This window comes from Streptomyces mesophilus, assembly GCF_011044995.1.
GTDB lineage: Bacteria > Actinomycetota > Actinomycetes > Streptomycetales > Streptomycetaceae > Streptomyces > Streptomyces mesophilus.
The window spans coordinates 1-41253 of the sequence record NZ_JAAKZW010000042.1; the positions used below are offsets into that span (position 1 = coordinate 1).

Consider the following 41253-nt stretch of genomic DNA (forward strand, 5'->3'; position numbering starts at 1 on the left):
ATCGGAGGGGGTTCGGCCGGGGGGCCGGGCCCCCTCAAACATGTGCGGGGCCGGGCCCGCGCGGAGTTTTCCACAGGCTTCCCGCGCTGTCGGTGCCGCCCGCTAACGTCGCCTCATGACCAGCCGGACCGGCAACAGCACAGGGCTGCCCCAGCCCCGGCTCGCGGTGCTCGAAGGAGTCCTCGAGCGGATCACGTATGCCAATGAGGAGAACGGATACACGGTCGCCCGCGTCGACACCGGACGCGGCGGCGGCGATCTGCTCACCGTCGTCGGCTCGCTGCTCGGTGCCCAGGTGGGGGAGTCGCTGCGGATGGAGGGCCGCTGGGGCTCGCATGCGCAGTACGGCAAGCAGTTCACGGTGGAGAACTACACGACGCTGCTGCCCGCCACGATCCAGGGCATCCGCCGCTATCTGGGATCAGGCCTGGTCAAGGGCATCGGCCCGGTGTTCGCCGACCGCATCACGGAGCACTTCGGCCTGGACACGCTCAGGGTCATCGAGGAGGAGCCCAAGCGGCTCATCGAGGTCCCGGGGCTCGGCCCCAAGCGGACCAAGAAGATCGCGGACGCCTGGGAGGAACAGAAGGCCATCAAGGAGGTCATGGTCTTTCTGCAGGGAGTCGGCGTCTCGACCTCGATCGCGGTGCGTATCTACAAGAAGTACGCGGATGCCTCGATCTCCGTGGTCAGGAACGAGCCGTATCGCCTCGCCTCCGACGTCTGGGGCATCGGCTTCCTCACGGCGGACCGCATCGCCCAGTCCGTCGGGATTCCGCACGACAGTCCCGAGCGGGTCAAGTCCGGACTGCAGTACGCCCTGTCGCAGTCGACGGACCAAGGGCACTGCTTCCTGCCCGAGGACCTGCTGATCGCCGACGCGGTGAAGCTGCTCCAGGTCGACACCGGCCTGGTGATCGAGTGCCTCGGCGAGCTCGCCGAGGATCCGGAAGGAGTCGTACGGGAACGGGTGCCCGGGCCGGACGGCGAGCCGGTCACCGGGGTCTTCCTCGTGCCCTTCCACCGCGCCGAGCTCTCCCTCGCGGGCCGTCTCAAACGGCTGCTGAGCACCGATGACGACCGGCTGCCCGGGTTCCGGGACGTCGACTGGGACAAGGCGCTCGGCTGGCTCAAGGCAAGGACCGGGGCCTCGCTCGCACCCGAACAGGAAGAGGCCGTGCGGCTCGCCCTCACCCGTAAGGTCGCGGTGCTCACGGGTGGACCCGGCTGCGGCAAGTCCTTCACCGTACGGTCGATCGTGGAGCTCGCCCGGGCCAAGAAGGCCAAGGTGGTGCTCGCGGCGCCGACCGGACGGGCCGCCAAGCGCCTGGCCGAGCTCACCGGGGCCGAGGCCTCGACGGTGCACCGCCTCCTGGAGCTGAAGCCCGGCGGCGACGCGGCCTACGACCAGGACCGGCCGCTCGACGCCGATCTGGTCGTGGTCGACGAGGCCTCGATGCTCGATCTGCTCCTGGCCAACAAGCTGGTCAAGGCCGTGCCGCCGGGCGCCCACCTGCTGTTCGTCGGCGATGTCGACCAGCTGCCCAGCGTCGGCGCGGGCGAGGTGCTCAGGGATCTGCTCGCCGAGCGGTCCCCGGTGCCGGCGGTACGGCTCACGAGGATCTTCCGGCAGGCACAGCAGTCCGGTGTCGTCACCAACGCCCACCGGATCAACTCCGGTATCCCGCCTCTCACCCAGGGGCTCAGCGATTTCTTTCTCTTCGTCGAGGACGAGACCGAGGACGCGGGGCGGGTCACCGTGGATGTGGCGGCCCGGCGGATCCCCGCGAAGTTCGGGCTCGATCCGCGCCGTGACGTGCAGGTTCTCGCGCCCATGCACCGCGGCCCGGCCGGCGCGGGCACGCTCAACGGGCTGCTGCAGCAGGCCATCACGCCCGCCCGTCCCGAGCTCGCGGAGAAAAGGTTCGGCGGTCGTACGTTCCGGGTCGGCGACAAGGTCACCCAGATTCGCAACAATTACGAGAAGGGCACCAACGGGGTGTTCAACGGGACCGTCGGGGTGGTCACCGCGCTGGACCTCGTCGACCAGAAGCTGAAGGTGCTGACGGATGAGGACGAAGAGGTCGATTACGACTTCGACGAACTCGACGAGCTGGCCCATGCGTACGCGATGACCATCCACCGGTCCCAGGGCAGCGAGTACCCCGCGGTGGTGATCCCGATCACCACCGGTGCCTGGATGATGCTCCAGCGCAATTTGCTCTACACCGCCGTCACGCGGGCGAAGAGGCTGGTGGTGCTCGTCGGGTCACGCAAAGCGCTTGGCCAGGCGGTACGCACGGTTTCCGCGGGCAGGAGGTGCACGGCCCTGAGTCACCGGCTCGGTGGGATCGGATGAACCACAGTGGTGATCGTTGATCGATCATCCCGGTGGCAAACATCACGGAGGGGTTCCGGAACCAGGGTCAAAGGGGCAGGATGAGCAGGCTGACGGCACTGAGTGCCGTCAATAGACCTAATGGTCGACCCCGAGTGCACTGCCCAGGGCCAAATGGGGGATGGTGGACAGCAGTCAGGGCACCTCGAAGAAGAGGCACTACGTCGGTGAGGGATGACGTGAGCGACAACGCGAACAACGCTGTAGTAGTTCAGTACGGCGATGGCGAGTACACCTACCCGGTGATCGACAGCACCGTCGGTGACAAGGGCTTCGATATCGGGAAGCTGCGCGCCCAGACCGGTCTGGTGACCCTGGACAGCGGTTACGGAAACACTGCCGCGTATAAATCGGCGGTCACGTACCTCGACGGTGAGAAAGGGATCCTGCGCTACCGGGGCTACCCGATCGAGCAGCTCGCCGAGCGCTCCACCTTCATCGAGGTCGCGTACCTGCTGATCAACGGCGAACTGCCGACCGTGGACGAGCTCGCGACGTTCCGCGACGAGATCACCCGGCACACCCTCCTGCACGAGGACGTCAAGCGGTTCTACGACGGCTTCCCGCGTGACGCCCACCCGATGGCGATGCTGTCCTCGGTGGTCTCCGCGCTGTCGACCTTCTACCAGGACAGCCACAACCCGTTCGACGAGAAGCAGCGCCACCTCTCGACGATCCGACTTCTTGCGAAGCTTCCGACGATCGCCGCGTACGCGTACAAGAAGTCGGTCGGCCACCCGGTGGTCTACCCGCGCAACGACCTCGGTTACGTCGAGAACTTCCTGCGCATGACCTTCTCCGTGCCGGCCGCCGAGTACGACCTCGACCCGGTCGTCGTCTCCGCGCTCGACAAGCTGCTGATCCTGCACGCGGACCACGAGCAGAACTGTTCGACGTCCACGGTCCGTCTGGTCGGCTCGTCGCAGGCGAACATGTTCGCGTCGATCTCCGCCGGCATCAACGCCCTGTGGGGTCCGCTGCACGGCGGCGCCAACCAGTCCGTCCTGGAGATGCTCGAGGGCATCCGCGACTCGGGCAACGACGTCGACACCTTCATCCGCAAGGTGAAGAACAAGGAGGACGGCGTACGCCTGATGGGCTTCGGCCACCGGGTGTACAAGAACTTCGACCCGCGCGCGCAGATCATCAAGGCCGCCGCGCACGACGTTCTCTCCGCCCTCGGCAAGTCCGACGAGCTGCTCGACATCGCGCTCAAGCTGGAGGAGCACGCGCTCAACGACGACTACTTCGTCGAGCGCAAGCTCTACCCGAACGTGGACTTCTACACGGGTCTCATCTACCGCGCGATGGGCTTCCCGACCGAGATGTTCACCGTGCTCTTCGCGCTCGGCCGCCTTCCGGGCTGGATCGCCCAGTGGCACGAGATGATCAAGGAGCCGGGATCCCGTATCGGCCGCCCGCGCCAGATCTACACCGGCGTGGTCGAGCGTGACTTCGTGCCGGTCGAGGCGCGTTGATTTTTCCGGCGCCCATCTGAACATCGACCGAGCCGCACCGCACCCGTTCTGTACGGGGGCCGTGCGGCTCAGTCGTTGGTGCGGTGCGACACGGGCAAAGCGCAACCAAGGGGAAGCGCGCCAAGGCAAAGCGCACCAAGGGAAAAGCGCCCCGCCCACCGGTCCCCCCACGGGCCGGCTGGCGGGGCGCTTTCCTAGCCCCGGTGCGGATTCCCCCCACGGGATCCGGCCGGGCGTCTGTGTGCGCCTTGCGGTCGAGCACTTCGGTAGTCCCGGCGCTTCGGTACCGCCGGCACTACGTACTGCTGGTCCTGCGGTCCGCCGGGACGCGTTACGGGAGGGCCGCTCAAAGCTCTCCGTGCACGTGCCCCGGCCAACGCGGACTGGGAACGTCCCCCAAGACGTCCCCTGATGACCCAAACGCCCCCCAAGACGTTTCTGCCATCGCCACTTAGACCTGCGAGCCCCCCGAATGGTTACGTTGGAATCGCTGTGATCTACGTCTCTCGGCTATGTCCTGAACCGGCACATCGAACCTGATATGCCGAACCGGTCCATAGCGTAAGGGAGTTGTGGTGAGTATGTGAAGCCCCAGCTGGGGCGTATCAGGAGAAGCGCCGCAGGCGCAGGCTGTTGCTCACCACGAAGACGGACGAGAAGGCCATCGCCGCGCCCGCAATCATGGGGTTCAAAAGCCCCGCCGCGGCCAGCGGAAGCGCCGCGACGTTGTAGCCGAAGGCCCAGAACAGATTGCCCTTGATCGTGGCCAGCGTGCGCCGCGCGAGCCGGATCGCGTCCGCGGCCACGCGCAGATCACCCCGTACGAGGGTCAGATCGCCGGCCTGGATCGCGGCGTCCGTGCCCGTGCCCATCGCGAGACCGAGATCGGCGGTGGCGAGCGCGGCGGCATCGTTCACCCCGTCGCCGACCATCGCCACGGCGCGGCCCTCGGCCTGCAGCCGCCGGACGACCTCGACCTTGTCCTGCGGCAGCACCTCGGCGATCACGTCCCCCGGCGCGATCCCCACCTCGGCGGCCACGGCCCGCGCGACGGCGGCGTTGTCCCCGGTGAGCAGGATCGGCTTCAGGCCCAGCGCCCGCAGCCGCGCCACGGCCTCGGCGCTCGACGGCTTCACCGTGTCGGCCACGGCGAGCACGGCCCGTACGGACCCGTCCCAGGCGACCAGCACGGCGGTACGCCCCTGCTCCGCGGCCTCGCCCGACGCGGCGGCGAGCTCCGCGGGTACGGGGATCCCTTCCGCGGCGAGCAGCGCACCCCGCCCCACGAGGACCGGGCGCCCCTCGACGGTCCCGCGCACCCCGAGCCCGGGGACGCTGGCGAACTCCGAGACGGGCGGCAGCTCCCCGCCGAAACCGGCGGCCACCGCCCGGCCCACCGGATGCTCCGAAGCCTGTTCGACGGCCGCCGCGTACCGCAGCGCCTCCCGGTCGTCGACCGAAGCGGCCGCGACCACAGACACCAGCTCCATGCGCCCCGACGTCACCGTCCCCGTCTTGTCGAGGACGACGGTGTCCACCCGCCGTGTCGACTCCAGGACTTCGGGCCCCTTGATGAGGATCCCGAGCTGAGCACCCCGCCCCGTACCGACCATCAGCGCGGTCGGGGTCGCGAGCCCCAGCGCGCACGGGCACGCGATGATCAGCACGGCGACCGCCGCGGTGAAGGCCGCGTTCGCGTCCCCACTCGCCCCGAGCCACCACCCGAGCGTGCCCACCGCGATCAGGAGCACCACCGGTACGAACACCGCCGCGATCCGGTCCGCGAGCCGCTGCACCTCGGCCTTGCCGGTCTGCGCGTCCTCCACGAGCCGGGCCATGTGCGCGAGCTGGGTGTCCGCGCCCACCCGCGTGGCCTCGACGACCAGGCGCCCGCCCGCGTTCACGGTCGCGCCCGTCACCGGCGAACCCACGGTGACATCGACCGGCACCGACTCCCCGGTGAGCAGCGAGGCGTCGATCGCCGACGCGCCCTCGACCACGGTGCCGTCCGTGGCGATCTTCTCCCCGGGCCGTACGACGAAACGGTCGCCGACCCGCAGCGCCGCGACCGGCACCCGCACCTCGACACCGCCGCGCAGCACCACCGCATCGCGCGCACCCAGCTCGAGCAGCGCCCGCAGCGCCGCGCCCGCCTTGCGCTTCGCGCGCGCCTCGAGCCAGCGCCCGAGCAGGATGAACGTGATGACCCCGGCGGCCACTTCGAGGTAGATCGTGGACGAACCGTCCGTGCGCGCGACGGTGAAGTCGAATCCGTGCCGCATCCCCGGCATCCCCGCGTCGCCGAAGAACAGCGCCCACAGCGACCAGCCGAAGGCGGCAAGCGTGCCCACCGAGACCAGGGTGTCCATGGTGGCCGCGCCATGGCGGGCGTTGGTCCACGCGGCGCGGTGGAAGGGCAGCCCGCCCCACGCCACGACGGGCGCGGCGAGCGTGAGCGAGAGCCACTGCCAGTTGTCGAACTGCAGCGTCGGGACCATCGCCATGAGGATCACCGGCAGCGCGAGCACGGCGCTGACGGTCAGGCGCTGCCGCAGCGCATCGGCCTCATGCGCTTCGGGGACGTCCGCAACGTCCGGGGCGTCGAGGCCGGCGGGCGGCTCCGGGACGATCTCGTGCGCCGAGTACCCGAGCTTCTCCACGGTGGCGATCAGATCGGGGACCGCCACCTCGCCGCCGTACGCGACCCGCGCCTTTTCCGTGGCGAGGTTGACCGAGGCCGTGACCCCCTCGATCCGGTTCAGCTTGCGCTCGATACGCGAGGAGCACGAGGCGCAGGTCATCCCGCCGATGGCGAGTTCGACCTCGGCGGACGGCAGGGTTATGGCGTCGGGGGCTGCTGAGGACATGGAGGTTCTTTCAGGGGTACGGGGAGTACGGCGCCGTATACGAGGAAGCGCCGAAGGGGGCGCACGGCCGATGGCCGCACACCCCCTGAGGGCTACGAGGGGTCAGACGCGACCGGTCAGTTCGTAACCGGCCTCGTCGACCGCGGCGCGCACCGCCTCGTCGTCCAGCGGCGCGGCTGAGATGACGGTGACCTGGCCGGTGGAGGCCACGGCCTTCACCGAGGTGACGCCCGGCAGCTCGGAGATCTCGGCGGAGACCGCACCCTCGCAGTGACCGCAGGTCATGCCGGTCACCTGGTAGACGGTGGTCACGTCACCCTGCGCGTCGGCGGCCGGCGTGCTGCAGCCACCGCCGCCGCAGCAGGAACCGGTGGTCTCGGCCTGGGGGAGCTCGGTCTGGGCGGTCATGTCGTTCTCCTGTCGAGGGAGTGCGTGTTGAGGGTGGCACCAGAGTGCCCCATGGGGAGGCCGGTACGGCCCGGGCCTCCTTCACGCTCTCCACCGTATACCCCTAGGGGGTACTTTTCCAAGTGCTGTCGCGATGCGCCAGCGAGCGGAGCCACTTGATGCCGATCAGCGAGATCAGCACCAGGCCGCCGACCGAGAACAGCGTGAAGAGATGTTGCTGCTGGTCGGTCGGCTCGGGGATGTACCCCTGGGCGAAGAGCGAGCGGTCGAGGCCGGTGCTGGTGATCCGGGCGACCAGCCAGATCGCGATGCCGTGCATCGAGTCCCACAGTGCGTGCAGCAGCGACACCCCCAGATACGTGCCGATCACCGGCCCGGCGAAGCGGAAGCGGCCGTCGGGGCGGCGGAACGCGAAGAGCACCGCACCCGAGATCGCCGTCCACAGGCCGTGTCCGAACGGGGCGAGTACCCCGCGCAGGAGCTCCGTCTCCAGAAGTGCCCGCAGATCGATGCCCTTGGTGGTGACGGCGGCGTTGAACGCGTAGCCGGCGCTCTCGAACGCGGCGAAGCCGAAGCCCACCGCCGCGCCGAGCACCAGACCGGTGCGGATGCCGTGCGGCTTCGGGCGGCGGCGCACGACCCACATCAGGGCGGCGAGCTTGACCGCCTCCTCGATCAGGCCGACCCCGAGGAACATCCACAGGGAGGGGTGCAGGAGGTAGTACTCCATCACCGAGGCACCGAGCACCCCGAGGATGCCGCCGGTCACGAAGCAGCCGAGGATCAGGCCCACGCCGAGGTCGCTGCCGTGCCGCTCGTAGGCCCACATGACGAAGACGGCCGGCACGAGGAAGCTGCCGAGCAGGATCAGTGTCGGCAGCAGCGTCGTGTTCTTCGTGGCGTACGTGACGATCGCGGTCAGGAGCCACAGGGCGAGGCCGCCCCACAGGCAGCGTTTCCACAGGCCGGGGGTGATCTCGGGCGCGGTGCCCACGGGCGTGGGGGGCATGGCAAGTACCTCCGGATTCAGCGGATTTGACCGGCGGTCGAAGGCGGCGGTGGCCGGTCGGTCCTCGGCAGGTGAAGGGCGCGGTTTGTCCGGAGTTTATGGTAAACAGCCGTTATGTCGCAGTCCGGGACGCTGATCCTGATCATGTCCATCGCGGTCCTCGCGCCCCTGCTCGCCTACGGCGTGGGCCGCTGGCTGCCCGTGCCGCTGGTCATCTTCGAGATCCTGCTCGGCATCGTCGTCGGGCCCGACGTCCTCGGCTGGGCCACCGGCGGCGAGTTGACCGAGGCGCTGTCCCATCTCGGGCTCGCCATGCTGATCTTCCTCGCGGGATACGAGATCGAGTTCGACCGGATCCGTGGCGACACCCTGAGCAGGGCGGCCCGGGCCTGGGTGTGTTCGCTCGTGCTCGGTCTGGCCCTCGGGCTCGTGCTCGCGAGCGGCGGTTTCAGCAAGGCCGTCTGCATCGGCACGGCGCTCACCTCCACGGCGCTCGGCACGGTGCTTCCGCTGCTCCGTGACGCCGGGGATCTGCGCAGCCGCTTCGGTTCCGTGGTGCAGGCCTTCGGCGCGGTCGGCGAGTTCGGGCCGATCATCGCGATGGCGGTGCTGCTCAGCGGGCGCAGTGCGTGGCAGTCCACCGTCGTACTCGTCCTGTTCGCGCTGGCCACCGCCGGTGCGGTCTTCTGGGCGATGCGGCCGCACAAGCCGTGGTTCGCGAACGTCATCGCCAAGACCCTGCACAGCAGCGGGCAGTTCGCGGTGCGTCTGGTCGTGCTGCTCCTTGCCGTGATGCTGGGCCTGGCGACCTGGCTCGGGCTCGATGTGCTGCTCGGTGCGTTCGCCGCCGGGATGATCACCCGGATCGTGCTGCACCGGGCCTCGCCCGAGAGCGCGCACGAGGTCGTCTCGAAGGTCGAGGCGATGGGCTTCGGTTTCCTGGTGCCGCTCTTCTACATCGTCACGGGTATCGAGTTCGACCTCGCCGCCCTGCTCGACGGCGGCCGGGCGCTGGTGCTGCTGCCCGTGTTCCTGGTGCTCTTCCTGCTCGTACGGGGACTGCCGGTGTTCCTCCTGGCGCCGGGCGATCTGGACCGCCGCGACCGCCGCGCCCTCACCCTGTACGCCTCCACCGCGCTGCCGCTGGTCGTGGCGATCACGACGATCGGGCTCGAGGAGCATCTGCTCAAGAGCAGCGAGGCGGCGGCGCTCGTCGGGGCGGGAATGGTCTCCGTCCTGGTGTTCCCGCTGCTCGCGATGAAGCTGCGGGTGGGCACGGGCAGGAAGGCCCTGCCGGAGGGGCGGATGCAGGGGTCCGAGGCCTGGTGATCGGCCGGGCGCCGAGAGACGTGCGTACCGCCTAGGCCTGGTCGGGCAGTACGCAGTCGCCGATCACCGGATCGAGATAGCGGAACAGGACCCTCTTCAGCTCCACCCGGTACGCCTCCTGCTCGTCCTGATGTACGGCGAGCAGGTCGAGCCCGGCTTTGAAGAGGCCGAGCACCGTGTTGGCGACGATCGTGATCTCGGACCTCGGGGTGTCGGGCAGATACAGCGCGAGCAGTTCCTCGATCCGCTGGAGCACCGCGCCATGGAAGGCCTCGAAGGCGTCGGTCACCTGGCCCGGGGTGTCCGGGCCGTGCATGAGCACATGGAAGGCCGGGTTCTGGACGTTGAACTCCAGGAGCGGGTCCACCACCGCGTCCACCATCTCGCTGAGCGGCAGCCGGATGTTCTCGGCGGACAGCGCTTCGCCGTACGACGTGCGCCACTGCTCGAGCAGCCGGCCGCCCAACTCGACGGCGATGGCCTCCTTGTTCGGGAAGAACTGGTACAGCGTCCCGGGCGAGACCCCGGCCTCACGCGCGATGGCGTTGGTGCTGGCGCCCGCGTAACCGGCCTGGGTGAAGACCGTGGCCGCGGCGTCCAGGAGCTGGGCGGCCCGGCGCTCGCCGCGTGCCTGGCGGCGGCGCGGCTTCGGTGCGGCGGGCTGTAGCTCCTGGTCGGGCATCGATGTCTCCCACTCCTTCGTCCCTGTGCGCCGAGCCTATGTGAGGTGGTGGCGCGGGCGGCAGTTGACAAATGCGAGCGGTCGCTCGCATTCTGGAGAAACACGAGTGATAGCTCGTGTTTAGCACGGTGAAGGGGACACCGCCATGCCGATCGAACCCGCAAGCAGCCCGCCCGAGCCGCGGGGCTTCACCCGGCTCGTGACCGCGCGCCCCCGGCTCTCGCTCCTGATCGCCCTGGTCGTCACCGCCCTCGCCGTGTTCGCCGGCAGCGGGGTCGCCGACCGGATGGGCAGTGGTGGCTGGGAGGATCCGGCCGCCGAATCCACGTATGCGGCCGAGGTGTTGGAACGGGAGTTCCCCGATTCGGAGCCCAATGTGCTGCTCCTCGTCGACGGCGGGGAGGCCGGTGTGGACGACCCGGCCGTCGCCGCCGAGGGCCGCCGGCTCGTCGAGCGGCTCGCCGCCGAGGACGGGGTCACCGGCGTCGGCTCGTACTGGCAGGCGCCCGAGCGGGCGAAGGCCGCGCTGCGCGCCGAGGACGGCGGGCAGGCGCTGATCTCCGCCCGGATCGAAGGCGACGAGAAGACCGCCGCCGCCACGCTGGAGCGGATCGCACCCGGACTGCGCGGGACCCACGGCCCGGTGGAGGTGACCGTCGGCGGGCCCGTCGCGGTGCAGCACGAGATGACCGAGACCATCCAGGAGGACCTGCTCAGGGCCGAGATGATCGCCCTGCCGGTGACACTCGTCCTGCTCGTGATGGTCTTCGGCAGCGCGGTCGCGGCGCTGCTTCCGCTGCTCGTCGGCATCGTGGCGATCCTCGGGACGAACGCCGTGCTGCGGGGCATCACCGAGTTCACCGACGTCTCCGTCTTCGCGATGAACCTCACCACCGCGCTGGGCCTCGGACTCGCCATCGACTACGCCCTGTTCATCGTCCGCCGCTACCGTGAGGAACTCGCCGCCGGCGCCGAGGTGCGGACCGCGGTGGGCACGACGCTGCGGACCGCGGGGCGGACCGTGCTGTTCTCGGCGCTGACCGTCGCCGTGTCCCTGGCCGCGATGCTGCTCTTCCCGCAGTACTTCCTGCGCTCCTTCGCGTACGCCGGGATCGCGGTGGTGCTGCTCGCCGCCGCGGCGGCGCTGATTCTGCTGCCCACCGCCCTGATGCTGCTCGGTGAGCGGGTCAACTCCCTTGACCTGCGCAAGCTGTGGCGCCGAGGCCGCGCACCGCGCAAGGAACAGGGCGCCGGCTGGGGCAAGGCGGCCGCGCTCGTGATGCGCCGGGCGCCCGTCTTCGCCGTGGCCACCACGGCCGGTCTGCTGCTGCTCGGACTGCCCTTCCTGGGCGTCAAGTTCGGCACCCCCGACGACCGCCAGCTGCCCGCGAGCGCCGAGTCCCATGTCGTGCAGCAGCACATCCGCGACGGCTTCCCGGGCAGCCCGGACGGCGCGCTCAAGGTGCTCGCCGAGCAGGGCACGCCCGAGGAGTACGAGGCGTACCGCTCGGGCGTCGAGCGGCTGCCGGGTGCGCTGCGGGTTGACGGTCCCGTGCCGTCGGCTTCCGGAGACCTGGCGTACTTCACCGTGCTGCCGAAGGGGGAGGCGGTCGGCGAACAGGCGCAGCGGCTCGTGCATGAACTCCGGGGCCAGGATGCCCCGTTCGAGACTTCCGTGACCGGGCGGGCGGCGCAGCTCGAGGACTCCAAGGGGGCGATCGGCGAACGGCTGCCGTGGGCGCTCGCGATCATCGCGGTCGTCACGCTGCTCCTGGTCTTCCTGCTCACCGGCAGCGTCCTGATCCCGCTGCAGGCCGTGCTGCTCAACGGGCTCAGCCTGACCGCGATGTTCGGCGCGATGGTGTGGATCTTCCAGGAGGGCCATCTGTCCGGACTGCTCGGCTTCACCTCGACCGGCGATATCGAGACGACCCTGCCGGTCCTGATGTTCTGCGTGGCCTTCGGCCTCTCCATGGATTACGGGGTCTTCCTGCTCTCGCGGATCAAGGAGGAGTACGACCGGACCGGCAAGCACGAGCACTCCGTGAAGTTCGGCTTGCAGCACACGGGCGGGCTGATCACGGCCGCCGCGGTGATCCTCGCGGTGGTGATGGTCGCGATCGGTACGTCACGGGTCACCAACACCAAGATGCTGGGGCTCGGGATCGCGCTCGCCGTACTGATGGACGCGATGGTCGTACGGAGCCTCCTGGTCCCGGCCGTGCTCAAGCTCACCGGGCGCCGGACCTGGTGGGCACCGGGTCCGCTGCGGCGGCTGCACGAGCGCTTCGGGCTGAGCGAAGGGGAGCCCGAGCCGGTGGCGACCGGGACCGAGACGCGTGAGAAGGCGGGCGTGGGAGCCTGAACGCGCAGGTCCCCGCCCCCTGTCCGAGGGGGCGGGGACCTTCGTGTCCGCCTACTCCTTGCGGCCTCTGTTGCCCGGCCGGCTCGCGACCCAGCGGCGGATGGTGTCGGCGTACCAGTACGGCTTGCCGGCTTCCACGTGGTCCGGCGGAGGGAGCAGCCCATGCTTGCGGTACGAGCGCACGGTGTCCGGCTGGACCCGGATGTGTGCGGCGATGTCCTTGTACGACCAGAGCTCGCGGTTGGCCATGTGTGGCACCTCCCTGTGCGCATCACGGCTACGGCCCGGGGGGAGCCGTCGGGGGAGCCGGATGCGTTCTCTCACGGTGATCACGCAGCGTGTGCTGTCGATCACTCAGCCTTTGCCCCGTGAACGACGGGGAGTGACGAGGGGGGTGTGCCTGTTGAGGGGGTGTGACGGGAAACCCGCGTGAGGGAGACACCTGTGACGGAAGGGGGACGTTTGTCGCGAATCCGTGGTGCTTTGCCCGGAATGACCGTACTAAAAGCGCATCCGCGCGCTACGGAGGCGGGCGACGGAGGCAGACAAAGGGCCGGACTCCCTGCGACGGAGCCCGGCCCTTGGCGACCCCCGTTCCCCCGGCGGAAGGTCGGCCTGATCAGGGTGCCTCAGCGGACCGGTTCGGTATTGGAGAAAGGCGCAGTTCCGTTCGCCGGGAGCAGCAGGCTGGTGGCCTCGCCCTGCAGCCGGTCGGGATGCGGGGGCCCGGACTCCGTGGCCGGGGAGCGGCGGGCCGAGGCGAACTCGCCCGGCGTACAGCCGGTCATCGCGCGGAACTCGCCGCTGAGATGCGACTGGTCGTAGAACCCGCAGGCCGCCGCCGTCTCCGCCTGCGTACGGCCCGCGGCGAGCAGCCGGCGCGCCCGCTGCAGCCGCAGCACCCGCGCCGCCGCCTTGGGGCTGAGCCCGATCTGCTCCCGGAAGCGGATCTCCAACTGGCGCACACTCCAGCCGACTTGTTCGGCGAGATGGGAGACGGGGACGGCGCCGGACGTGCGGACCAGCTCGTTCCAGGCCGCGACCGTGCGCGGTGACGAGGGCGCGCCCTGCTCCGACCAGCGGGTGAAGACCTCGTCGAGCAGGGCGAAGCGTGCGTGCCAGGTCGGCAGCGACCCCAGGGCGTCCGCCAGGCTGTCCACCGAACCCCACCGCCCGCGCCCGGCCGGCAGCGCCTCGTCCGGATCGGCCACCTGGTCGGCGAGTTCATGCTGGTCGAGACCGAAGAGCGTGAAAGCGGCCCAGGGCGCGATCATCACTTCGATCCCCGAGAGCCGCCCGTCGTGCTCGCCGACCACCGCCGTCGTCGCGAGCCCGGACACCGCGCAGACCCGCGAGACCGTCGGCCGGTGCGCGTGGTGCACCCGCAGCGGCCGGTCGAATCCGAGCAGCAACGTGACCGCGGCGACCGGGGTTTCGAGCCGGCGCCGAGGTCCGGGCAGCGCGAACCGGAAGCCGCGGTAGCCGAGTATCCCGGGCCGCAGCCGCGGATGGGGCGTGCCCAGGGCCCGCTCCCAGGTGCCGCCCGGACACCGCAGCGTTCTGGGCGCCTTCGTCCGCACCACGTTCTCCTCCTCGTGTCACGCCCCGCAGGAGCGCAGATGGGCGCGGGTGCGGCGCGCGATGGGCAGGGGGCGGTCCGGCTCGCAGGGGTACATGTCCTGCTCGACGATCGCGAACAGCTCGATGCCGAGCGCCTGGGCGGCCGTCAGGACGGGTTGCAGCGCCGGGACCCCGGCCGGCGGCTCGCACATCACACCGCGTGCGACCGCGGGCCCGAACGGCAGGTCCTCCGCCTGTACGGCGGCGAGCACGGCCGGGTCGACCTGCTTGAGGTGCAGATAGCCGATCCGCGAGCCGTACGTCTCGATCAGCTTCACGTTGTCGCCGCCGCAGTACGCGTAGTGCCCGGTGTCCAGGCACAGCGAGACCAGATCGGGGTCGGTGGCGTCGAGGAAACGCGTGACGTTGTCCTCGGTGTCGATATGGGTGTCAGCATGCGGATGGACGACGATCCGCAGGCCGTACGTGTCGCCGACCTCGCGCGCCAACCGCTCGTATCCATGGGCCAGTTCACGCCATTGTGCGGCGGTCAGCTCACGGTCCTCCAGGACCGCGCCCGTCTTGTCGTCCCGCCAGAAGGACGGGATCACGACCAGGTGGCCCGCACCCTGCGACCGGGCGAGGGACGCGACCCGCGAGACCTGCTCCCACGTGGCGTCCCACACGGACGGGCCGTGATGCAGACCGGTGAACACCGTGCCCGCCGACACCTTCAGACCCCGCCGCTCGGTCTCGGCGCGCAGCACCTCCGGGTCGGTGGGCAGATAGCCGTACGGTCCGAGCTCGATCCACTCGTAACCCGACTCACTGACCTCGTCGAGGAATCGGCGCCAGGGCACCTGCCGCGGATCGTCGGGGAACCACACACCCCAGGAGTCGGGAGCGGAGCCGATACGGATGCGCGACAGTCCGTGCCCTTGCGTCATGGGCGCCAGCTTTCCGGCGGTATGAGAAGGGTGTCAAGGAGGGGGACGGCCCATGGTCCGAATGTAAGGACAATGCGTTGACAGTGTGGCGCGCACGGCATTAGACCTGGAGTCGGCGGTACGACATGGACCAGGGCGGAACCGAAAGGGTGTGGCCGGTGTCCGAACCGCAAGGCCAGCAGGACCAGTTCGACGTGATCGCCATGGGCCGGATCGGCGTGGACCTGTACCCCCTGCAGACCGGTGTGCCGCTCGCCGAAGTCGAGAGCTTCGGGAAGTTCCTCGGCGGCTCCGCCACCAATGTCGCCGTCGCCGCGGCCCGCCTCGGCCGGCGCACCGCGGTGATCACCCGCACGGGGGCGGACCCGTTCGGCACGTATCTCCACCAGGCGCTGCGGGAGTTCGGCGTGGACGACCGCTGGGTGACCGAGGTCGCGGGACTGCCGACCCCCGTCACGTTCTGCGAGATCTTCCCGCCGGACGACTTCCCGCTCTACTTCTACCGGCAGCCGAAGGCGCCGGACCTGGAGATCCGCCCCGACGAGCTCGACCTCCAAGCGGTGCGTGCGGCGCGGGTGTTCTGGATGACCGGCACCGGCCTCAGCGAACAGCCCAGCCGCGACGCCACCCTCACCGCACTCGCCGCCCGCGACCGCGCGGGCCTCACGGTCTTCGACCTCGACTGGCGGCCCACGTTTTGGAAGAAGGGGGCTTGGAAGAAGGGGGCTTGGAAGAAGGGGGCCTGGAACGAGGAGCCGCGCCCGTACTACGAGCAGGCCCTCGCCCACGCCACGGTCGCCGTCGGCAATCTGGAGGAGTGCGAGATCGCCACGGGTGCCCGGGACCCTCTGGACGCCGCGCGGAAGTTGCTGGACCGCGGGGTCGAGCTCGCCGTCGTCAAACAGGGACCCAAGGGCGTGCTCGCGCTCAACAGCAAGGGCGAGAGCGCCGAGGTCCCACCGGTGCCGGTCGAGGTGGTCAACGGGCTCGGCGCCGGTGACGCCTTCGGCGGCGCGCTGTGCCACGGACTGCTCGCCGGCTGGGAGTTGGAGCGCATCATGCGGTACGCGAACGCCGCCGGAGCGATCGTCGCCTCGCGGCTGGCCTGCTCCTCCGCGATGCCGTATCCGCATGAGGTCGAGGCGGTCCTGTGAGCGTCCCCGTGATCAGTCCCGCCGAACTCGCGCGGACCCGGGCCCTGCACCCCGAGGCCGTCGCGGAGGCCGCCGCACGCAGACGCCGCAGAGCACTCATCGGCGCCGGCGGACGGCTGCTGATCATCGCCGCCGACCATCCGGCGCGCGGCGCGCTCTCCGTCGGCGGCCGGCAGCTCGCCATGGCCAACCGGCTCGACCTTCTCGGCCGTCTCTGCCTGGCCCTTGAACACCCGGGTGTGGACGGCGTGTTGGCCACCGCCGACATCCTCGACGACCTGCTCCTTCTCGGGGCGCTCGACGACAAGGTGGCGCTCGGCTCCATGAACCGGGGCGGGCTCGCCGGCTCGGTCTTCGAGCTCGACGACCGCTTCACCGGCTACCGGCCCGCCGACCTCGAGCGCTCGGGGCTCGACGGCGGCAAGCTGCTGCTGCGGATCGACTACGACGACCCCGGCTCGCTCGCCACCCTGCACTCCAGCGCCCGGGTCATCGACGACATGGCGGAGCGCCGGCTGCCGGTGTTCGTCGAGCCGTTCGTGTCACGGCGCGTCGACGGTCGCCTGGGCAACGACCTGTCCGCCGAGGCCGTCACCACCTCCATCGCCATCGCCTCCGGACTCGCCGGCACCTCCGCGTACACCTGGCTGAAGGTGCCCGTGACCGAGAACCCGGACGACATGGCGCGCGTCATGGCGGCCTCGACGCTGCCGTCCGTGATCCTCGGCGGCGATACGCATGCCGATCAGGACGCCGCGTACGAGAAGTGGCGGGGGGCCCTGCAACTGCCCACCGTGCAAGGGCTTGTCGTGGGCCGTTCGCTGCTCTATCCGCCGGATGACGATGTGGCGGCGGCCGTCCAGACCGCTGTGGGCCTGCTGTAGGGAGTGAGTCGCGATGCATGTACGGGCAGGGGAGACGGCGCACGGGCCGTACGCCCTGGACATCGACCCGGAGCGGGCCGGATGGACGTTCGCGTCCCTGCGGGTGCTCGATCTGCCGCCGGGCGGTTCGCACACCTTGGTGAGCGGCGGCAGCGAGTGGATCGTGCTGCCGCTGACCGGGGGCTGCACCGTTTATGTGAACGGCATGATGATCGAACTCGGCGGGCGCAAGGATGTCTACGCGGGTGCCACCGATTTCGCGTACGTACCGCGTGACGCCCACACCCAGATCGCCTCCGCCGTGGGAGGCCGGTTCGCTTTGGCAGGAGCGAAATGCGAGCGGAGACTCCCGGCTCGCTACGGCCCCGCGGCGGAGGTTCCCATCGAACGCCGGGGCAGCGGCCGCTGTACGCGGGAGGTCCGCAACTTCGCCGCGGCCGCCCCCGCCGGAGGCGATGGTGGACGCAGTTTCGAGTGCGACCGGCTGATCGCGGTCGAGGTGCTCACCCCAGGCGGCAACTGGTCCTCGTATCCGCCCCACAAGCACGACGAGCACGTGCCGGACGTGGAGAGCGAGTTGGAGGAGATCTACTACTTCGAGATCGACGGCGGCCCGGAAGGCCTCGGCTACCAGCGCGTGAGCCCGTCCCGCGACGGCGGTACGGATGTGCTCGCCGAAGTCCGTACGAGGGACGCGGTCCTGGTCCCGGACGGCTGGCACGGGCCTTCCATCGCGCAGCCAGGGCACGACATGTACTACCTGAACGTGATGGCCGGTCCGGGCGCGGGCCGTGAGTGGCGGATCCGGTTCCACCCCGACTATGCGGAGGGTTACCGATGAAACTCACCGTGGCCCAGGCGCTCGTACGCTTCCTGTCCCGGCAGTACAGCGAACGCGACGGGACCCGGCAGCGGCTGATCACCGCGACCTGGGGGATCTTCGGGCACGGGAACGTGGCCGGCCTCGGGCAGGCACTCGTCGAGTACGGCGACGCGATGCCCTTCCACCAGGGGCGCAACGAGCAGGCGATGGTGCACGCGGCGGTCGGGTACGCGCGGCACTCGCGGCGCCTGTCCACGCACGCGGTGACCACCTCCATCGGCCCCGGGGCCACCAATCTGGTGACCGGCGCCGCGCTCGCCACCGTCAACCACCTGCCCGTACTGCTGCTGCCGGGCGACGTCTTCGCGGCGCGGCCCGCCGACCCCGTACTGCAACAGCTCGAAGTGCCGTACGCGGGCGATGTGTCGGTGAACGACTGTCTGCGGCCGGTGTCGAAGTACTTCGACCGGATCACCCGCCCCGAGGCGCTGATCCCGGCGGCGCTGAGCGCGATGCGGGTGCTTGCGGATCCCGTGGACACGGGCGCGGTGACGCTCGCGCTGCCGCAGGACGTGCAGGCCGAGGCGTACGACTGGCCCGAGGAGTTCTTCCGGGAGCGGGTGTGGCGGATCCCGCGGCCGCAGGTGGACGAACGCGACCTGAACGAGGCGGTCGCGCTGATCCGCCGTTCACGGCGGCCGCTCGTCATCGCGGGCGGCGGTGTCCGTCACGCCGGAGCCGAGGCCGCCCTGAAGGCGTTCGCCGACAGCACGAAGATCCCGGTCGCCTCGACCCAGGCGGGCAAGGGATCGCTGCCCCACGACCACCCCGCCGACCTCGGCGGGATCGGGCACACGGGCACGGCCGCCGCGGACCATATCGCCCGCACCGCCGATGTGGTGATCGGGATCGGCACGCGTTACACCGACTTCACGACGGCCTCGGGCACGCTCTTCGAGCACCCGGATGTGCGCTTCGTGAACCTCAACATCGCCGGGTTCGACTCCCACAAGATGGGCGGGATCTCACTTGTCGGGGACGCGGCCGCCGGGCTGATGCAGCTGAGGTACCTCCTCACGGAGCGCACCGCGGACACCGAGCTGATCCCCGCCTACCGCCTGCTCAGGTCGTACGCGACCGAGTACGGCCGGGCCAAGGCGGAGTGGGACTCCCTGGTCACCAAGGCCTACGCGGCGCCCGACGAGGAGGCACGGCCCGCGCAGGCCCAAGTGCTCGGTGTCCTGGACGAGTTGGCCGACGACCGCGACGTCCTCATCAACGCCGCGGGATCCCTGCCCGGCGATCTGCACAAGTTGTGGCGCACCCGCCGCAGCGACCAGTACCACGTCGAGTACGGCTACTCCTGCATGGGCTACGAGATCCCGGCGGCCATCGGCGTCAAGCTCGCAGACCCCGCGCGCGAGGTCTGGGCGCTGGTCGGCGACGGGACGTATCTGATGATGCCGACCGAACTCGTCACCGCCGTGCAGGAAGGGATCGCGATCAAGGTCGTGATCCTGCAGAACCACGGGTACGCGTCGATCGGCGGCCTGAGCGAGTCGGTCGGGGCCGAGGGGTTCGCGACCGGATACCGGTACCGGGCCGAGGACGGGACGTACACCGGGGACCCGCTGCCGGTGGATCTCGCGGCCAACGCGGAGAGCCTCGGGATGCGGGTGCTGCGCGCCAAGACCGTACGTGAGCTGCGGGAAGCTCTCCGCGAAGCGCGCGCGGCGACCGTTCCCACATGTGTCTACGTCGAGACCGAATCCGCAGACACAGTGTCGGGCGTGCCACCCGCGCAGGCGTGGTGGGATGTTCCCGTGGCCGAGACCGCGAGCCGCAAGGCGGCGGTCGAGGCGCGCCGGACCTATGAGAGGCGAGTGCGGGCCCGTAGGCGTCATCTGTGACCGTCGGCCCGGCGCCATCTGTGACAACCAGCAGGAGTTCGAGGAGTACGCCATGACGAACGCCGTGACGAAGACCGTGCACCACTGGATCGGTGGCAAGACGGTCGAGGGCGCCTCGGGCCGCTCGGGGCCGGTCACCGACCCGGCGACCGGCGCCGTGACCACGCAGGTCGACTTCGCCTCCGTCGAGGAGGTGGACGCGGCGGTCGCCGCCGCGAAGGAGGCCTGGGCGACCTGGGGGCAGTCCTCGCTGGCCCAGCGCACCACCGTCCTGTTCAAGTTCCGTGCGCTGCTCGACGCGAACCGTGACGCGATCGCCGAGCTGATCACCGCCGAGCACGGCAAGGTGCACTCGGACGCGCTCGGCGAGGTCGCGCGCGGTCTGGAGATCGTGGACCTCGCCTGCGGGATCACCGTGCAGCTGAAGGGCGAGCTGTCGACCTCCGTGTCCAGCCGTGTGGACGTGGCCTCGATCCGGCAGCCGCTCGGTGTGGTCGCGGGCATCACGCCCTTCAACTTCCCGGCCATGGTGCCGATGTGGATGTTCCCGCTGGCCATCGCGTGCGGCAACACCTTCGTGCTCAAGCCCTCGGAGAAGGACCCGTCGGCGGCCATGAAGATCGCCGAGCTGCTCGCCGAAGCGGGCCTGCCCGACGGTGTGTTCAACGTCCTGCACGGTGACAAGGTGGCCGTGGACCGGCTCCTGGAGCACCCGGACGTCTCGGCGGTCTCCTTCGTCGGCTCGACCCCGATCGCCCGCTACATCCACACCACCGCCTCCGCCAACGGCAAGCGCGTCCAGGCGCTCGGCGGCGCCAAGAACCACATGCTGGTCCTGCCCGACGCCGACCTCGACGCGGCCGCCGACGCGGCTGTCTCGGCGGCGTACGGCTCGGCGGGCGAGCGCTGCATGGCCATCTCCGCCGTGGTCGCCGTCGGTTCGACCGGTGACGAGCTGGTCGCGAAGATCCGCGAGCGCGCCGAGAAGATCAAGATCGGTCCGGGCAACGACCCGGCGTCCGAGATGGGCCCCCTGATCACCGCGGCCCACCGCGACAAGGTGGCCTCGTACGTGCACGGTGCCGCGGACCAGGGCTCCGAGGTCGTCCTCGACGGCACGGGTTACACCGTCGAGGGCCACGAGGACGGCCACTGGATCGGGCTCTCGCTGCTCGACCGCGTCCCCGTCACGGCCGACGCGTACAAGGACGAGATCTTCGGCCCGGTCCTGTGCGTCCTGCGCGTCGACACGTACGAGGAGGGCCTGGCCCTCATCAACAACTCGCCCTTCGGCAACGGCACCGCGATCTTCACCCGCGACGGCGGCGCGGCCCGCCGCTTCCAGCTGGAGGTCGAGGCCGGCATGGTCGGCGTCAACGTCCCGATCCCGGTCCCCGTCGGCTACCACAGCTTCGGCGGCTGGAAGGACTCGCTCTTCGGCGACCACCACATCTACGGCAACGACGGCACGCACTTCTACACCCGCGGCAAGGTCGTCACGACCCGCTGGCCGGACCCGTCCGAGGCGCCGGCCGGCGTGGACTTGGGCTTCCCGCGCAACCACTGATCACATGGCGGTCTTCGCCGCGGCGGCCTCTCTCACCGCCGCCGCGGCGAAGCCGCGGATCACAGGGTGCGGGCGGGTGCCGGCGTCGGTCAGTTCCGGTTGGAACAAGGTGGCGAGGAAGAACGGGTGGCCCGGTAGCTCGGCGACGCGGACGGCGCCTTCGTCGTCCGTACCGCTGAAGTGCAGGCCGTGCTCGCGCAGGGTGCCCAGATAGTCCTCCACCAGGGCGTACGAGCAGTGGTAGCGCTCCAGTGACCGCTCGGTGCCGAGGAGTTCCCGTGCCAGGGTGCCCGGCTCGAGGCGGACGGCGCCCTCGTGTCCGACCAGGGAGCACGCGAGCGGCACGATCAGCTGCCTCTCGGCCGTCGGGTCGTTCTCGGCGTGCGCGGCATCGGCGAGACCGCAGACGTTCCGTGCGAACTCCAGGACCGCGTGCTGGAATCCGCCGCAGGTCCCGAGGAACGGGATGCGCTGTTCCCGTGCGGTGCGCACGGCCCTGAGGGCGCCCGCCTCGCTGCGGTAGGGGCTGCCCGGCAGCACCCAGATCCCGTCGAAGCCGTCCACCCCCTGGGCGGCCGCCTCCTCGGTCGGAATCCAGTACGCCTCCAGATCGAGGTGCTCGCGCTCGCGCAGCGCGCCGATGAGGCCCGGGATGCGGGTGTGGGAGCGGACGTTGGGGGAGCGGTCGCCGACGAGGGCGATACGCGCTGCGCGTGCTGTATGTGCTTCTTGTCCCGTAACGGGCAGGGCAGTCGTCATGTCCGCATCGTGAGCCCGGAGCCCACATCAGGTCCAACGATGATTCCTGGAGGCTGCATCAGCAGTACTGATGCAGCCTGGTGCGGCCCGATACGGCCTGATACAGACTGACGGACGTGGATCCTCATCTCCTGCGGACGTTCGTCGCCGTCGTCGACCAGGGTTCGTTCTCCGTCGCGGCGAGCACGCTCGGCTATACGCAGTCGGCCGTCTCCCAGCACATCGCGGCCCTCGAATCCGACCTCGGCGCACCGCTGTTGACCCGCCGGCCCGTCGCCCCGACCGCGGCCGGGGCCCGGCTCATGGAGCACGCCCGCCCGCTGCTCCTGCGCCTCGACGCGGCCCGCGCCGATCTGGCCCGGCTCAACCAGGCGCCACAGCAAGGGATTTCCCTCGCCTGTACGCCGCTGTCGCACCCCGCGCTCCTTGCCGCACCCCTGCCGGGGGACCGTCCGAGCCTCAGGGTCCTGGGCCGGGACGAAGCACTGAGAGCCGTGACATCAGGCGAGGTCGACCTCGCCCTCGTGGACGGAGCGGCCGCTCCCAGCGACCCGCTCGCGCTCGCGGACCTCGGGCCGCTCACCACCGTGCGGGTCGCCGAGGAGTCCTTGGCGGTCGTGCTGCCCGCCCAGCACCCCCTCGCCGGCCGTCCCTCCGTACGCCTCGCGGACCTGAGCGAGGCGCACTGGATCGACGCCCCCGACACGGGAGTTCCGCTGCCGCGGCTGCGGGTGGCGGCGGGCACCGACGGGTTCCGCGCCCGTACGACCTACGAAGGCACGGACGTCCTCACCCTCGGTGCCCTGGTCCGCGCGGGCCACGGACTCACCGTGCTGCCGGACTCCACGGCGCGGCGGCTGCACGGCGTGACCGTGACCGCGGTCTCGGCGCCGCACATCGTGCACCGGGTCGAGATGGTGCACGGGCGGCTGCCGCGGGGAGCGGCGCGTGAGCTGGTGGAGCGGATCGGAGCGGGGGAGGGCGGACCCGGGCAGGTCACGAGCCCTGCATCTGCTCCTCGATGATCTTGGACAGGTCGGCGGTGTCCTTCGCGGGCGGCGCCGTGATCTTCTTCGCGGCGCCGAACTTCTTGAAGTCCATGCTCATCTTCATGGCGCCCATGTCCTGCTTGATGCGGACCGGCATGTTCTGGCCGTCGAGCCAGATCTCCATGGTGACCTTGTCGAAGTCCTTGCCGATCGCGTTGGCGAGTCCTTCCCCGGCGCCGCCGAGCGAGTCCGCGGGGAACGTGGTCCTGTAGTGCGTCGTCTTCTTGCCGAGGACCGTCTCCTCGCCGACCTTCTCGACGTCCTTGGCGTCCTTGATGCCACGCAGGCCGGACGTCGGGTCGCCGGACACGGCGACCTGCTCGGCGGCCTCCTCGCCGAGCACGGCCGATACCTCGACCTTCGCCCAGTGCTTGTTCGCCAGCGGGCCCGCGGCCTGCGGCTGCACGTTGTAGTAGTAGGCGCCGTCGACGAGCAGCGCGCGCACCTTGTCGCCCTCCACCAGGGCGCTCATCCCGGCGGCCGCGGCGTCCATCCGCACGTCGTACGCCATCCCGCCGCCCTTGCCCCAGGCGAAGGTGCCTTCCATGGCGATGGGGTCGCCCTGGCCGAGGTCCGTGCTCATCGCGACCTCGGCCGAGCCGGCCTTCTGCGTCTGGTCGGACGCCTTGGTCAGCGCACTCAGGAGCGCCGCGCCGGTGTCGACGGTCGAGCCCGCTCCGCAAGCGGTGGCGCCGGCTGCGAGGACGACGAGGGCGGCCGTGGCCGCGAGGGTGCGCTTCATGAATCTCTGCCTCTGCTGGGGGTGTTCGCCTTGATCATGGCAACCCTAGGGAGGCGCGGAGGGCGTACGGCCGGACATAAGACCCGGATAAGCGGGACCTGAGTCACCAAGATCTGCGGGTCAGCCCGGTGGGTGCAGGAACTCGGCGGCCGCCTCGGTGACCGTTGCCGCGACGTGCGCGAGGGCGGGGACGTCGAGCTTCCACTGCTGCCAGTACAGAGGTACGTCCAGATGCTTGCCCGGCGCCAGTGCGGTGAGGGCGCCGGAGCTCAGGAGCGGTGCGGCCTGGAGGTCGGGGATCAGACCCCAGCCGAGGCCGGCGGCGACCGCGTCGAGGAATCCTTCGGACGTGGGGACGTAGTGGCGCAGCGGACCGGCGTCCGCGCGGCCGCGCGTGAGGGTGCGGACGAAGCGGTCCTGGAGCTCGTCGCGCCGGTCGTAGACCACCACCGGTGCCTGCGGCAGCCGGCGGGACAGCGGTCCCGGTGTCAGATGCCGTTCCTTGAACTCCGCGGTGGCGACCGGCAGATACCGCGAGAGGCCCAGCGGCCGTACCGTGCACCCCGCCACCGGCTCCGCCGACGAGGTCACCGCCGCCATCACGCGGCCCTCGCGCAGCAGCTTCGCGGAGTGCCCCTCGTCCTCGCGCAGGAGCTCGAAGCAGACCGGCGGGTCCTGCGGCACCCGGATCAGGGCGGTCAGGAACCAGGTGGCCAGGGTGTCCGCGTTCACGACGATGGGCAGCCGGGCCGCCCCGCGCGGTCCGTCGTCCGCGGGGTCGTCCTCGAGTCCGAGGTCCAGGTGCGCCGCCTGCTCGAGGGCCGCGAGCTGCCGCGCGAAACGCACGACGACCTCGCCGGACTCGGTCGGCCGCACCGGCTTCGTCCGCATCAGGAGCACCCGCCCGGTGCGCTGCTCGAGGGCTTTGATCCGCTGGCTGACCGCCGAGGGCGTCAGATGCAGGGCGGCCGCCGCGGCGTCGAAGGTGCCCTCGTCGACGGCGGCGAGGAGGGTGCGGACCAGGTCGTGGGGCAGTTCCATCGGCATGGCCGCTCCAGCCAGAGTCATTACGAGCGCTAAGGGTACGTAAGAAACTTTAGCTGTACTGAAGGCTCGCTGATCCTTAGCGTCGAAGGCATGAACAGCGGACTTCTCCCGGCGGTCGGCGCCGGCTTCGGCACCGGACTCTCCTTGATCGTCGCCATCGGCGCACAGAACGCCTTCGTGCTGCGTCAGGGCGTGCGCGGACAGGCCGTGCTCCCGGTGGTCGCCATCTGCGCCGCATCCGACGCCGTCCTGATCGCCCTCGGAGTGGCCGGCCTCGGTGCCGTGGTCACCGCCTGGCCGCCCGCGATGACGGTCGTCGGCCTGGCGGGCGGCGCGTTCCTGAGCGGATACGGCGTGCTGGCCGCCCGGCGCGTGCTGCGTCCGGCGGACGGTGGCCAGGGGCTGCGGGCGCAGGGCGCGGGGACGCGTTCGATACGGGCCGCCGTGCTCACCTGCCTGGCGCTGACCTGGCTGAACCCGCATGTCTACCTGGACACGGTGCTGCTCCTCGGCTCGGTGGCCGCGCAGCGCGGGGACCTGCGGTGGGTGTTCGGCGCCGGCGCGATGCTCGGCAGCCTGGTGTGGTTCGCGGCCCTCGGGTACGGGGCGCGGCTGCTCAGCGGTGTCCTCGCGCGGCCGACGGCCTGGCGGGTGGTGGACGGCGCGGTGGCGGTGACGATGCTGGCCCTGGGCGGGATGCTGCTGTTGCGCACGCTGTGAGCACGTACCGCAAGCCGTACCGCTACCCGCCGAACTCCCACGTCAGCACCGCGCACACCCCGTCCTGCCGCGCACCGGTCGCCCGGTACGTCGCCAGCGCCCCCTCGTTGTCCGTGTCCACCGGCACCCACATGTCGTAGCACCCCAGCTTCCGAGCCAGGGCGGCGAGTTCGCCGATGAGTGCCGTCGCGATCCCCCTGCGTCGGTACGGAGCGTCCACGCCCATCTCGTACAGGCACATCTCCACCCCCTTGTCGGGGTGATGGATCTCGATGCCGGTGACGAAGCCGGTGGGGACGCCGTCCTCGTACGCGAGGAACATGTGGTGGCCGCCGGCCGCGAGGAAGCGGCGGGTGGCCTCCTCGCGGGGCGGGGCGTCGAAGAGGTGGGCTGCTGCTGTCACCTGGTCAACGTCGGTGGCGCGGCGGATGTCCATTCCTCATCGGTATCACGGGAGTCGGCGGACTTCGGGGTTCCGCGCAGACGGGACCTCAGCCGGCGCCACAGCGCGCGCGGACCGCCCGCGCGGCGGATCCGGCGGCCGACCCAGACCAGCAGGGCCAGCGTGAAGAGTGCGCCGAGGGCCGGCCAGGGCACGGCCAGGAAGGAGGTCTCGCGCGTCGTCTGCGCCACCTTCGGCTCGTCGAACGCGCCGGCCTTCGCCTTCACCGTCACCCAGTCCAACTGGGGTGAGCCCGCCCAGGGTTCGGTGAACTCCACGCGCTGGCCGGGCAGCAGCTCCAGCTTCAGGGCGCGAGGGCGCTGGGTCAGGACGTCGCGCCCGAACAGGCCCTCCGCGGAGAGCTGGATCGTGGGGCGCAGACGGACGTTGCCGCGGTTGACCAGGACGTAGCGGACCGTGGCCTTGGCGTCCGAGACCCAGGGGATCAGGGGAGCGGCGCGATCGACCGAGACCGACTCGACCGCCAGGTCGGGTGCGAGAGGCCCGCTGACCCGCAGATACATCCGCGCGCCGACCGAACGCTGCACGCCCACCTGGACCTTGTCCTTCTTGCGGATGCTCTCCACCTTGGTGTTGAGCGCCACGATGCCGCCGATGTGATCACCGGGGGTGGCGTCGGCGGGCACCTTGAGGCGGAACGGGATGTCCACCCGCTGGTGCGCCTCGACCGTGAGGGTGGTGTCCCGGGCGGCGTCGTTCTTGCCGAGCAGCATCCACGTGCCGACATCCGTCGGCTCGCGCTCCACCGGCAGCAGCGCGAACGCGCCGCCTTGCGGGGTGTTGATCGCGTCCGTGGCGAAGACCCGGAAGGTGAGGGCCTCATCCGAGGTGTTGGCGATGGTGACGCTGTCCTCGATCTCGCCGCCCGGGTCCGCCTCATGGGCGAAGTACTCGCGGGTGCGCTTGTCCGAGCCCTCCGGCGGTGTGGGGAAGACCGCCCAGGTGCCGTTGTCCGCCGCGCGGGCGGTGGTCGGCGGTCCTGTGAGGGTGATGAGCAGGCCGACCACTGCGGCCACGATCAACGCGTACGGTCTGGTCATGCCTGCTCCAAGAAGCCTGAGTCGTACGGGAGTTGGGGCGGGGCACGCCCTGAAGTGACCGAGCCGGAGCGCGCCCCGCCCCCTTGCGGGGTTACGCCATGGAGAACGTGACGACCGACTGATAGGCGTCCGCGAACATGAACGGCGGAAGCTTCAGCGAGGCACCACCGCCGACCGCGAACTCGCCACCGGTCAGCTCCTCACCGCCGGGCGCCTGGGAGGCGACCTGCTTCGGTGTGTCCGTGATCGCACCGGCCGCGCCCACAGCGCATGGGCTCGGGCTGTCCGGGTTGGTCACGGCGCAGGTCGGCGCGATGGTGAGCGCCGCTGTGTTCATCGCGTGCCCGGTGGCCGTGTTGAGGAACGGTGTCCTCGTCACGGTCACGTCCCAGCCGAGGCTGCCACCGCGGAAGTCCTGTACGGCGGCGGCGTTGAAGGTGCCCGTCACCGTCTGGGACTTGCCGTTGATGGTGATCGAGCCCAGGTCGAGCGTGGGCAGACCGCCCGCGGGTCCGATCGCCAGAGCGCCCGGAAGCACCTCGATGTCGACAGGGTGCGGCACGCCTTCGATCGGGGTGACCCAGACGAAGGCCTTGCCCGGGGTGGCGCCGATCCGGATGCTGTCCGCCTTGGTGGTGACCGTGAGCGAACAGGTCGCGTTACCGGCCGCGTCCGCCGTTCCCGTACCGGTGTCGGTGTCCACGCCGGCCAGGGACGCGGTACAAGTCACCGGCCCTGGTGCGAAGTTGACACCAGTCGCCGTCACGGCCGTCCCCGGACCACCGTTGTTCGGGGTCAGTTTGGTCGTGGTCGGCACGGTCGGCACCGGGATCTGGTTGGTGACGATGGCGACCTTCGGCGCGTTCGCCGTGCACGTGGTTTCCTGCGCGCCCAGCGGCGGGTTGGTGATCGTGGTGATGGTCTTGGACGAATCCGCCAGCCACTTGATGGCACCCGGGCTCGCGGACGCCGGGATGGTGATCGGCGCGTTGTTGGTCCAGGGCGCGATCGACGGCTCACCGTTCGCCGGGACGGTCTGCGGGTCCTGAACGGCGCCGGTGACGGTCACCTTGGTGCCGGCCGGGATCCCCGCGTTCTCCAGCTCGAAGGTGACCGACGGCGTCATCGTCAGCGTCAGCTGCAACGGCACCGTCACGCCGGTCGGCGAGGGTGTCACCTTGACCGAACCGGCCGGCAGGACATCGCCCGGCTGTACCTCGTCCGGCACCTCCACCGTGTACGTGGAGTTCATGTCGCGCGGGTTCGGCGACGGAGAGCCCGGTGGCAGCTGGCAGTGCATGCTGGCCGTGGCGGTGCCCGTCACGGCGCTCGCGGGGGCCGCGAGCCCCACGACACCCGCCCCCACGGCTAGGGCCAGCGCTCCCACGCAGGCCAGACTTCGCTTACGGGTCGTTCTCACTGGGTGGTGCCCCCTTGGGTCGTGATCCTCGTATGCGATACGGCAGTTGGGCAGCCGTAAGTGATCACAGGAGGTGTCGGCCCAAGGCATTGAGTGCTTACATGGGACCGGCACTCCTGTGCCGACGGACCGGCCACCCTTGACCTGTTGGCGCGGGAAAGGGTGGCCGGTTTGGTATGTGGTGCGGCTCGTTGCTCATGGCTGTGGTGCGGTGGTCGCATTAGCGCGCCAGGTGCCGGAGATGTCAATGACATGTGAAGGTCGCCGGGGACCACGTTTGACGGTCCGTCAGGTGTGAAAGCGCTCCCATTCTGATATGCCCCCTATGTCCGCAGTAAGGTGCGCTTTAGGTGGCCCGTTACCGAAGGAGCGCCACGTACTGCGTCTGCGGTACGCCGCGCACGTCTCCTACCTCTGGGGGAGGCCCGGGGTCTCCGTCCGGCGGGGGCCGCGGTTGTCACAGCGTCCGCTTACGCTCGTAGGCATGGATCTTCGACTGCCCGCGCTGAAGCGTGCCCGGACACGCCCCCGACGGCTCGCCGCCGCGGGGGCCGCGCTCGCGGTGCTCGTGGGCGCCGGCACCTGGACCGCCGTGGCGACCGCCGACGACAAGCCCGCCGTGCACCGCGCGGACGCGCTGATGCAGATGGACGGGGCGCGGATCGACACCTCGTACTTCACGGCGGGCGGCAGTGACACCAAGCGCCCCGCCGTCCTGATCGGACACGGCTTCGGCGGCAGCAAGAAGGATGTCCGGGCCCAGGCCGAGCGGCTCGCCGAGCGCGGCTATGCGGTGCTCACGTGGTCGGCGCGCGGCTTCGGCAAGTCCACCGGCAAGATCGGGCTGAACGATCCGAAGGCCGAGGTCGCCGATGTCTCGCGCATGATCGACTGGCTGGCGAAGCGCCCCGAGGTCCAGCTCGACAAGAGCGGCGACCCGCGCGTGGGCGTGACCGGCGCCTCCTACGGCGGCGCGATCTCCCTGCTCGCGGCCGGACACGACGAGCGCGTCGACGCGATCGCGCCGCTCATCACGTACTGGAATCTGTCGGACGCCCTGTTTCCGAACGGGGTCCTGAAGAAGCTCTGGGCGGGATACTTCCTGTCCACCGGCGGCGGCTGCGACAAGTTCGAGCAGCAGATCTGTGAGATGTACAACCGCGTCGCGGTCGCGGGCAAGCCCGACGCGAAGGCGGAGCGGCTCCTTGAGGAGCGCAGCCCGTCCGCGGTCGGCGACCGGATCAAGGTGCCCGCGCTGATCCTGCAGGGCCAGACCGACTCGCTGTTCCCGCTCGGCCACGCCGATGCGATGGCGAAGGCCATAGGGGACAACGGAGGACCGGTCGCCGTCGACTGGATCGCCGGCGGCCACGACGGCGGCGACATGGAGGCCCCGCGGGCCGACGGCCGCGTGGCCGGCTGGTTCGACCGCTACCTCAAGCAGGACAAGGGCGCCGACACCGGTCCCGCGTTCCGGGTGACCCGTACCGGGGGAGTGGACTCCACCGACGGACGGGCGCAGCTCAGGGGCGCGACCGACGGGCAGTACCCGGGGCTCGACAGCGGCATGAAGACCGTCGAGCTGAACAAGGGCACCAAGTCCCTGGACAATCCGGCGGGTTCGAGCCCGCCCGCGATCTCCACGGTGCCCGGCCTCGGCGGCGGTCTGAGCCAGCTGTCCTCGCTCGGGCTCGGCGGGCTCTCGCTCGACTTCCCCGGCCAGTTCGCGGCCTTCGACTCGGCGCCGCTGGAGAAGGACCTGCAGATCACCGGCTCGCCCACCGCGAAGGTACGGGTGCAGTCCGACTCCGGCGAGGCGGTGCTCTTCGCGAAGGTGTACGACGTGGGGCCCGACGGGCGGCAGCAGGTGCTGCCCTCGCAGCTCGTCTCGCCGATCAGGGTCACCGACGCCGAGGAAGGCCGCGAGGTCGACCTCACGCTGCCCGCGATCGACCATGAGGTGCGGTCGGGGCACAAGCTGCGCCTCGCCCTCTCCTCCACGGACCTCGGCTATGCCTCTCCCGTCGAGCCCGCCACGTACAAGGTGACCCTGCTCGACGACCTGAGCGTGCCCACGGCGCCCGGTGTGAAGACCGCCGCCGCGCCGCTGCCCGCCTGGGTGTGGGCGCTGCCGCTGGTGGGCGTGGTGCTCGCGGCAGGGCTCCTGTTCACCGCCCGGCGCCGCGTGGCCGCACCGCCCGCGGACCCCGAGCTGGCCGAAGTGCCGCTGCAGATCACCGACTTGAGCAAGAAGTACGGCAAGTCCGACCGGTATTCCGTACGGGATCTGGGCTTCCGCGTCGAGAAGGGCCAGGTCCTCGGGCTGCTCGGACCGAACGGCGCGGGCAAGACCACCACCCTGCGCATGCTCATGGGCCTGATCACCCCCGACGCCGGAGAGATCCGCGTCTTCGGGCACGCGATCCGGCCCGGCGCCCCGGTCCTGTCCCGGGTGGGCGCGTTCGTCGAGGGCGCGGGCTTCCTGCCGCACCTGAGCGGACGGGAGAACCTGGAGCTGTACTGGGCCGCGACCGGCCGTCCCGCCGAAGACGCCCATATCGAGGACGCGTTGGAGATCGCCGGCCTCGGCGACGCCCTCGCCCGCGCCGTGCGCACGTACTCGCAGGGCATGCGCCAGCGCCTCGCCATCGCCCAGGCCATGCTCGGCCTGCCGGACCTGCTGATCCTCGACGAGCCCACCAACGGACTCGACCCGCCGCAGATCCGCGAGATGCGCGAGGTGATGATCCGGTACGCGGCCGCCGGGCGCACCGTCATCGTCTCCAGCCATCTGCTCTCCGAGGTCGAGCAGTCCTGTACGCATCTGGTCGTCATGGACCGGGGGCGGCTCGTACAGGCCGGACCCGTCGCCGAGATCGTCGGCTCGGGCGAGACGCTCCTCGTGTCCACGGCCGAGCCCGTGACGGAGGCCGTGGCCGAGAAGATCGACTCCCTGCCCGGCATCGGCTCCGCGGCGATCGCGGAGAGCGGTCTGCTCGTACGGCTCGACGGCGCGAGCGTGACCGACCTGCTCACCGAACTCCTGCGCCTCGAAGTACCGGTGACCGGTGTCGGACCGCACCGCCGCCTCGAGGACGCGTTCCTGAACCTGATCGGAGGCTCGGCATGAGCACTGAGGTGAAGCCGGCCGAGGCCGCACCCGGCTACCGCGCCCGACGCACCCTGCCCTTCCGGGTGGAGGCGCTGCGCCAGCTGAAACGCCGCCGCACGCTGGTGATGGCCGGGATCCTGACGGTCCTCCCCTTCGTCCTGGTCGCGGCCTTCGCGATCGGCGGCACCCCCGACGGGGACGGCGACCGCGGCCCGACCCTGATGCAGACGGCCACCGAATCCGGCGCCAACTTCGCGGCGACCTGCCTCTTCGTCTCGGCCGGGTTCCTGCTCGTGGTGCCCGTCGCGCTGTTCCACGGCGACACCGTGGCCTCCGAGGCCAGCTGGTCCTCGCTGCGCTATCTGCTCGCGGCGCCCGTGCCGCGCGCCCGGCTCCTGTGGAGCAAGCTCGCGGTGGCGCTGGCGTTCAGCGCGGCGGCGATGCTGCTGCTCCCCCTGGTCGCACTCGTCGTGGGCACGGCGGCGTACGGCTGGGGTCCCCTGCAACTCCCCACCGGCGGCGGGATCGGGGCGGGGGAGTCGGCCGGACGGCTCCTGATCGTGGTCGTGTACGTATTCGTGTCCCAACTGGTCACCGCGGGCCTCGCGTTCTGGCTCTCCGTGAAGACCGACGCCCCGCTCGGCGCGGTCGGCGGCGCGGTGGGCCTGACCATCGTCGGCAACGTCCTCGACGCGGTCACCGCACTCGGCGACTGGCGCGATGTGCTGCCCGCGCACTGGCAGTTCGCGTGGATCGACGCGCTCCAGCCCAAGCTGGAGTGGGGCGGGATGCTCCAGGGCGCGGCGGTCTCAGTCACGTACGCGGTGGTCCTGATCGCGCTCGCGTTCCGGGCGTTCTCGCGGAAGGACATCGTGTCCTGAACACCACCGTTCGGGGCGGGGCCAGCCGGTCGCGTACGCGGTGAAGGCGGCCCAGGCCGTGGGTTTGAGAGGGGGACCCGCTGTCGCGCCATTTGGTGCGAAACGGACAGTGTGCGAGACATTGGGTCCCCCTCTCGGGTTCTCCGGATAGGTGGGGGCAACCAGCCGTCCAGGGGCGGACGTTATGGTTCCGCGATTGGGGTGATCGGTCCGTCGTCGGGTTGTGACCGGGGCGCGATCTTCGTTATCGGTCCGCGATCGGCGTTGCCGCATCGCAACCCTTCCGCAATAGGCCGGACCGCACATTCCTGAAGTCCCCTGCGTCACAGTCACAAGACCGATGACCGAGGGGGCACGTGATGCGACGCACAGGAGTACGGTCCGGGGCGCTCGCCCTGGTGATGGCCGGGGCGCTGCTCGCCACCGGCTGTGGCGCCGGGGGCAGCAGCGACGGCAACCGGGCGAGCGAGGGGGGAGGGAACAAGGCCGACAGCGCGCCCATGCCCGCGCCGGACCAGCCGCGAGGCACCGAGGGATCCGAGGGTGCGCAGAAGGACGGGGAGAGCCGGGAGATCGCACCCGAACCCGATTTCCTCTCCACGTTCGCGCTCGATGTGGACACGGCGTCGTACGGCTACGCACGCCGCTCGCTCGAAGAGGGCCGGCTGCCCGACCCGGCGAACGTACGGCCCGAGGAGTTCGTCAACAGCTTCCGCCAGGACTACGAGCGGCCCGACGGCGACGGCTTCTCGGTGAGCGTCGACGGTGCCCGTACGGGCGATCCGGACTGGTCCCTGCTGCGGGTCGGCCTGGCCACCCGCGGCGGTGACGGGGAACGGCGGCCGCCCGCGGCCCTCACCTTCGTCGTGGACATCTCGGGGTCCATGTCCGAGCCCGGCCGGCTCGATCTCGTACGGGACTCCCTCGACCTCATGACGGACCGGCTGCGCTCCGACGACCGGGTGGCCATCGTGACGTTCTCCGACGAGGCCGACACCGTCCTGGAGATGACCCGGATCGGCGGCAACAAGGACCGCATCCACGACGTGATCGACGACCTGGAGCCCACCGACTCGACCAATGTCGCGGCCGGTGTGGAGGAGGGCTACGACACCGCCGTGGACGGCAAGGTCCCCGGCTCCACCAACCGCGTCGTGCTGCTCTCCGACGCGCTCGCCAACGTCGGCGAGACGGACGCCGACGGGATCCTGGAGCGCATCGAGGACGAGCGCAAGGAGCACGGCATCACCCTGTTCGGGGTCGGGGTGGGCAGCGAATACGGCGATCAGCTGATGGAGCGGCTCACCAACAAGGGCGACGGGCACACCACGTACGTCTCGAGCATCGACGAGGCCGAGAAGGTCTTCTGCGACGACCTGCCCGCCCATATCGAGCTGCGCGCCCGCGACGCCAAGGCGCAGGTGGCCTTCGACCCGCAGACGGTCAAGCAGTTCAAGCTGATCGGCTACGAGAACCGCGAGGTCGCCGACGAGGACTTCCGCGACGACCGCGTGGACGGCGGCGAGGTCGGCCCCGGCCACACTGTCACGGCGCTCTACGCGGTACGGCTGCGCGACGGCGCCGACGGCGGGCATGTCGCCACCGCCAGCGTCCGCTGGCTCGACCCCGACAACCGGTCCCCCTCCGAGGAGTCCGAGCAGATCGAGGCCTCCGCCCTGAACAAGCCCCTGTGGGGCGCCGGCGCCGACGAGTCGCTCCAAGTCGCCGCCGTGGCCGGGTACTTCGCGGACGGCCTGCGGGCCGAGTCGGGCTACCGGCCGTGCGAGTCGGAGACCGAGTGCACCGAGGACGACATGGCGCCGACGCCGGGCGGCTCCCTGCCCGGCGCACCGTCGCTGCCGGAACTCCGGCGCGAGGCCCAGCAGTTGGCCACCTCGACGGGTGACGCCGCGGTACGGGACCTCGCCACCTCCCTCGAGCAGGCCTGCCGCCTCCTGGGCCTGGAGCCCGCACCCGAGCGGGATGACCGCGACGGAGGCGGGGAGCCGGAGGGGGAGCTGTAAGCAGTGGGATCTCCCCTTCCGCAAGAACAATGGCGGGACAGCCGCGCGACGGCGGAAGGGGACGGGTAGGGGTGCCAGTTACACGGGCGCCCCCGACGTCAACGGCACCCCTTCACGGGAACGGCGCCATTGCCCGTGTAACTGGCACCCCGGACCGGCACCGACCCCACAACGCAACCGCAGCGCGGCCCAGCGGCGGGGTGCGGAGCGGGGCGAGGAGCGGGGTGGGGAGCCGTGAGTGCGGAGCCGGTCAGTCGCGGCTCGAACTGCCGCTCCTGCCGCCCTTGCTCGCCGCCCGCGTCAGCTCGCCCGCGCCCCGGGTGACGGCCGCGATGATCCGCACCCAGCGCGGGCCGCCGCGTTCGGCCCACACGATGCACACCAGGCCGAAGACGACGAGAGCGAGCAGCCCGGAGAAGAAGGCGATCTCCACAACGGTCCCCCTTGAACATGGCGGCCGCCCCCTGCGTCCGCCGAAGTCGGGGCATCATTGCAGATCAGAGCCCGGGGCGGCATGCGCCCCGGGCTCTGTGGATCATCCCGTTACACCGGTGTTGCGCTTCTACAGCAGCGAGTACAGCAACTTGTTCGGCGAACCCGTGCGCGGGTCCTGGACCTTGCCGGTGGTCGCCCCGTTCACCAGCGCGTCCCGTACCTGCGCGGGGGCGGCGCCGGGGTTGGCGGCCAGGTGGAGGGCCGCGACACCGGCCGTGTGCGGCGCCGCCATCGACGTACCGCTGATGGTGTTGGTCGCGGTGTCGTTGGTGATCCAGGCCGAGGTGACGCTCACACCGGGCGCGAACAGGTCCAGGCATGTGCCGTAGTTGGAGAACGACGCGCGCCGGTCGTTGCGGTCGGTCGCACCCACCGTGATCGCCTCGGGGACCCGGGCCGGCGAGGAGTTGCAGGCGTTCTGCGGCCAGCCGAGGAAGTTGCCGTTGCCGGCCGCGAGCGAGTAGGTGACACCGGAGGCGATGGAGCGCTTCACGGCATTGTCGAGCGAGGTGTTCGCGCCGCCGCCCAGGCTCATGTTCGCCACGGCCGGCTTGACCGCGTTCGCGGTCACCCAGTCCACGCCCGCGATCACTCCCGCGGTGGTGCCGGAACCCTGGCAGTCGAGGACGCGGACGCCGACGAGCTTGACGCCCTTGGCGACGCCGTAGTTGCTGCCGCCCACGGTGCCGGCCACATGCGTGCCGTGCCCGTTGCAGTCCTGCCCGTTCTGACCGCCGCCGACCGTGTCGGTACCGATGCTCGCGCGCCCGCCGAAGTCGCTGTGCGAGGTGCGGATGCCGGTGTCGATGATGTACGCCGTCACATTGGACGCGTTCGTGTTGTACGTGTACGTCGTGGAGAGCGGGAGGTCCCGCTGGTCTATTCGGTCGATGCCCCAGGTGGCGTTCGGCTGGGTCTCGCTGACGGAGACCCGCGCGTTCTGCTCGACGTAGGCGACCTCGGGGTCCGCGGCGAGTTCCTTGGCCTCGGCCTGGGAGAGCTTGGCCGCGAAGCCCTTCACCGCGCTGCCGTAGACATGCGTGAGGCTGCCGTCGTACTCGCCGGTCAGCGAGCGGGCGGCGGACCTCGTCTCGGCGCGCGATGCCGAACCGTCCTTGAGGACGACGATCCAGCTGCCGTCGACGGCCGTCGACCCCGGCGCGTACCGGAGATCGCCCGCGGCGGGCGCGGAGTGGGCGGGGGAGCCGGCGAACTGGATGCCGGCGGCGAGCAGGACGGGCACGAACAGCGCGCCGAGTCTGCGGGAGGACGAACCCATGGTGGAGCACCTGACCTTTCGTTGACCGACCGGTCCGCACACCCGCGAGGAAGCGGTGGGTGCGGCCCAGGTGGGGAACGGGCAATGAGGTGTGCGCGGTGCGTGACGGCAACCCCTGGGCGGTGCGAGGGGTGCCGTGAAACATCATGGCGTCACGCTGTGCATGCCAAACCTGCGCCTGCGGTGAGGGATTGTGCAGATCCGGTCAGGGCCGGCCGCACAACTCCCGTACCGCTTGGGCGGGATCGGTCGGGAAGCGGAAGCCCGTGCGCTGAAACGAGCCGGTGAGATTGGCGAGAAACCGGCGGGTGGTGAGCGGCGCCTGCGTCGCCTCGCGGAGCTCCGCGAGGCCGCCGCAGCGCAGGGCGCGCCGGGCCGCCTCCACCTGCGACGGGTCGACGCCGTCGGGGAGTTCACCGGCGCCGCGGTCGGCGATCACCCACGCGTCCGGCAGATGCTTGTCGTGCCCGACCCGCCCGCCAGGTCGAGGGCCGCACCGTCCAGCGGGACCGAGGTGCCATTGTGGCCGAGCACCGGGTAGACACCGGTCACGGTGGGAGCACCGGCCGTGAGCTGCACGGGCCCGGGGAACAGCAGCGCCGGCGGCTTGGCGGTGCGCGCCGCACGGCCGTAGCGGGCGTGCCAGTCGGCGCCCGCGAACGTGTGGTGCAGCGGATGCGGATCGGCGTTCTGCGCCACGTACACCCCGCGTTCGTCCGCGATGCCGGCCGGGCCGACCCGCCCCTCGTAATCGATCCGCAGCACGCTCGCGCACACCGCCGCCCACACCGCGACCCCCACCGAGGCCAGCGCGGCCGCGCGGCTCGCGGGCGCGAGGAAGACCGGAAGCAGCATCAGGAACAGGCCGGGGAGCAGCATCCGGCCGTGCATGAAGTCCCCGCCGACCTTGATGACATACGCCCAGCACAGAACACCGGCGAGGACCGGCGCGAGCACCGGCACCCACGGCACCCGCACCGACGTACGCGCCGGCAGCACCGCCGCGAGCACGAACAGCGCGGGCACCCACAGCAGATACGGTCCTGCAAAGTCGCCGAGGTACGCGAACCCGCGCGCCCACAGGCTCTGCGATGCCTCCTTGGTGACCGCCGGCAGCGGCACGAGGTGCCCGTAGTAGCCCGCGCGGAAGATCTCGTACGCCGCGGGAAGCGCGAGTGCCGCCCCCAGGCCGGCCAGGGTGCGCCGCCTTCCCGGCCGGACGAGCAGCCACTGGGCGCCGAGGAACACCGCCGACACCAGGCCCAAGTCCGGTCTCACCAGCGGCCCGAGGCCGAGCACCACCGACGTCCACACCGAGGCGGGCCGGGTCACCAGAAGCAGCCAGCCACCCGCGAGCCAGCACGTGGCGAGCCCCGTCTCCAGACCGGAGGTGGCGAAGTCCCACACCGGGGGCAGCGCGAGCAGCAGGGGTGCGCCCAGCGGCAGCGTCGCCGAACTCCCGTAAAGGCGCAGGCAGCCGTACGCGGCGAGCGCGAAACCGGCGGCGGTCAGGAGCAGCCCGCCGTAGACGGCCGCCCGCGCGAGGTCCACGCCGGTCACTCCCGCCGCGGCGAGCAGCCACTGCCAGAGCGTGCCGGTGGAGGCCTCGGCGCGTTCGCCGGGATTGAACACCGGGCCGTTGCCCGCCAGGATCTGCCGGACCGTGCGGACATAGATGAGGGCGTCGTCGGACATCCAGCGCCGCTGGAACCCGGCGACCAGGATCACCAGCGCGGGCAGCGCGATGAGGGCGGCCCGCAGTCCGCGCCGGGGCCGGGCTCCGTCCTCGGTGAACTCCACGGTGTGGGTGGGTGCGTACGTCGTGGCCATGCTCCGACCCTCACCCGGGGCGGGCCCCGGGCGGCGCGGGCGCGCCGGAGGTGTGGGCCTGACGGGTGCACACGATGCCCCCTGCCGGAGGCATTGATTTCGCGTTACGCATCGGTAAGTTGACCCTTGCGTAAAGAACTTGGCACCTCCCGAGCAAGGCGCTCGGCACACCTGCGTGAAGAACGTGGCACCACCGCACCACTCGTCGTGACCAGCGGAGCAGCGGACCAACGGAGCCGACCATGGGCGTACGCAAGGATCTGAAGCGGGCGAAACAGCGCAGCGATCTCGCGGCCAGGGCCCGCACCGAGCTGCTCCGCGAGGACGGGGTGGTCCGCGAGGCGCGCGTGGCCGCCCTGGTCGCCGAGAAGCCCGGCGGCTCGGTCGCGGACATCCCCTTCGCCAACGCGCTGGAGGACCCCCACGCCGTGGTGGTCCGGCGCAAGGAGGCGGGCGAGTGGCGGGCGGTGACCGCCGAGACCTTCGCGCGTGAAGTCACCGCCGCGGCAAAGGGGTTGATCGCCGCGGGCCTCGAACCGGGCGGCCGCGTCGCCCTGATGTCCCGTACGCGCTACGAATGGGCCGTCCTCGACTTCGCGATCTGGGCGGCCGGCGGCCAGTCCGTGCCCGTGTACGCCACCTCCTCCGCCGACCAGATCGCCTGGATCGCCGAGGACTCGGGCGCCGGCATCGTGATCGCGGAGACGGCCGAGAACACCGCGACCGTCCGTACGGCCATCGGCGACAAGGCCAGGCTCTTCGAGCTGGATGCGGGCGCGATCCTCGAACTGGCCACGCTGGGCCGCGACATACCCGACGAGGAGGTGGACAAGCGCCGGGCCGCCCTCACCCCCGAGACCATCGCCACGGTCTGCTACACCTCCGGCACCACCGGACGCCCCAAGGGCTGTGTGCTCACGCACGGCAATCTGCACGCGGAGGCCGCCAACACGGTCGAGCTCCTGCACCCGGTCTTCCAGGAGGTCACCGGACAGATCGCCTCGACCCTGCTCTTCCTGCCGCTCGCGCACATCCTGGGCCGCGCGATCCAGATCGCCTGCCTCCTCGCCCGGATCGAGATCGCCCACTGCCCGAGCATCAAGCCCGACGAACTGCGGCCCGAACTCCGCTCCTACCGGCCCACGTTCATCGTCGGCGTCCCGTATCTCTTCGAGAAGATCCACGACACGGGACGCGCGACCGCGGAGAAGATCGGCCGCGGCGCCTCGTTCGAGCGCGCGGACCGGATCGCGGTGCGCTTCGGCGAGGAGTATCTGCAGAAGTTCCTGGGGACCGGCAAGGGACCCTCGCTCGGTACCTACCTCGCCTGGGGCCTGTACGACCTGCTCGTCTACCGCCGTATCCGCAAGGAACTCGGCGGCCGCCTGCGCTACGCGATCAGCGGCGGCTCACCCCTCGACCCCCGGCTCAACCTCTTCTTCTACGCCGCCGGAATCATCATCTACGAGGGCTACGGCCTCACGGAGACCACCGCGGCCGCCACCATCACACCCCCGCTCGGCCCACGCCCGGGGACCGTCGGGCTGCCCGTCCCCGGTACGGCCATCCGGATCGCCGAGGACGGGGAGGTGCTGATCCGCGGCGGCATCGTGTTCGGCGCGTACTGGAACAACGAGCGGGCCACGGACGAAGTCCTGGACGACGGCTGGTTCGCGACCGGCGACCTCGGTGAGCTCGACGGTGACGGCTATCTGCGGATCACCGGCCGCAAGAAGGACATCCTCGTCACGAGCGGCGGCAAGAACGTCGCGCCCGCCGTCCTCGAGGACCGGCTGCGCAGCCGCCCGCCGATCGGCCAGTGCCTGGTCGTCGGCGACAACCGGCCGTTCATCGGGGCCCTGGTCACCCTGGAGCCGGACGCGGTCGCGCACTGGCTGTCCGTACGCAAGATGCCGGCCGGCACCCCGCTCGCGGACGTCTGCCGCGACCCCCGCATGATCGCGGATGTGCAGCGGGCCGTGGACTACGCGAACGAGGCCGTCTCACGGGCCGAGTCGATCCGCGGGTTCCGGCTCGTGGAGGGCGAGTTCAGCGAGGAGAACGGACTCCTGACCCCCTCGATGAAGGTCAAGCGGGGTGCCGTGATGCGGGCTTACGAGGGGGAGATCGCCGCGCTGTACGGGGGCTGACCGGGTCGTACGGGCCCGGAGTCGTACGGGCCTTTCGTCATGGGCAGTCGGGACCTTCGCCGTCCGTGGGCGCGCCCCGGGTGGCACACGCTGGGAGCAGCGAACTTACGGTTCCGTAAGTTACGACGGCGACACCGATCGAGGACGACATGCCGACTGCTCCGCTCCGCGCACCCAAGGTCACGGCCGACGGGGCGCCGCCCCAGGTGATCCAGGGCGGCATGGGCGTGGGCGTCTCCGGCTGGCGGCTCGCGCGCGCCGTCTCCCGTACGGGCCAGCTCGGCGTCGTCTCCGGCACCGCGCTCGACGCGGTCCTCGCCCGCAGGCTCCAGCTCGGCGACCCCGGCGGAGACGTCCGCCGCGCGCTCGCCGCCTTTCCGGTGCCGGAGCTCGCGGCCGCCGTGCTCGAGCGGTACTACGTGCCGGGCGGGCTCGCCGAGGGCGAGCGTTTCCGTACCGAGCCCATGCTCCGGGCCGAGCGCGGCGAGGCGGGCGAACTGCTCACCGTGCTCGGCAACTTCGTCGAGGTCTGGCTGGCGAAGGAGGGTCACGAGGGCGTCGTCGGCGTCAACTACCTCGCGAAGGTCCAACTCGCCCTCGCCCCCGGCCTGTTCGGCGCGATCCTCGCGGGGGTCGACTACGTCCTGGTCGGCGCCGGGGTGCCCGCCCATGTCCCGGAACTCGCCACGCGCCTGTCGCGCGGCGAGCCGGTGACCGTGGAACTCACCGTCGACGGCGATACGGAGCCGTACCTGCACCGCTTCGATCCGCGGTCCCTGCCGGCCGGGGGCGCGGTGGCCGCGGAGCCCGGCGCCGGCGGGCGGTGCGATGGGGGAGAGGGGCCCTGTGAGTGCGGTGGGG

General features: G+C 70.8%; 33 protein-coding genes. 16 read left to right on the top strand and 17 right to left on the bottom strand.

All coding sequences use genetic code 11. The annotated features are described in order from the left end of the window. The first annotated feature begins 115 nt into the window (after nucleotides 1–115). Both recD2 and G6045_RS13430 read left to right on the top strand, forming a co-directional pair. Nucleotides 116–2359 (top strand): SF1B family DNA helicase RecD2, encoded by a 2244-nt coding sequence (gene recD2, locus G6045_RS13425; RefSeq protein ID WP_165332154.1) that lies wholly within the window; start codon nucleotides 116–118, stop codon nucleotides 2357–2359. A 206-nt stretch (nucleotides 2360–2565) separates the two neighbouring features. Further along, nucleotides 2566–3876: a citrate synthase gene (locus G6045_RS13430; RefSeq protein ID WP_328707759.1), complete on the top strand. Its 1311-nt coding sequence runs from the start codon at nucleotides 2566–2568 to the stop codon at nucleotides 3874–3876. Nucleotides 3877–4481: 605 nt separating this feature from the next. Here the strand turns inward: G6045_RS13430 and G6045_RS13435 are convergent. The 3 genes from G6045_RS13435 to G6045_RS13445 form a co-directional block, all read right to left on the bottom strand. Next, on the bottom strand, nucleotides 4482–6743 hold the full coding sequence (locus G6045_RS13435; RefSeq protein ID WP_165332156.1) for a heavy metal translocating P-type ATPase: 2262 nt from the start codon (nucleotides 6741–6743) through the stop codon (nucleotides 4482–4484). A gap of 102 nt (nucleotides 6744–6845) precedes the next feature. Beyond that, a complete protein-coding gene (locus G6045_RS13440) occupies nucleotides 6846–7151 on the bottom strand; it encodes a heavy-metal-associated domain-containing protein (protein ID WP_165332157.1) in 306 nt (101 codons plus the stop codon). Between the two features lie 103 nt (nucleotides 7152–7254). Beyond that, nucleotides 7255–8160, bottom strand: coding sequence for a PrsW family intramembrane metalloprotease (locus G6045_RS13445; protein WP_165332158.1), 906 nt, complete (start codon nucleotides 8158–8160; stop codon nucleotides 7255–7257). A 114-nt stretch (nucleotides 8161–8274) separates the two neighbouring features. Here G6045_RS13445 and G6045_RS13450 point away from each other — a divergent pair, with 114 nt between their 5' ends. After that, nucleotides 8275–9489, top strand: a complete 1215-nt coding sequence (locus G6045_RS13450) for a cation:proton antiporter (protein ID WP_165332159.1) — start codon at nucleotides 8275–8277, stop codon at nucleotides 9487–9489. 31 nt (nucleotides 9490–9520) lie between these two features. Here G6045_RS13450 and G6045_RS13455 read toward each other — a convergent pair whose 3' ends face one another. Continuing rightward, a complete protein-coding gene (locus G6045_RS13455) occupies nucleotides 9521–10171 on the bottom strand; it encodes a TetR/AcrR family transcriptional regulator (protein ID WP_165332160.1) in 651 nt (216 codons plus the stop codon). 145 nt (nucleotides 10172–10316) lie between these two features. Here G6045_RS13455 and G6045_RS13460 point away from each other — a divergent pair, with 145 nt between their 5' ends. Then, nucleotides 10317–12536, top strand: a complete 2220-nt coding sequence (locus G6045_RS13460; RefSeq protein WP_165332161.1) for an MMPL family transporter — start codon at nucleotides 10317–10319, stop codon at nucleotides 12534–12536. Nucleotides 12537–12587: 51 nt separating this feature from the next. Here the strand turns inward: G6045_RS13460 and G6045_RS13465 are convergent, their stop codons facing one another. The 3 genes from G6045_RS13465 to G6045_RS13475 form a co-directional block, all read right to left on the bottom strand. Beyond that, nucleotides 12588–12785, bottom strand: coding sequence for a helix-turn-helix transcriptional regulator (locus G6045_RS13465; RefSeq protein WP_165332162.1), 198 nt, complete (start codon nucleotides 12783–12785; stop codon nucleotides 12588–12590). A gap of 380 nt (nucleotides 12786–13165) precedes the next feature. Further along, nucleotides 13166–14119: a helix-turn-helix domain-containing protein gene (locus tag G6045_RS13470; RefSeq protein WP_328707760.1), complete on the bottom strand. Its 954-nt coding sequence runs from the start codon at nucleotides 14117–14119 to the stop codon at nucleotides 13166–13168. Between the two features lie 15 nt (nucleotides 14120–14134). Next, complete coding sequence (locus G6045_RS13475; RefSeq protein WP_165332163.1) at nucleotides 14135–15043, bottom strand: sugar phosphate isomerase/epimerase family protein; 909 nt, start codon at nucleotides 15041–15043, stop codon at nucleotides 14135–14137. Between the two features lie 203 nt (nucleotides 15044–15246). Between G6045_RS13475 and iolC the strand changes: the two genes are divergently transcribed. The 5 genes from iolC to mmsA all read left to right on the top strand — a co-directional run bounded on the left by iolC (nucleotide 15247) and on the right by mmsA (nucleotide 21381). Then, nucleotides 15247–16197, top strand: coding sequence for a 5-dehydro-2-deoxygluconokinase (gene iolC, locus G6045_RS13480; RefSeq protein WP_235967868.1), 951 nt, complete (start codon nucleotides 15247–15249; stop codon nucleotides 16195–16197). Further along, nucleotides 16194–17081: a Cgl0159 family (beta/alpha)8-fold protein gene (locus G6045_RS13485; protein WP_328707761.1), complete on the top strand. Its 888-nt coding sequence runs from the start codon at nucleotides 16194–16196 to the stop codon at nucleotides 17079–17081. The genes iolC and G6045_RS13485 overlap by 4 nt, the downstream gene beginning before the upstream one ends. A 13-nt stretch (nucleotides 17082–17094) precedes the next feature. Continuing rightward, nucleotides 17095–17922: a 5-deoxy-glucuronate isomerase gene (gene iolB, locus G6045_RS13490; protein WP_165332165.1), complete on the top strand. Its 828-nt coding sequence runs from the start codon at nucleotides 17095–17097 to the stop codon at nucleotides 17920–17922. Continuing rightward, nucleotides 17919–19814 carry a 3D-(3,5/4)-trihydroxycyclohexane-1,2-dione acylhydrolase (decyclizing) gene (gene iolD / locus G6045_RS13495; RefSeq protein ID WP_165332166.1) on the top strand — a complete coding sequence of 632 codons (1896 nt, stop codon included), beginning with the start codon at nucleotides 17919–17921 and terminating at the stop codon, nucleotides 19812–19814. The genes iolB and iolD overlap by 4 nt, the downstream gene beginning before the upstream one ends. A 64-nt stretch (nucleotides 19815–19878) precedes the next feature. Further along, the gene (gene mmsA / locus G6045_RS13500; RefSeq protein WP_165332182.1) at nucleotides 19879–21381 is read left to right on the top strand and encodes a CoA-acylating methylmalonate-semialdehyde dehydrogenase; all 1503 of its coding nucleotides are present in this window, start codon (nucleotides 19879–19881) and stop codon (nucleotides 21379–21381) included. Here the strand turns inward: mmsA and G6045_RS13505 are convergent, their stop codons facing one another. After that, a complete protein-coding gene (locus G6045_RS13505; RefSeq protein WP_165332167.1) occupies nucleotides 21382–22140 on the bottom strand; it encodes a CTP synthase C-terminal region-related (seleno)protein in 759 nt (252 codons plus the stop codon). It lies immediately after the preceding gene. A gap of 116 nt (nucleotides 22141–22256) precedes the next feature. Here G6045_RS13505 and G6045_RS13510 point away from each other — a divergent pair, with 116 nt between their 5' ends. Beyond that, nucleotides 22257–23165, top strand: a complete 909-nt coding sequence (locus tag G6045_RS13510) for a LysR family transcriptional regulator (protein WP_165332168.1) — start codon at nucleotides 22257–22259, stop codon at nucleotides 23163–23165. Here G6045_RS13510 and G6045_RS13515 read toward each other — a convergent pair. Both G6045_RS13515 and G6045_RS13520 read right to left on the bottom strand, forming a co-directional pair. Next, nucleotides 23137–23931, bottom strand: a complete 795-nt coding sequence (locus tag G6045_RS13515) for a LolA-like protein (RefSeq protein WP_165332169.1) — start codon at nucleotides 23929–23931, stop codon at nucleotides 23137–23139. The two genes, G6045_RS13510 and G6045_RS13515, sit on opposite strands and share 29 nt — an antisense overlap. Before the next feature lie 120 nt (nucleotides 23932–24051). After that, the gene (locus tag G6045_RS13520; RefSeq protein ID WP_206343693.1) at nucleotides 24052–24978 is read right to left on the bottom strand and encodes a LysR family transcriptional regulator ArgP; all 927 of its coding nucleotides are present in this window, start codon (nucleotides 24976–24978) and stop codon (nucleotides 24052–24054) included. 90 nt (nucleotides 24979–25068) lie between these two features. Here G6045_RS13520 and G6045_RS13525 point away from each other — a divergent pair, with 90 nt between their 5' ends. Continuing rightward, a complete protein-coding gene (locus tag G6045_RS13525; RefSeq protein WP_165332170.1) occupies nucleotides 25069–25698 on the top strand; it encodes a LysE/ArgO family amino acid transporter in 630 nt (209 codons plus the stop codon). Nucleotides 25699–25720: 22 nt separating this feature from the next. Here G6045_RS13525 and G6045_RS13530 read toward each other — a convergent pair whose 3' ends face one another. From G6045_RS13530 to G6045_RS13540, 3 genes are all read right to left on the bottom strand, one after another. After that, nucleotides 25721–26134, bottom strand: coding sequence for a GNAT family N-acetyltransferase (locus G6045_RS13530; RefSeq protein ID WP_165332171.1), 414 nt, complete (start codon nucleotides 26132–26134; stop codon nucleotides 25721–25723). After that, a complete protein-coding gene (locus G6045_RS13535) occupies nucleotides 26098–27201 on the bottom strand; it encodes a WxL protein peptidoglycan domain-containing protein (RefSeq protein ID WP_165332172.1) in 1104 nt (367 codons plus the stop codon). Before G6045_RS13535 ends, G6045_RS13530 begins: the two co-directional genes overlap by 37 nt. A 91-nt stretch (nucleotides 27202–27292) precedes the next feature. Continuing rightward, nucleotides 27293–28621: a hypothetical protein gene (locus G6045_RS13540; RefSeq protein WP_328707762.1), complete on the bottom strand. Its 1329-nt coding sequence runs from the start codon at nucleotides 28619–28621 to the stop codon at nucleotides 27293–27295. A gap of 484 nt (nucleotides 28622–29105) precedes the next feature. On the opposite strand from G6045_RS13540, the gene G6045_RS13545 reads away from it, so the two are divergent. The 3 genes from G6045_RS13545 (at nucleotide 29106) to G6045_RS13555 (ending at nucleotide 34638) form a co-directional block, all read left to right on the top strand. Beyond that, nucleotides 29106–31751, top strand: a complete 2646-nt coding sequence (locus G6045_RS13545; RefSeq protein ID WP_165332173.1) for an alpha/beta fold hydrolase — start codon at nucleotides 29106–29108, stop codon at nucleotides 31749–31751. Next, nucleotides 31748–32614: an ABC transporter permease gene (locus tag G6045_RS13550; RefSeq protein ID WP_165332174.1), complete on the top strand. Its 867-nt coding sequence runs from the start codon at nucleotides 31748–31750 to the stop codon at nucleotides 32612–32614. Before G6045_RS13545 ends, G6045_RS13550 begins: the two co-directional genes overlap by 4 nt. A gap of 359 nt (nucleotides 32615–32973) precedes the next feature. After that, nucleotides 32974–34638, top strand: coding sequence for a vWA domain-containing protein (locus G6045_RS13555; protein WP_165332175.1), 1665 nt, complete (start codon nucleotides 32974–32976; stop codon nucleotides 34636–34638). A gap of 250 nt (nucleotides 34639–34888) precedes the next feature. Here G6045_RS13555 and G6045_RS13560 read toward each other — a convergent pair whose 3' ends face one another. The 4 genes from G6045_RS13560 to G6045_RS13575 form a co-directional block, all read right to left on the bottom strand. Next, the gene (locus tag G6045_RS13560) at nucleotides 34889–35071 is read right to left on the bottom strand and encodes a hypothetical protein (RefSeq protein ID WP_165332153.1); all 183 of its coding nucleotides are present in this window, start codon (nucleotides 35069–35071) and stop codon (nucleotides 34889–34891) included. 129 nt (nucleotides 35072–35200) lie between these two features. After that, a complete protein-coding gene (locus tag G6045_RS13565) occupies nucleotides 35201–36412 on the bottom strand; it encodes a S8 family peptidase (RefSeq protein WP_165332176.1) in 1212 nt (403 codons plus the stop codon). 205 nt (nucleotides 36413–36617) lie between these two features. Then, nucleotides 36618–36851, bottom strand: a complete 234-nt coding sequence (locus G6045_RS13570) for a hypothetical protein (protein ID WP_165332177.1) — start codon at nucleotides 36849–36851, stop codon at nucleotides 36618–36620. Further along, complete coding sequence (locus G6045_RS13575) at nucleotides 36848–38242, bottom strand: hypothetical protein (protein ID WP_165332178.1); 1395 nt, start codon at nucleotides 38240–38242, stop codon at nucleotides 36848–36850. Before G6045_RS13575 ends, G6045_RS13570 begins: the two co-directional genes overlap by 4 nt. A 242-nt stretch (nucleotides 38243–38484) precedes the next feature. Between G6045_RS13575 and G6045_RS13580 the strand changes: the two genes are divergently transcribed. Together G6045_RS13580 and G6045_RS13585 are read left to right on the top strand one after the other, a co-directional pair. Next, a complete protein-coding gene (locus G6045_RS13580) occupies nucleotides 38485–40392 on the top strand; it encodes an AMP-dependent synthetase/ligase (protein WP_165332179.1) in 1908 nt (635 codons plus the stop codon). 149 nt (nucleotides 40393–40541) lie between these two features. After that, nucleotides 40542–41253 (top strand): hypothetical protein (locus tag G6045_RS13585; RefSeq protein ID WP_206343694.1); only part of this gene is annotated, 712 nt, incomplete at its 3' end.

Coding starts and splice junctions, on each gene's coding strand:
- recD2 (WP_165332154.1), top strand. CDS start 116: ATGACCAGCCGGACCGGCAACAGCACAGGGCTGCCCCAGCCCCGGCTC.
- G6045_RS13435 (WP_165332156.1), bottom strand. CDS start 6,743: ATGTCCTCAGCAGCCCCCGACGCCATAACCCTGCCGTCCGCCGAGGTC.
- G6045_RS13440 (WP_165332157.1), bottom strand. CDS start 7,151: ATGACCGCCCAGACCGAGCTCCCCCAGGCCGAGACCACCGGTTCCTGC.
- G6045_RS13445 (WP_165332158.1), bottom strand. CDS start 8,160: ATGCCCCCCACGCCCGTGGGCACCGCGCCCGAGATCACCCCCGGCCTG.
- G6045_RS13450 (WP_165332159.1), top strand. CDS start 8,275: ATGTCGCAGTCCGGGACGCTGATCCTGATCATGTCCATCGCGGTCCTC.
- G6045_RS13455 (WP_165332160.1), bottom strand. CDS start 10,171: ATGCCCGACCAGGAGCTACAGCCCGCCGCACCGAAGCCGCGCCGCCGC.
- G6045_RS13460 (WP_165332161.1), top strand. CDS start 10,317: ATGCCGATCGAACCCGCAAGCAGCCCGCCCGAGCCGCGGGGCTTCACC.
- G6045_RS13465 (WP_165332162.1), bottom strand. CDS start 12,785: ATGGCCAACCGCGAGCTCTGGTCGTACAAGGACATCGCCGCACACATC.
- G6045_RS13475 (WP_165332163.1), bottom strand. CDS start 15,043: ATGACGCAAGGGCACGGACTGTCGCGCATCCGTATCGGCTCCGCTCCC.
- iolC (WP_235967868.1), top strand. CDS start 15,247: ATGGGCCGGATCGGCGTGGACCTGTACCCCCTGCAGACCGGTGTGCCG.
- iolB (WP_165332165.1), top strand. CDS start 17,095: ATGCATGTACGGGCAGGGGAGACGGCGCACGGGCCGTACGCCCTGGAC.
- iolD (WP_165332166.1), top strand. CDS start 17,919: ATGAAACTCACCGTGGCCCAGGCGCTCGTACGCTTCCTGTCCCGGCAG.
- G6045_RS13505 (WP_165332167.1), bottom strand. CDS start 22,140: ATGACGACTGCCCTGCCCGTTACGGGACAAGAAGCACATACAGCACGC.
- G6045_RS13515 (WP_165332169.1), bottom strand. CDS start 23,931: ATGAAGCGCACCCTCGCGGCCACGGCCGCCCTCGTCGTCCTCGCAGCC.
- G6045_RS13520 (WP_206343693.1), bottom strand. CDS start 24,978: ATGCCGATGGAACTGCCCCACGACCTGGTCCGCACCCTCCTCGCCGCC.
- G6045_RS13525 (WP_165332170.1), top strand. CDS start 25,069: ATGAACAGCGGACTTCTCCCGGCGGTCGGCGCCGGCTTCGGCACCGGA.
- G6045_RS13530 (WP_165332171.1), bottom strand. CDS start 26,134: ATGGACATCCGCCGCGCCACCGACGTTGACCAGGTGACAGCAGCAGCC.
- G6045_RS13535 (WP_165332172.1), bottom strand. CDS start 27,201: ATGACCAGACCGTACGCGTTGATCGTGGCCGCAGTGGTCGGCCTGCTC.
- G6045_RS13545 (WP_165332173.1), top strand. CDS start 29,106: ATGGATCTTCGACTGCCCGCGCTGAAGCGTGCCCGGACACGCCCCCGA.
- G6045_RS13550 (WP_165332174.1), top strand. CDS start 31,748: ATGAGCACTGAGGTGAAGCCGGCCGAGGCCGCACCCGGCTACCGCGCC.
- G6045_RS13555 (WP_165332175.1), top strand. CDS start 32,974: ATGCGACGCACAGGAGTACGGTCCGGGGCGCTCGCCCTGGTGATGGCC.
- G6045_RS13565 (WP_165332176.1), bottom strand. CDS start 36,412: ATGGGTTCGTCCTCCCGCAGACTCGGCGCGCTGTTCGTGCCCGTCCTG.
- G6045_RS13575 (WP_165332178.1), bottom strand. CDS start 38,242: ATGGCCACGACGTACGCACCCACCCACACCGTGGAGTTCACCGAGGAC.
- G6045_RS13580 (WP_165332179.1), top strand. CDS start 38,485: ATGGGCGTACGCAAGGATCTGAAGCGGGCGAAACAGCGCAGCGATCTC.